54 protein-coding genes (2 of these 54 only partly in view) are annotated in these 56,395 nt (G+C 71.6%); 23 read left to right on the top strand and 31 right to left on the bottom strand.

Features of this window, described 5'->3' with window-relative positions:
• The 6 genes from WBN91_RS09280 to mobA all read right to left on the bottom strand — a co-directional run.
• On the bottom strand, positions 1-562 hold the 5' portion of the coding sequence (locus tag WBN91_RS09280; RefSeq protein WP_337726618.1) for an MFS transporter. The gene continues 611 nt to the left of window position 1, outside the view; 562 of the gene's 1,173 nt are visible here — the first part of the coding sequence; its start codon is at positions 560-562; its stop codon lies beyond the left edge, outside the window.
• A 51-nt stretch (positions 563-613) separates the two neighbouring features.
• A complete protein-coding gene (locus WBN91_RS09275) occupies positions 614-1,186 on the bottom strand; it encodes a DUF5655 domain-containing protein (protein ID WP_337726617.1) in 573 nt (190 codons plus the stop codon).
• Positions 1,187-2,094: 908 nt separating this feature from the next.
• Positions 2,095-3,060 (bottom strand): VWA domain-containing protein, encoded by a 966-nt coding sequence (locus WBN91_RS09270; protein WP_337726616.1) that lies wholly within the window; start codon positions 3,058-3,060, stop codon positions 2,095-2,097.
• Positions 3,060-3,941, bottom strand: coding sequence for a DUF58 domain-containing protein (locus WBN91_RS09265; protein ID WP_337726636.1), 882 nt, complete (start codon positions 3,939-3,941; stop codon positions 3,060-3,062). Before WBN91_RS09265 ends, WBN91_RS09270 begins: the two co-directional genes overlap by 1 nt.
• Positions 3,942-4,006: 65 nt before the next feature.
• Positions 4,007-5,038, bottom strand: a complete 1,032-nt coding sequence (locus WBN91_RS09260) for an AAA family ATPase (protein ID WP_337726615.1) — start codon at positions 5,036-5,038, stop codon at positions 4,007-4,009.
• 74 nt (positions 5,039-5,112) lie between these two features.
• Entirely contained in the window at positions 5,113-5,643 is a 531-nt protein-coding gene (gene mobA, locus WBN91_RS09255) for a molybdenum cofactor guanylyltransferase (protein WP_337726614.1), read from the bottom strand.
• 243 nt (positions 5,644-5,886) lie between these two features.
• Here mobA and WBN91_RS09250 point away from each other — a divergent pair, with 243 nt between their 5' ends.
• The 3 genes from WBN91_RS09250 to WBN91_RS09240 all read left to right on the top strand — a co-directional run bounded on the left by WBN91_RS09250 (position 5,887) and on the right by WBN91_RS09240 (position 10,204).
• On the top strand, positions 5,887-8,601 hold the full coding sequence (locus tag WBN91_RS09250; protein ID WP_337726613.1) for an AfsR/SARP family transcriptional regulator: 2,715 nt from the start codon (positions 5,887-5,889) through the stop codon (positions 8,599-8,601).
• A gap of 80 nt (positions 8,602-8,681) precedes the next feature.
• Positions 8,682-9,185 carry a SigE family RNA polymerase sigma factor gene (locus tag WBN91_RS09245; protein WP_337726612.1) on the top strand — a complete coding sequence of 168 codons (504 nt, stop codon included), beginning with the start codon at positions 8,682-8,684 and terminating at the stop codon, positions 9,183-9,185.
• Positions 9,182-10,204 (top strand): LCP family protein, encoded by a 1,023-nt coding sequence (locus WBN91_RS09240; RefSeq protein ID WP_337726611.1) that lies wholly within the window; start codon positions 9,182-9,184, stop codon positions 10,202-10,204. Before WBN91_RS09245 ends, WBN91_RS09240 begins: the two co-directional genes overlap by 4 nt.
• A gap of 60 nt (positions 10,205-10,264) precedes the next feature.
• On the opposite strand, the gene WBN91_RS09235 is transcribed toward WBN91_RS09240, so the two are convergent.
• The 3 genes from WBN91_RS09235 to WBN91_RS09225 form a co-directional block, all read right to left on the bottom strand.
• Entirely contained in the window at positions 10,265-11,533 is a 1,269-nt protein-coding gene (locus WBN91_RS09235; RefSeq protein ID WP_337726635.1) for an NlpC/P60 family protein, read from the bottom strand.
• 175 nt (positions 11,534-11,708) lie between these two features.
• Positions 11,709-13,238 carry an AMP-binding protein gene (locus WBN91_RS09230; RefSeq protein WP_337726610.1) on the bottom strand — a complete coding sequence of 510 codons (1,530 nt, stop codon included), beginning with the start codon at positions 13,236-13,238 and terminating at the stop codon, positions 11,709-11,711.
• Positions 13,239-13,337: 99 nt separating this feature from the next.
• Positions 13,338-14,111 (bottom strand): SIR2 family NAD-dependent protein deacylase, encoded by a 774-nt coding sequence (locus WBN91_RS09225; protein ID WP_337726609.1) that lies wholly within the window; start codon positions 14,109-14,111, stop codon positions 13,338-13,340.
• Positions 14,112-14,152: 41 nt separating this feature from the next.
• Here WBN91_RS09225 and WBN91_RS09220 point away from each other — a divergent pair, with 41 nt between their 5' ends.
• Both WBN91_RS09220 and WBN91_RS09215 read left to right on the top strand, forming a co-directional pair.
• Complete coding sequence (locus WBN91_RS09220; RefSeq protein ID WP_337726608.1) at positions 14,153-14,605, top strand: hypothetical protein; 453 nt, start codon at positions 14,153-14,155, stop codon at positions 14,603-14,605.
• Positions 14,602-16,146: a DUF1720 domain-containing protein gene (locus WBN91_RS09215; RefSeq protein WP_337726607.1), complete on the top strand. Its 1,545-nt coding sequence runs from the start codon at positions 14,602-14,604 to the stop codon at positions 16,144-16,146. The genes WBN91_RS09220 and WBN91_RS09215 overlap by 4 nt, the downstream gene beginning before the upstream one ends.
• 58 nt (positions 16,147-16,204) lie before the next feature.
• On the opposite strand, the gene WBN91_RS09210 is transcribed toward WBN91_RS09215, so the two are convergent.
• On the bottom strand, positions 16,205-17,146 hold the full coding sequence (locus tag WBN91_RS09210; RefSeq protein ID WP_337726606.1) for an alpha/beta fold hydrolase: 942 nt from the start codon (positions 17,144-17,146) through the stop codon (positions 16,205-16,207).
• 64 nt (positions 17,147-17,210) lie between these two features.
• On the opposite strand from WBN91_RS09210, the gene WBN91_RS09205 reads away from it, so the two are divergent.
• The gene (locus WBN91_RS09205) at positions 17,211-18,161 is read left to right on the top strand and encodes a helix-turn-helix transcriptional regulator (protein ID WP_337726605.1); all 951 of its coding nucleotides are present in this window, start codon (positions 17,211-17,213) and stop codon (positions 18,159-18,161) included.
• A gap of 11 nt (positions 18,162-18,172) precedes the next feature.
• Here WBN91_RS09205 and WBN91_RS09200 read toward each other — a convergent pair whose 3' ends face one another.
• Both WBN91_RS09200 and WBN91_RS09195 read right to left on the bottom strand, forming a co-directional pair.
• On the bottom strand, positions 18,173-18,817 hold the full coding sequence (locus WBN91_RS09200) for a hypothetical protein (RefSeq protein WP_337726604.1): 645 nt from the start codon (positions 18,815-18,817) through the stop codon (positions 18,173-18,175).
• Positions 18,814-19,557: an ABC transporter ATP-binding protein gene (locus tag WBN91_RS09195; RefSeq protein WP_337726603.1), complete on the bottom strand. Its 744-nt coding sequence runs from the start codon at positions 19,555-19,557 to the stop codon at positions 18,814-18,816. Before WBN91_RS09195 ends, WBN91_RS09200 begins: the two co-directional genes overlap by 4 nt.
• A gap of 169 nt (positions 19,558-19,726) precedes the next feature.
• Here WBN91_RS09195 and WBN91_RS09190 point away from each other — a divergent pair, with 169 nt between their 5' ends.
• Positions 19,727-22,555 (top strand): aconitate hydratase, encoded by a 2,829-nt coding sequence (locus tag WBN91_RS09190; protein ID WP_337726634.1) that lies wholly within the window; start codon positions 19,727-19,729, stop codon positions 22,553-22,555.
• A gap of 53 nt (positions 22,556-22,608) precedes the next feature.
• On the opposite strand, the gene WBN91_RS09185 is transcribed toward WBN91_RS09190, so the two are convergent.
• Complete coding sequence (locus WBN91_RS09185; protein WP_337726602.1) at positions 22,609-23,202, bottom strand: Uma2 family endonuclease; 594 nt, start codon at positions 23,200-23,202, stop codon at positions 22,609-22,611.
• An 81-nt stretch (positions 23,203-23,283) separates the two neighbouring features.
• Entirely contained in the window at positions 23,284-23,889 is a 606-nt protein-coding gene (locus WBN91_RS09180; RefSeq protein WP_337726601.1) for a TetR/AcrR family transcriptional regulator, read from the bottom strand.
• Positions 23,890-23,987: 98 nt separating this feature from the next.
• Between WBN91_RS09180 and WBN91_RS09175 the strand changes: the two genes are divergently transcribed.
• The gene (locus WBN91_RS09175) at positions 23,988-26,045 is read left to right on the top strand and encodes an MMPL family transporter (protein WP_337726600.1); all 2,058 of its coding nucleotides are present in this window, start codon (positions 23,988-23,990) and stop codon (positions 26,043-26,045) included.
• 21 nt (positions 26,046-26,066) lie between these two features.
• On the top strand, positions 26,067-27,239 hold the full coding sequence (locus WBN91_RS09170; RefSeq protein WP_337726599.1) for a hypothetical protein: 1,173 nt from the start codon (positions 26,067-26,069) through the stop codon (positions 27,237-27,239).
• Here WBN91_RS09170 and WBN91_RS09165 read toward each other — a convergent pair.
• From WBN91_RS09165 to WBN91_RS09135, 7 genes are all read right to left on the bottom strand, one after another.
• The gene (locus WBN91_RS09165) at positions 27,236-28,825 is read right to left on the bottom strand and encodes an alpha/beta hydrolase (protein WP_337726598.1); all 1,590 of its coding nucleotides are present in this window, start codon (positions 28,823-28,825) and stop codon (positions 27,236-27,238) included. The two genes, WBN91_RS09170 and WBN91_RS09165, sit on opposite strands and share 4 nt — an antisense overlap.
• Positions 28,826-29,004: 179 nt before the next feature.
• Positions 29,005-29,979 carry an L-histidine N(alpha)-methyltransferase gene (gene egtD / locus WBN91_RS09160; protein ID WP_337721945.1) on the bottom strand — a complete coding sequence of 325 codons (975 nt, stop codon included), beginning with the start codon at positions 29,977-29,979 and terminating at the stop codon, positions 29,005-29,007.
• A complete protein-coding gene (gene egtC, locus WBN91_RS09155; RefSeq protein ID WP_337721946.1) occupies positions 29,976-30,719 on the bottom strand; it encodes an ergothioneine biosynthesis protein EgtC in 744 nt (247 codons plus the stop codon). The genes egtD and egtC overlap by 4 nt, the downstream gene beginning before the upstream one ends.
• 1 nt (position 30,720) lies before the next feature.
• Positions 30,721-32,049 (bottom strand): ergothioneine biosynthesis protein EgtB, encoded by a 1,329-nt coding sequence (egtB, locus tag WBN91_RS09150; protein ID WP_337721947.1) that lies wholly within the window; start codon positions 32,047-32,049, stop codon positions 30,721-30,723.
• Positions 32,046-33,284, bottom strand: a complete 1,239-nt coding sequence (locus WBN91_RS09145; protein WP_337721948.1) for a glutamate-cysteine ligase family protein — start codon at positions 33,282-33,284, stop codon at positions 32,046-32,048. Before WBN91_RS09145 ends, egtB begins: the two co-directional genes overlap by 4 nt.
• 166 nt (positions 33,285-33,450) lie before the next feature.
• On the bottom strand, positions 33,451-35,466 hold the full coding sequence (locus WBN91_RS09140) for a PQQ-dependent sugar dehydrogenase (protein ID WP_337721949.1): 2,016 nt from the start codon (positions 35,464-35,466) through the stop codon (positions 33,451-33,453).
• A 115-nt stretch (positions 35,467-35,581) separates the two neighbouring features.
• A complete protein-coding gene (locus WBN91_RS09135; RefSeq protein ID WP_337722108.1) occupies positions 35,582-36,181 on the bottom strand; it encodes a DUF5753 domain-containing protein in 600 nt (199 codons plus the stop codon).
• Positions 36,182-36,312: 131 nt separating this feature from the next.
• On the opposite strand from WBN91_RS09135, the gene WBN91_RS09130 reads away from it, so the two are divergent.
• From WBN91_RS09130 to WBN91_RS09120, 3 genes are read left to right on the top strand one after another with little or no spacing between them, the layout of a single operon-like run.
• Positions 36,313-36,906, top strand: coding sequence for a TetR/AcrR family transcriptional regulator (locus WBN91_RS09130; protein ID WP_337721950.1), 594 nt, complete (start codon positions 36,313-36,315; stop codon positions 36,904-36,906).
• The gene (locus WBN91_RS09125; RefSeq protein WP_337721951.1) at positions 36,903-38,081 is read left to right on the top strand and encodes an MFS transporter; all 1,179 of its coding nucleotides are present in this window, start codon (positions 36,903-36,905) and stop codon (positions 38,079-38,081) included. The genes WBN91_RS09130 and WBN91_RS09125 overlap by 4 nt, the downstream gene beginning before the upstream one ends.
• Before the next feature lie 10 nt (positions 38,082-38,091).
• Positions 38,092-38,703, top strand: a complete 612-nt coding sequence (locus WBN91_RS09120) for an acyl-CoA thioesterase (RefSeq protein WP_337721952.1) — start codon at positions 38,092-38,094, stop codon at positions 38,701-38,703.
• 136 nt (positions 38,704-38,839) lie between these two features.
• Here the strand turns inward: WBN91_RS09120 and WBN91_RS09115 are convergent, their stop codons facing one another.
• Positions 38,840-40,060 (bottom strand): TetR/AcrR family transcriptional regulator, encoded by a 1,221-nt coding sequence (locus WBN91_RS09115; RefSeq protein ID WP_337721953.1) that lies wholly within the window; start codon positions 40,058-40,060, stop codon positions 38,840-38,842.
• Positions 40,061-40,383: 323 nt separating this feature from the next.
• Here WBN91_RS09115 and WBN91_RS09110 point away from each other — a divergent pair, with 323 nt between their 5' ends.
• From WBN91_RS09110 to WBN91_RS09100, 3 genes are all read left to right on the top strand, one after another.
• The gene (locus WBN91_RS09110) at positions 40,384-41,772 is read left to right on the top strand and encodes a cytochrome P450 (RefSeq protein WP_337721954.1); all 1,389 of its coding nucleotides are present in this window, start codon (positions 40,384-40,386) and stop codon (positions 41,770-41,772) included.
• 90 nt (positions 41,773-41,862) lie between these two features.
• Positions 41,863-43,158 (top strand): cytochrome P450, encoded by a 1,296-nt coding sequence (locus WBN91_RS09105; protein WP_337721955.1) that lies wholly within the window; start codon positions 41,863-41,865, stop codon positions 43,156-43,158.
• A 166-nt stretch (positions 43,159-43,324) separates the two neighbouring features.
• A complete protein-coding gene (locus tag WBN91_RS09100; RefSeq protein ID WP_337721956.1) occupies positions 43,325-43,489 on the top strand; it encodes a hypothetical protein in 165 nt (54 codons plus the stop codon).
• 38 nt (positions 43,490-43,527) lie between these two features.
• Here WBN91_RS09100 and WBN91_RS09095 read toward each other — a convergent pair whose 3' ends face one another.
• On the bottom strand, positions 43,528-45,003 hold the full coding sequence (locus WBN91_RS09095; RefSeq protein WP_337721957.1) for a peptide MFS transporter: 1,476 nt from the start codon (positions 45,001-45,003) through the stop codon (positions 43,528-43,530).
• 181 nt (positions 45,004-45,184) lie between these two features.
• Between WBN91_RS09095 and WBN91_RS09090 the strand changes: the two genes are divergently transcribed.
• Positions 45,185-45,718 carry a TIGR03086 family metal-binding protein gene (locus tag WBN91_RS09090; RefSeq protein ID WP_337721958.1) on the top strand — a complete coding sequence of 178 codons (534 nt, stop codon included), beginning with the start codon at positions 45,185-45,187 and terminating at the stop codon, positions 45,716-45,718.
• Between the two features lie 355 nt (positions 45,719-46,073).
• On the opposite strand, the gene WBN91_RS09085 is transcribed toward WBN91_RS09090, so the two are convergent.
• The 3 genes from WBN91_RS09085 to pdxT form a co-directional block, all read right to left on the bottom strand.
• A complete protein-coding gene (locus WBN91_RS09085; protein WP_337721959.1) occupies positions 46,074-46,595 on the bottom strand; it encodes a DUF4262 domain-containing protein in 522 nt (173 codons plus the stop codon).
• A gap of 62 nt (positions 46,596-46,657) precedes the next feature.
• On the bottom strand, positions 46,658-47,410 hold the full coding sequence (locus WBN91_RS09080; RefSeq protein ID WP_121219390.1) for a YebC/PmpR family DNA-binding transcriptional regulator: 753 nt from the start codon (positions 47,408-47,410) through the stop codon (positions 46,658-46,660).
• A gap of 41 nt (positions 47,411-47,451) precedes the next feature.
• Entirely contained in the window at positions 47,452-48,057 is a 606-nt protein-coding gene (gene pdxT / locus WBN91_RS09075) for a pyridoxal 5'-phosphate synthase glutaminase subunit PdxT (RefSeq protein WP_337721960.1), read from the bottom strand.
• 116 nt (positions 48,058-48,173) lie between these two features.
• On the opposite strand from pdxT, the gene WBN91_RS09070 reads away from it, so the two are divergent.
• The gene (locus WBN91_RS09070; protein WP_337721961.1) at positions 48,174-48,401 is read left to right on the top strand and encodes a hypothetical protein; all 228 of its coding nucleotides are present in this window, start codon (positions 48,174-48,176) and stop codon (positions 48,399-48,401) included.
• 90 nt (positions 48,402-48,491) lie between these two features.
• Here WBN91_RS09070 and WBN91_RS09065 read toward each other — a convergent pair whose 3' ends face one another.
• A complete protein-coding gene (locus tag WBN91_RS09065; RefSeq protein ID WP_337721962.1) occupies positions 48,492-49,910 on the bottom strand; it encodes an amino acid permease in 1,419 nt (472 codons plus the stop codon).
• Positions 49,911-49,932: 22 nt separating this feature from the next.
• Positions 49,933-51,138, bottom strand: coding sequence for a trans-sulfuration enzyme family protein (locus tag WBN91_RS09060; RefSeq protein WP_337721963.1), 1,206 nt, complete (start codon positions 51,136-51,138; stop codon positions 49,933-49,935).
• A 77-nt stretch (positions 51,139-51,215) separates the two neighbouring features.
• Here WBN91_RS09060 and WBN91_RS09055 point away from each other — a divergent pair, with 77 nt between their 5' ends.
• Genes WBN91_RS09055 through WBN91_RS09045 form a run of 3 tightly spaced genes read left to right on the top strand, consistent with a single transcriptional unit; the run spans position 51,216 to position 53,965 of the window.
• Complete coding sequence (locus tag WBN91_RS09055) at positions 51,216-51,689, top strand: Lrp/AsnC family transcriptional regulator (RefSeq protein ID WP_170199195.1); 474 nt, start codon at positions 51,216-51,218, stop codon at positions 51,687-51,689.
• 37 nt (positions 51,690-51,726) lie between these two features.
• Entirely contained in the window at positions 51,727-53,577 is a 1,851-nt protein-coding gene (locus tag WBN91_RS09050; protein WP_337721964.1) for an acyl-CoA dehydrogenase family protein, read from the top strand.
• Between the two features lie 19 nt (positions 53,578-53,596).
• Complete coding sequence (locus WBN91_RS09045) at positions 53,597-53,965, top strand: DUF6292 family protein (RefSeq protein ID WP_337721965.1); 369 nt, start codon at positions 53,597-53,599, stop codon at positions 53,963-53,965.
• Here the strand turns inward: WBN91_RS09045 and WBN91_RS09040 are convergent.
• Entirely contained in the window at positions 53,962-54,270 is a 309-nt protein-coding gene (locus WBN91_RS09040) for an AzlD domain-containing protein (protein ID WP_337721966.1), read from the bottom strand. The genes WBN91_RS09045 and WBN91_RS09040 overlap by 4 nt on opposite strands.
• Entirely contained in the window at positions 54,261-54,950 is a 690-nt protein-coding gene (locus tag WBN91_RS09035) for an AzlC family ABC transporter permease (RefSeq protein WP_337721967.1), read from the bottom strand. The genes WBN91_RS09040 and WBN91_RS09035 overlap by 10 nt, the downstream gene beginning before the upstream one ends.
• Before the next feature lie 57 nt (positions 54,951-55,007).
• On the opposite strand from WBN91_RS09035, the gene WBN91_RS09030 reads away from it, so the two are divergent.
• The 3 genes from WBN91_RS09030 (at position 55,008) to WBN91_RS09020 (ending at position 56,297) form a co-directional block, all read left to right on the top strand.
• Positions 55,008-55,565 carry a helix-turn-helix domain-containing protein gene (locus WBN91_RS09030; RefSeq protein WP_337721968.1) on the top strand — a complete coding sequence of 186 codons (558 nt, stop codon included), beginning with the start codon at positions 55,008-55,010 and terminating at the stop codon, positions 55,563-55,565.
• 88 nt (positions 55,566-55,653) lie between these two features.
• Positions 55,654-55,896 carry a hypothetical protein gene (locus WBN91_RS09025; protein ID WP_337721969.1) on the top strand — a complete coding sequence of 81 codons (243 nt, stop codon included), beginning with the start codon at positions 55,654-55,656 and terminating at the stop codon, positions 55,894-55,896.
• Positions 55,893-56,297 (top strand): type II toxin-antitoxin system VapC family toxin, encoded by a 405-nt coding sequence (locus WBN91_RS09020; RefSeq protein ID WP_337721970.1) that lies wholly within the window; start codon positions 55,893-55,895, stop codon positions 56,295-56,297. Before WBN91_RS09025 ends, WBN91_RS09020 begins: the two co-directional genes overlap by 4 nt.
• A 55-nt stretch (positions 56,298-56,352) precedes the next feature.
• Here WBN91_RS09020 and pdxS read toward each other — a convergent pair whose 3' ends face one another.
• Positions 56,353-56,395, bottom strand: partial view of a pyridoxal 5'-phosphate synthase lyase subunit PdxS gene (gene pdxS, locus WBN91_RS09015; protein WP_337721971.1) — the 3' portion only. The gene runs 866 nt beyond the window's last position; only the last 43 of its 909 coding nucleotides appear in the window; the start codon falls outside the window, past its right edge — the gene reads right to left on this strand; the stop codon is at positions 56,353-56,355.

Below are 56,395 nucleotides of genomic sequence, written 5' to 3'. Positions count from 1 at the left end.
GTTCCGGGGTGCGGATGGCGCGGAGGCCCAGGGCGGAGAGGAGGTAGCTGGCCGCGTCGACGACGAGAGTGGTCACCGGCCCCAACCACGCCATCATCAGGCCGCCCAGTGGTGGGCCGACGATGCTCGCGGTCCACGTCGTGGCCTCGAACCGGCTGTTCGCGGTGAGCAGGTCTTGGCGCGGTAGCAGGGTTTTCAGGTACGCGCCGCTCGCTGCCACGAAAGCGTTGTCGGCTGCCGCCGTCAGGGTTGCGACAACCAGCAGTTGTGTCAGCGTGAGCATGTCGAGCGCGAACGCCAGCGGGACGCTGATCACGGCGGCACACCGGACGAGGTCCGTCACGACCATCACCGGCCGCTTCCGCCGGAACTCCACCCACGGCCCCAACGGCACCGCGAGTACCGCACCCACCGCCAGCCCAGCCGCCTTCAGGGCGGAAACCTCACCCGGCCCGGCGTCCAGCACGAAGATCGCGACCAGGGCGAACGCGTCGAACGCCAGCCACGTGCCCAACGCACTCACCGAGTACGACGCCCACAACCACCCGAACCCCCGCCCCATGCCGAAGATCCAAGCCGCGATGGGGCGACTCCCGCAAACAACTCGGTGTTGTCAAAGGTTGCCGGTGTAGGCGTGCCGGAGCCAGGTCACCGTCTCGTCGTCGATGTCGTCGGCGCTGGAGATCCCGATCCGAACGGTGATCGTGTCGTTGCCCAGGGAGGCCGCGCCCTCCAGCCGTCCCTCCGGTTCGTGGCCGGCGAGGCGGAGGCCGAGGTCGACGCGGGTGCGCGTGGTGGGCTTGACGATGGCGAAGGTGCGGCGGGGCGAGACGAGGGCGACGTAGGTCTTGCGGGCTTGGACGTGCAGCGGGCCGAGGAGGGTGGCTTCGGTGAGCAGGCGGTCCAGGATGGGCCGCAGCTCGGGTCGGTCGGCGTACTGGCGGTCGACCAGCCCGTCGGAGGAGGCGGTCGCGAAGTCGGGGTAGCCGAACCGCTCCATGACCAGCAACAACTGGGCGTACCCGGTCACCCGCCGGGCACGCAGCCAATCCCGCAACTCGGGCTCGGTGGCCACCCCGGACTCCAACACCCGCCGGTTCCACTCCGGCACACCCTCACCGGTGGTGCGCACGAGCAGGTCGGCAGACCAGTCGACCATCCCGCGCCAGTCCTTCACCTGAACCATGCCGGCCATCCTGCCGCCAACCCGCCCCCACCGCTCGCGATGCCCCAAGATCCCCCGCCCCCGGCGCTGCGATCCTCCCGCCGCCTCACGCCCGGATCTGTCAGTCCTCGCCGGTAGAATGGATATCGGGGGCCGTGGCCCGCGCCCAGCAAATCGGTGACCCACAGACCGGTGGCCAACCAGCCCGGCACCAAACAGCGCCAGGCACCCAACAGCCCGGCCGCCCGACTCCGCCACGCCCCACAGCACCGCCACTGGCTGCACCCCGCTGCCAGCCCGCCGCGCAACCGCAGGCTTGAAAGCCCGCGCCGCATCAAGCAAGCCGCCGCACCCCAAGCGAGCCCGCTACCGCGCCGCCCTGCCACTCGCCCGCCGCGCCGGCCCTGTACCTGCCCGCCGCGCCGGCCCTGCTCCCCCAGCGCCACCAGCCGCGCCGGCCGCTCGCCCGCAGCACCGCCCGGCCGCGCAGCCGCAGCTCCACCAGCCGCGCCAGCCCTGTGCCCGCAGCGCCACCAACCGCCCCGGCCCGGTTCTCGCCGCTCCGACCGCCCGCCCGCAGCAGCGCCAGCTCTGTTCTCCCAGCGCCACCACCAGCCGCGCCGACCGCTTACCCGCAGCTCCACCAGTCGCGGCAGCCCTGTTTCCACAGCGCCGCCAGCAGCTCTCCTCGCTGGTGCCATGCGTGGGCGTGGCCTCCGGCCCCCGCTTCGATCGTCCCACGGGGGACCGACAATCCCAGGCGTGGCGGCGGCGGAGCGTTGTGGCAGAGGCGCGGGCCGAGGCAGGCAGGGCGTGTCGGGGTTGGGCGTGTCGGGGTTGGGCGTGCCGTGCCAGGGCGTGCAGAGGCAAGGGCGTGCCGGAGCAGGGTGGGGTCGGGGCAGAGGGCGAGGGGCCACGGAGGGCCGCGGTTAGGGGAGGCGTTGGCCTAGGAGCAAGGCGCCGGCTACTGCGATCAGGGCTGCCAGGGTGCCGAAGACTACCCACGGGCGGCTGGCGTCGGCCTGTTTCTTCTCGTAGCCGATCTGTTCGCCCAGCGTGTCGTACACCCGCCGCAGTTCCTCGGCGCTCGCTGCCTTGAAGAACTCGCCGCCCGACAGCTTGGCGATCTCCTTCATCGAGTCGTCGTCCACCGGCACCTCCTGCCGGCGGCCCTCGATCTCGACCACGCCGTCCTCGGTTCCGAACGAAATCGTGGAGATCGGGATGCCCGCCTTCTTCGCGTCCTCCGCCGCGTCGAACGCCCTCCGCGTGCCCACGGTCTCCTTGCCGTCCGTCATCAGGACGATGCGGGCCGGCGGAGGGCCGTCCGCGCCGCCGACGACCTTGCCGAAGGAGTCGATCGCCGCCAGGGCCGCCACGATGGCGTCACCGGTTGCGGTGGCTTGGGCCAGTTTCAGGCCGTCGATGCTCTGGGTCACCGCGCCGCGGTCGGTGGTGGGTGCGACCAGGACCGTGGCGCTGCCGGCGAAGGAGATCAGGCCCAGGTTGATGCCAGGGGTCAGGCCGTCCGCGAAGGACTTCGCCGCCACCTGCGCCGCCTCCAGCCTCGACGGCTGGACGTCGGTGGCCTTCATGGACAGTGACGTGTCGATCACCAGCATGACCGTGGCACGGTTGCGGGGGACCTTCTGTTCCGCGGTCGGGCCGGCCAGCGCCACGGTCAGCAGGATGAACGCGACCAGCAGCACGGCGGCGGGCGCGTGGCGCCACCAACCCTGCTTGCGCGGTGCGACCTTCTCCAGCATCGACAGGTTCGCGAAACGCAGCATCCGCTTGCGCAGCACGCGCTGGATCACCACGTACAGCACGGCGATGCCGGCCACCGCGATCAGCAGCAGGAACCACCACGCCGCGGTGAAACCCGAGAAGCTCATCAGGCCACCCCTCCCGACCAACGGCGCTTGCGGGCCACCACGAAGCGCACGGTGTCGGCGATCCAGTCCGAGTCGGTGCGCAGCACCAGGTGTCCGGCGCCTGCCTGGCGCAGTCCGGCGGCCACGCCGGCGCGGTGTTCGGCCGCCGCCGCCGCGAACTCACGTCGCAGCAGCGGTGAAGCCACGATCTCGCGCTGGCGACCGGATTCCGGGTCGGCCAGGACGACCGTGCCCACCTCGGGCAGGTCGATGTCGCGCGGGTCGACGACCTCGATGGCCACCAGGTCGTGCCTTGCGGACAGGGCGCGCAGCGGGCGTTGCCACTCCGTGCCGCCCAGGAAGTCCGAGATCACCACGACGAGTCCACGCCGGCGTGGCGGGCGGCGTAGTTGCTCGACCAAGTCTGTCAGGGAACCGCGGGTGCCTTCGGGTGCGCGAGGGGTCTCGGCGACCTTGCGGATGAGGCTGCGCGCGTGTGCCAGGCCGCCTCGGGCGGGCACGCGGACCAGCTTCTCGCCGGTGGACACCAGGGCGCCGATCCGGTTGCCGCCGCCGCGGGTCAGGTGTGCGACGGCCGCGGTGGCCGCCACGACCAGGTCGCGCTTCTCGCACGCGGCGGTGCCGAAGTCCAGGGACGGGGACAGGTCGATCGCCAGCCACGTCTCCAGCTCGCGGTCGGCGACGGTCTCGCGGATGTGCGGAACGGTGGTGCGCGCGGTGACCGCCCAGTCCATCCGGCGCACGTCGTCGCCGGGCTGGTAGGGCCGGGCCTCGCCGGGCTCGGAACCGGGTCCGGGCACCAGGCCCAGGTGGTTGCCCTGGAGCAGGCCGTCCAGCCGGCGGCGGACCTCCAGCTCCAGGGTGCGCAGCGCGGCCTCCATGCGACCGCCGTGCAGGACCGGCGGGGCCCACGAGGGGCGCGCGTCGGCGGAGGGCTCTTCGGAGGTCACGGCCTACCCGCGGGCTGCGGCGCCTGCGGACGGGCGGAGACCTGCGGCAGCGGCACGGTCTGGAGCACCCGCGTGATGATGTGGTCCAGCGGCACGCCGTCGGCCAGCGCGTCGTAGGACAGCACGAGCCGGTGCCGCAGCACGTCGGGCACGACGTCCACGACGTCCTGGGGCAGCACGTAGTCCCGACCCCGGACCAGGGCCAGCGCGCGGGCGGCGGCGATGATGCCCAGCGAGGCGCGCGGCGAGGCGCCGTAGGCGACCCAGCCGGCCACGTCGGTGAGCTGGTGCTCCTTGGGCGCGCGGGTCGCGATGACCAGCCGCACCACGTAGTCCACCAGCGCGTGGTGCACGAACACCTTGGACGCCACGCCCTGGAGGCGGACCAGTTCCTCGGGGCTGAGCACCTGGTGCGGGACGGGCGGCTCGACGCCCATCCGGTAGACGATCTCCCGCTCCTCCTCCGCGGTCGGGTACTCGACCTGGATCTTGAACAGGAAGCGGTCGCGCTGCGCCTCGGGCAGCGGGTAGACGCCCTCGTTCTCGATGGGGTTCTGGGTGGCCAGCACCAGGAACGGGTTGGGCATCGGGAAGGTCTTGCCGCCGATGGACACGTGCCGCTCGGCCATGACCTCCAGCATCGCGCTCTGCACCTTGGCGGGCGCGCGGTTGATCTCGTCGGCGAGCACGAAGTTGGCCACGACGGGGCCGAGTTCGACGTCGAAGGTCTCGCTGCCCTGCCGGTAGATGCGGGTGCCGAGGATGTCGGCGGGCACCAGGTCCGGGGTGAACTGGACGCGCGAGAACGACCCGCCCACGACGTTGGCGAAGGTCTCCACGGCCAGCGTCTTGGCCACGCCGGGCACGCCTTCCAGCAGCAGGTGCCCCTTGGCCAGCAGGCCGACGAGCATGCGCTCGACCAGCCGGTCCTGGCCGACGATCACCCGCTTGACCTCGAACACGGTGCGTTCGAGCAACTGGGCGTCACGAGCCGGCGTGTTGGGCGCCTCGGCGGCGGGCTCGGACAACGGTCCTCCTAGACGGGGTTGTGCGACGGTGCCCAAGTCTTCCTTGTCGACGGTGTGGCGCTTGTGAAGGGGTCCTAACGCCCGAGATCACCCGGCGTGTCCACGTCACTGGTCTCTTCGGGGGAACCGCTCACTCGAACGGGTTCAAGCGGGCCGACCACCGACCGCATCGACTTGTCCCGAGGGTCTTCCGGCACCGCCGCGCGCAGGTCGACCGTGCGCCACACCCCGGTCAGCCACTGCTCCCGGCCGTCCGCGTCCACCAGCACAGCGGAACCGCCGACCGCCACGAGCCGGGCCACGGTGCCCGCCGTGACACCGGGCTGGTCCACGGCCAGCACGACCACCCGCGGCGCTGTGACCAGGGCGAGTCCGGCGGCCAAGCCCGCCACCGGTCCCCCACCGGGCGGGTCCTCGCGCGTCCACACCACCCCGGGCACAGACTTCTCGGGTCCCACCACCACGATCCGGCGCGCGCCGCGCACGGCGTCCAGCGCCCGTTCCAGCAGGGTCCGCCCGCCGACCTCGACCGCGGCCTTGTCCACCCCGCCGAGGCGGCTGCCGCGCCCGCCGGCCAGCACCACGGCGTCCCACGCGTCGTCCACGCCGCAGATCATCACACCCGCGTCGGCCAGGTGTCGTCGGGAACGACCGTCCCCGACGACACCTGATCACCCCCCGGTCCTGTCCGCGACCGGCCGGACCACGTGCCCCCCGGGTCCCGGGCCGCGTACCGCCGACCCGCCTTCCCCGTCGGGTTCGACCGCGTTGACAGGATGGCGGGAGCGTAGGGCGCGGATGTGGAACGATCCTTGAATCCGCTGGTAGCGGACATTCCGGGGGGTGTGGTGTTCACGGTTCTGGGCTCCGTGGCCGCGTACGCGGGCGGCCGGGCGGCCGATGTCGGGCACGCCCGTCAGCAGTGCGTGCTGGTGGCGCTGTTGGTCGACGCGGGCAGCGTCGTGCCGCAGGACGCGCTGGTCGACCGGGTGTGGGGGCCGGACGCGTCGCCGCGCGCCCGCAACACCCTGCACACCTACGTGGCGCGGCTGCGGCGCGCGCTCCCGCCGGGCGCGGTGCTGGAACGCCGGTCCGGCGGCTACCGGCTGGTGGTCGACGCCGAGGCGGTGGACCTGCACCGGTTCCGCGCGCTGACCGCCGCCGCCAGGTCCGCCCGGCACGACGAGGAGGCGTTCGCCCTGCTGGACGAGGCGCTGGGGCTGTGGCGGGGCGAGGCGTTCGCGGGCCTGGACACGCCGTGGCTGACGGCGGTGCGCACGGCGCTGGACAGCGAGCGGGCCGCCGCCGAACTGGACCACGCGGACCTGGCGCTGCGGCTGGGCCGCCACGACGAGGTGCTGCCCCGGCTGCTCACCCGCGCGCAGGAGCACCCGCTGGACGAGCGGCTGGCCGCGCAGCTGATCACCGCGCTGTACCGGGCGGGCCGGCAGGCCGACGCCCTGGGCCACTACGACCTGCTGCGCCGCACCCTGGCCGACGAACTGGGCGCCGACCCCGGTCCCGCGCTGCGCGAGCTGCACCGCCAGGTGCTCACCGCCGACCCTGCGCTGGACCGGCCGACCGGCGTGCCCGTGCCCCGCCAGCTGCCCTCCCCGCCCCGGCTGTTCACCGGCCGCGACGACGACCTGGCGCGGCTGACCAAGGCGCTGGACGCGGGCGACGGCGTGCCGGTGTCGGTGGTCGGCGGCGCGGGCGGCATCGGCAAGACGTGGCTCGCGCTGCACTGGGCGCACCAGCACGTGGACCGGTTCCCCGACGGCCAGCTGCACGTCAACCTGCGCGGGTTCGCGCCGGCGGGCGATCCCGTGCCGCCGTCGGTGGCGGTGCGCGGGTTCCTGGACGCGCTGGGCGTGCCCGCCTCCGCCGTGCCCGCCGACCCGGACGCGCAGTCCGCGCTGTACCGGAGCCTGGTGGCCGGGCGGCGGCTGCTGGTCGTGCTGGACAACGCGGCCGACTCGGCGCAGGTCGCGCCGCTGCTGCCGGGCAGCCCGACGTGCGCGGTCGTGGTCACCAGCAGGCGGCGGCTGCCCGGACTGGTCGCCGAGCACGGCGCGCACACCGTCGAGCTGGACGTCCTGGACGACGCCGAGGCGCGCGACCTGCTGGCCCGGCACCTGGGCGCGGACCGGGTGGCGGCCGAGCCCGAGGCGGTCGCGGAGCTGCTGGCCCGCTGCGCCGGGTTGCCGCTGGCCCTGGCGATCACGGCGGCCCGCGCGGCGGCGCACCCGTCGTTCCCGCTCGCGGTGTGGGCGGCGGAGCTGCGCTCGGCCGGGCTGGCCGCCCTGGACACCGGGGAGACCGCGCTGGACGCGGTGTTCTCGTGGTCCTACCGGGCGCTGCCCGAGGAGACGGCGGCGGTGTTCCGGCTGCTGGGCGTGGTGCCCGGCCCCGACGTCAGCCTGTCCGCCGCCGCGTCGCTGACCGGCCTCCCCCGCGCCCGGGTCGCGGCGGTGCTGCGCGAGCTGACCGCCGCGCACCTGGTGCAGCAGCACGCGCCCGACCGGTTCCGCCTGCACGACCTGCTGCGGCTGTACGCGGCCGAACGCGCGGCCGAGTGCCCGGACTCGGTGGCGGGCCAGCGGCGGCTGGTCGACTTCTACCTGCACACGGCGTTCGCGATGGTCCGGGTCACCGAGCCGTACCGGCTGCCGATCGAGCTGGACGAGGCGGTGCCGGGGTGCGTGCCGGACCAGCCGGCCGGGGACGAGTGGGAGTGGTTCGCCGCGGAACACCAGAGCCTGCTTGCCGTGCAGCGGCTCGCGGCGGAACGCGGGTGGCACAAGGCGGTGTGGCAGCTGGCGTGGACCCTGGACGACTACCACTTCCGGCAGGGCCTGCTGGCCGACGAGTACGCGGTGTGGCAGGCCGGCGCGGCGGCGGCCGAGGTGTTGTCCGACCACGACGTGCGCACGCGCGCCCACCGGCTCCTGGGGTACGCGGCCGACTGCCTGGGCCGGCGCGACGAGGCCCTGTCCCACCTGCGGCAGGCGCTGGCGCTGGCGGAGCGGGCCGACGACCTGCTGGCCCAGGCCCACACCCACTACGCGCTGGCCCGCACCCTGGGCGACGCCGGCGACCCCGCCACCGCGCTGCACCACAGCGAGCAGTCCCTGGCCCTGTACCGGCGGCTGGACGACGAGGTGGGCGTGGCCGACGCCCTCAACGCCGCCGGCTGGCACGCCACCCACCTGGGCGGCCACGAGGACCGCGCCCGAACCCTGCTCGGCGAGGCCCTCGACCTCTACACGGCCCAGGACAACACCGCCGGCGTCGCCAACACCCTGGACAGCCTGGCCACGCTGGCCCACCGCACCGGCCGCCACGCCGACGCCCGCGACCACTACGAACGCGCGCTGGCCCTGTTGCGCGAACTGGGCCACAGCTACGAGGAGGCCAACACCCTGGAACGCCTCGGCCACGTGCTGTCCGACCTGGGCGAACCCGCCGAGGCCCGCCGCACCTGGCGGGAAGCCCTCCGCCTGCACACCGCCCAGCACCGGACCGCGGAGGCCGACCGCGTCCGCACGGCTCTCGGCGAGTGAGCCCGGTCACACCGTTCAACGGGGGCGTCGGCTCGGGGGGTTTCCCGGGCGCAGACGACAACTCGGCAGAAGGGGGCGACGTGCCAGACGGGTTCGACGAGTTCGTCGCCGATCGGCTCGATCGGCTTTTGCGCTACGCCACCGCGATGACGTGCGACAAGCACCTCGCGAACGACATCGTGCAGGACGTGCTGCTGCGCGCCCGCGGGCGGTGGGCGCGGATCTCCGGCATGGACGCGCCCTACCTCTACGTGAAGCGGATGGTGACCAACGAGTACCTCTCGTGGCGCCGCCGCCGGGCCGCGCGGGACGTGTCCGCCTCGCACGCCGCGCTGGAGGAGGTCGCGCCCCCGGTGGCCGACCACGCCACGCGGCACGCGGAGCGGGACGCCATGCGGCGGCGGATCGCCGTGCTGCCGCGCCGGCAGCGGGCGGCGCTGGTGCTGCGCTACTACGAGGACAGCACGGACGCGGAGATCGCCGCCGTGCTCGGCTGCACGGAGAGCACCGTGCGCAGCCACATTTCACGCGCGCTGAAGACGTTGCGCGTCAACGAGAACACGCCGGTGGAGGTGCTGCGGTGAACGACCACTTGATCCGGGAGGCCATCGCGGCCGAGGCCGCCGAGGCGGTGGACGCCCGCGAGGTGATGGCGCAGCTCCAGCGCCGCCGCGCCCGCCGCCGCCCCGGTCCCCTGCTGGCGGTGGCCGCGCTGACCGCCGCCGCGGCGGCCGTGGCGGTCGTGGTGCCGATGACGGTGTCCCGCGAGGCCGCGCCCCCCGCCACCTCCTCGACCGCCGTCACGCCGATGGCGCCGCAGAACGTGCTGCTGGTGGGCTTGGACGAGTACGCGCACGCCGACACCGTCGCCCTGGCCCGGGTGACGTCGACCGGGGTGGCGGTGGTGTCGCTGCCCCGCGACTCGTGGGTCGAAGTGCCTGGTCAGGGCATGCAGAAGCTGACCTTGGTCTACACGGGGGGCAAGGAGTCCGGTGGCGCGGTGGGCGGCGCGCAGGCGCTGTCGCAGATCGTGTCGGCGCTGACCGGGGCGAAGATCGACCACTACGCCGTGGTCGAGATGAGCGCGTTCGCCCGGCTTGCCGACGCCGTCAACGGGGTCGAGGTGTGCCTGAACGCGTCGTCGAAGGACGTCGTGACCGGTGCCGTGTTCCCGGCTGGCCGCCAGGTCCTGGCCGGCGACCGCGCTCTGGACTTCGTGCGCCAGCGCTACGCCCTGCCCGAAGGCGACCTGGACCGCGTGCGCCGGCAGCAGGCCTTCCTGTCCGGGCTGGGCGCCAAGCTGCTGAACCGGGCGTTCCTGGAGAACACCGAGGGCGTCGCGGCGCTGCTGGGCGTGATCAAGACGAACGTCCGGACCGACGAGGGCTGGGACCTGCTCACCTTCGCCCGCGGCCTGACCGCCGGGGCGCCGATCCGCGCCACCACCATCCCGGTGGAGCCCGGCGTGGAGGGCGACATCCACGTCCTGCACGCCGACCCCGCGGCGGTGCGAGGACACGTCGGCACGTTCTTCGCCGACCAGCCGGCCGGGACGCCCTCGGGCACCCCGACCCCGGGCGACGGCCCGGTGTGCGTGGACTGACCGTCCACACAGGAGGCTCACCACCGTGCCGGGACCGGCCGGTGGTGAGCTGTGGCGTTCCTAGAGCAGCCGCACGGCGTAGGGCATGATGCCGCCGTAGCGGACCGGGGCCACCCGGACCGCCGAGCCGGAGTACGGGGCCTCGACCATCATGCCGCCGCCCAGGTACAGGGCCACGTGCGTGCCGCCGCCCGGTCCCCAGAAGAGCATGTCGCCGCGTTGCATCTGCGCCAACGGCACCTTGCGGCCGGAGTTGTACTGGTAGCCGCTGTAGTGCTGGAGGTACACGCCGGCGCCTGCGAAGGCGTACATCATCAGGCCCGAGCAGTCGAAGCCGACGGTGTAGTAGTCGCCGTACGAGTCGCCCACGCCCCAGTCGCGCACGCCCACGGTCGGACCGTTGTAGTTGCCGCCGCCCCACGAGTAGCGCACACCCAGCTGCGACAACGCCCGCGCCACCACGGTCTCCACGCCACCGCCGGCACTGGGCGCGGACACCGGGCGGTTGACCGGGGCGCTGGGCTTGGCGGCCAGCGCGGCCTGGCGAGCGGCTTCCTCCTCCTCGCGGCGCTTGGCCTCGACCCACTGGTTGTACTGCGCGCGCTGGCTTTCGAGGCTCTGCACCGCGCCCAGCGCCTCGGTCAGCTCGGCCTCGACGCGGCTCTTGTCGCCCTCGATCGCCGCCGCCCGCGCGGCCTGGCCCTGCCGGGCCTGGGCGGCGACCTGGTGGGCGGTGTCGGCGTCGAGCTTGGCCTGCTCGGCCGCCGCCTGCTTCTGGTTGGCCAACTCCAGCGCGGCGCGGGCCGCCGCGTCCTTGTTGGCTTGTTCCGACCGCGCCCACTCGACGTCGTCGAGCGCGTTGAGGTTGGCGTCGCCGACCGCCGCGAGGAGTTGGTTGCGGGCCAACAGGTCCTCCGGGCTGGACGCGCCCAGGTAGGCCGACAGCGACCCGATCGTGCTGCCCTGCTGGTAGCTGGCGGCGGCGAACTCGTCGAGCGCGGTACGGGCCGCGGCGACGGCCCGGCCGGCCGCGTCGGCCTCGGTGCGGGCGGCGTCGGCGGCCTGCCGGGCCTTGGTCGCCTCGTCCTGCGCGGTCTCCAGGTCGACGCGGGCCTTGTTGGCCGACTCCATCTTCTGGGCGACGTCGTCGGTGAGCTTGTGCAGCTCCGCCTCGGCGGCGGTCAGCTGACTGGTCAGCTCGCCGACGCGGGCGGCCTTGGCGTCGGCCTCGCGCCGACCGGCGCTGATCTGGTCGTCACCGGGGTTGGGCGGCGGCGGTGGCACCGCTGCCGCCACACCGGGGAACAGGACGAGCGCCGCGGCCAGCATGATCACCCACCGGGTCACGACACCCGCCTCCCCACCCCGCTCGGCCGAACCGCGTTCCACCGAATGGCGTGACGCGGACACGTTCCGAGACTGTGCCACTCCAACACCAAGGTTTCCAATTGACCCAGCATGAACTTCAGCCACATGGGTCACAGATGTTTACCGCTGGTGTGTGCTAGTTGACCTTCCGGTCGAGGTCGGCCCAGTACGGCTCGCGGAGCTTGAACTTCTGCACCTTGCCGGTGGCCGTGCGCGGGATCGCGTCCCGGAACTCCACCGACGTGGGCGCCTTGTACCCGGCCAGCCGCTGCTTGCAGTGCGCGATCAGCTCGGCCTCGGTGACCTGCGCGCCCTCGGCCGGCACGACCAGCGCCTTGATCGTTTCACCCCACTTGTCGTGCGGCACGCCGATCACCGCCGCCTCGGCCACGGCGGGGTGGCTGAACAGGGCGTCCTCGACCTCGATGGACGACACGTTCTCCCCGCCGGTGATGATCACGTCCTTCTTGCGGTCGGAGATCGTGAGGTGGCCCTCGTCGTCCAGCGTGCCGCCGTCACCGGTGTGGAACCAGCCGTCCTCGATCGCCTCGGCGGTGGCCCGCGGGTTCTCCCAGTAGCCCGCCATGACGTTGTTGGTGCGCGCCATGACCTCGCCGGACTCGGCGATGCGCAGCCGGACCCCGAGCCCCGGCGCACCGGCCCGCGACAGCTTGCGCGCCCGGTCCTCGGCCGGGAGGTCGTCGTCGCCGGGGCGGGTGCGGTTGAACGTGAGCAGCGGGGAGGTCTCGGTCAGGCCGTAGAGCTGGAGGAATTCCCAACCAAGTTCCTCACCCACGCGGGCGATGGTGCGGCTGGGCGGCGGTGCGCCCGCGCACACGATGCGCACTTTGTCCCGGCCGGGGATCTCGCCGTCCCACGTCTGCGCGGCGTCCAGCACGGCGTTCCACACGGCCGGCGCACCGCACATCAGCGTGACGCCGTGGTCGCGCACCCGGCGCAGGATCTCCGCGCCGTCCACCTTGCGCAGCACCACCTGCGGCACGCCCAGGCCCGCCAAGCCGAACGGCATGCCCCAGCCGTTGCAGTGGAACATCGGCAGGACGTGCATGTAGACGTCCCGCTCCCACGCGCGGGTGTGCATGGCGAAGGTGACGGCGTTGAGCCAGATGTTGCGGTGCGTCATCTGGACGCCCTTGGGGCGCGCCGTCGTGCCGGAGGTGTAGTTGATCGTGGCCGTCGCGTCCTCGTCCGGCTCCGCCCAGGGGCGCGGCTCGGTGTCGAAGCGCAGCAGCTGTTCGGTCTCCTCGCCGAGGGTGAAGCGGTGGCGGGCGGTGACCTGGTCGAGCTCCAACTCGGGGTCCACGAGCAGCACGGAGGCCCCGCTGTGCTCGACGATGTAGGACACCTCGTCGGGCCGCAGCCGGAAGTTCACCGGCACGCAGATCCGGCCGCTCGCGGGGACGGCGTGCAGCAGTTCGAGCAGGCGGGCGGAGTTGTGGCTGACCACGGCGACGCGCTCGCCTTCCCCGACCCCCAACGCGTCCAGCCCCGCCTGCCAGGCGCGAACCCGGTCGGCGAACCGGCGGTAGGTCGTGGTGGGCACGGGCGCGGCGGGCTGGTTCGGCTCGTCGACGGTGGCGGTGGTGTCCGCGTGGACGTGCTCGGCGCGGTAGAGGAAGTCGGCGACTGTGAGGGGTACGCGCATACGCGAGCACCTTATTGACCTGCGTCACACACGGCTACTCACCAGTTCGGCCCGGCTCCTCCTGCACGCGAGGCATGAAGCTGGTCGCGTGCGGGGTGATCACCAGGTGCTCGGGTCGCCCCACGTGCGCACCGGCCCGGAGTCCGTCACGGGCACCGCCACCAGCTCGGGCAGGACCTCCTCGACCCGGTCGCGCACCAGCGCCGTGGCGACCCCGTCGTAGGGCGTCGGCTCGTCGTTGCAGATCACGACCGCGGCACCGGCCTGCGCCGCCAGGCCCACCAGCCCGGCCGCCGGTTCCACCAGCAGCGAGGTGCCCGCCACCAGCATGAGGTCGCAGTCCAGCGCCGCCATCCGGGACCGCCGCAGCACGTCGGGGTCCAGCGGCTCGCCGAACACCACCGCGGTGGACTTGAGGGTGCCGCCGCACGTGGTGCAGTCCGGGTCCTCCTCCCCCGCCCGCACCCGCGCCAGCGCGTCGGCCATCGAGCCCGGCGCTCCGCAGTCCACGCACACCGTCCCCAGCATCGACCCGTGCAGCTCCACCACCCCGGACGACCCGGCCCGCTGGTGCAGCCCGTCGACGTTCTGGGTCAGCAGGGTCCGCAGCCGTCCGGCGCGTTCCAGGTCCACCAGCGCCCGGTGCGCGGCGTTGGGCGCAGCCGTCCACATCGGGTGGTCGACGCGGAACCGCCACGCCGCCCGCCGCACGGACGAGTCGTTCAGGTAGCTCTCCAGGGTGAACTCGCGGCCCAGCTCGGTCCACAGCCCGGACGGTCCGCGGAAGTCGGGGATGCCCGACCCGGTCGACACCCCGGCCCCGGTGAGCACGGTGATCCGCCGCGCCGCGGCCATCGCGTCCCGTGCGTCCATGCGCCCACCCTCGCACGCCGCCGGTTTGCGAGCATGACCCGGTGCGCAGGACGTGGGGTGCGGTCGTCGGGGTTGTCGGCTTGATCACAGGGGTGGCGGGGGCGTTCCTGCCGTGGCTGCGGTCGGGGACGGTGGTGCGGAACAGTTACGAGGTGCTCGCGTTCCGTGGTTTCGCCGGGTTGGACGGCACGGCGGGCGAGGTGGTGCGGGGCGTGTGGGTGGCGATCACCCCCTTGGCGGTGTCCTGCGTGGTGCTTTGGGTGCTGCGACTTCACCGGTTCGCCGCATGCGTCGCCCTGGTTTTTGGCACGATTGCGGGAACGGTGGCGGCCCTTGCCGCCGTCCAAGGGGGCAACGAGGGAGCACTGGTCGGGATCACCCCGACCGGGCCGCTGGTGACCCTCGGTGGTGCGTTGCTGGGGGTCGCGGGTGCGATCACCGTGCTCACCGCGAAATCCCGCACCGTGATCGTGAGTCCAGGAGGAGCACCGTGAGCTACCCAGGTGGCGGCGGAGGCGAATGGCCACCGCAGAACAACCCCTACGGCCAGCCGCAGCCCGGCTTCGGCCAGCAGGGCGGCTACCCGCAGCAGCCGCAGCCCGGTTACGGGCAGCAGCAGCCGGGCGGGTACCCGCAGACCGGTCCCCAGCCCCAGCAGGGCTTCCCGCAGACCGGTCCGCAGGGCTTCCCCCAGCAGGGGTACGGCCAGCAGCCCGGGTACGGCCAGGAGCAGGGCTACGGGCAGCAGCCCGGGTTCGGCGGCCCGCAGCAGCCGTTCGGGCAGCAGCCCTACGGCTTCGCGGGCGGCGAGCCGCCCAAGAAGAAGCGCACGGGCCTGATCGTCACGGCGATCGTGGCCGTGATCGCGCTGGCCGCGGGCACCTTCTTCACGGTGCAGGCGCTGCGCAGCTCGGACGTGGCGGCGGGCTCGGAGACCCCGACCACGGCGGCGAACAACCTGCTCAGCGCGCTGGGCAGCGGTGACGTCCTGGGCATCATGAACGGCCTGGCGCCGGCCGAGGCGAAGCTGAGCAAGGACTACACCGAGGCCACGGTCGACGAGGCCAAGCGGCTGGAGATCCTGAAGAAGGACGCCGACCCGCAGAAGATCAGCGGTGTCGAGATCAAGAGCGAGGGCATCAAGTTCGACGACGCCGCCGCCGAGAAGGTCAACGACCGCCTGACCATCAACAAGGTGGTCGAGGGCAAGATCACGGTGACCTCGGACGTCAAGAAGATCCCGCTGACCGACAAGCTGGTCAAGGCGCTGGGCGCGAAGCTGGACCAGGAGCCCGAGACCGAGACGCTCGACTTCGCCAAGGAGAAGGACAAGCGCAAGGGCAAGCCGATCGGCATCGCGACGATCAAGGTCGGCGACGACTGGTACCCGTCGCTGTTCTACACGATCGCCAACGCCTACCTCGAGGACGAGGACCTGAAGTGGCCCGCGCAGGGCATCAAGCCGGCCGGCGCGGACAGCGCCGAGGCGGCGGCGAAGCAGATCGTGGAGAAGAGCCTGGCCGGTGACCTGGAGGGCGTCATCGCCCTGCTGCCGCCGGACGAGATGGGCGTCATCCAGGACCTGGGCCCGGTGCTGCTGGACCAGGCCGGCCGCGTGGGCGACAGCGGCGCGAAGCTGGTGGAGCTGGAGACGGACTCGAAGGACGTCACCGGCGGCAAGCAGCTGACCATCAAGAAGCTGGTGCTCGAGGTCAAGGGCAAGAAGGCCGAGATCAGCCGCGACGGCGACTGCTACACCGCCAAGGCGCCGGACGGCAAGTCGCAGAAGATCTGCGCCGACGAGATCGCGCAGCTGGTGGAGCAGCAGGGCGGTCGCGACGTGCCGCCGGCGGCTGTCGACGTGATCTCCCGCGTCGGCGCGCAGGTCCTCAAGGACGGCCTGGGCGTCGTGGCGACCGAGGTGGACGGCAAGTGGTACGTCAGCCCGATCCGGACGTACAGCGAGGTCGTGCTGACCCTCATGCGCGGCCTGGAGCCGAAGGACATCGACGAGCTGCTCAAGCTGGTCAAGTAAGTCCCGCGACGAAAGCCCCCGCTCGGCTCCGGCCGGCGGGGGCTTTCGTCGTTTGCGACTACATGGTGGCCAGCTGGTCCAGCCACTTCAGGATCGCCTGGTTCGTCTCGTCCGGCATTTCCTGCTGGATCCAGTGACCGCAGTCCAGGCTCGTCACGTCCGCATTCGGCACGAACTCCGCCAGTCGTTCGAACCTCGGGATCGTGTCGCGGTCGCCGTAGACCATGAGCGCGGGCTGCCGGACGACCGGGTCCACGTCGGCCAGCAGGCGCCAGTTGCGGTCGAGGTTCCGGTACCAGTTGATGCTGCTGGTGAAGCCGGTCGACTGGAAAGCGGAGACGAAGACGGCCAGTTCGTCGTCGCTCATGACGGGCTCGCCGAGAGGTGTCTCCGCCCTGGCGAGGTCGATCATCGCCATACCCGGCCGGGGCGGTTGCGGGGGCACGTTCTTCCGGAACAGGTTGCGCAGGAACCGGGCCGTGTTCCCGTCGAGCACGGCGTCCGCGACGCCCGGCTGCCGGTTGAAGTGGACGAAGTAGAAGTCGCCGCCGAACACGGCCTCCATGAACTCGATCCAGGGCGTCTCGCCGCGCTCCTGGTAGGGCAGGCTCAGGGCCACCACGCCGTTCACCCGGTCCGGGTGCAGCAGGGCCAGACCCCAGACGACGAACGCGCCCCAGTCGTGGCCGACGAAGGTGGCGTCCTCGTAGCCGTAGTGGTCAAGGAGTGCGACGAGGTCACCCGTCAGGTGCTCGATGCCGTAGTCCGCCACTTCGCTCGGGCGGGACGAGCCGCCGTAGCCCCGCTGGTTCGGGACGATCACGTGGTAGCCCGCCGCGGTCAGGGCCGGCACCTGGTGGCGCCAGGAGAAGGCGTGTTCCGGCCAGCCGTGGCAGAGCACAATGGGCTTGCCGACGTTCTCCCGGCCCGCTTCGAACACCTCCAGTTCCACGCCGTTGACGCGGACGAGGGTGGGTTCGGGAAAGTCTGTGGTGTTCATGCCGCCATCGTGCGGACCGAAACCGGTCACCCCATGACCGGTTTTCTGTGCGAGTCTCGGCGGCGTGCGAGCCGACCGGCTGATGGCCATCCTCCTGCTGCTGCAACAGCGCGCGCAGCTGACCGCGGCGGACGTCGCCCGGGAGATGGAGGTGTCCGAGCGCACCGCCCGCCGTGACCTCGACGCCCTGGCGATGGCCGGCGTGCCCATCTACTCCACACCGGGCCGGGGCGGCGGTTGGCGCCTCGTGGGCGGCGCCCGCACCGACCTGTCCGGGCTGACCGCGAGCGAAGCCCGCGCCCTGTTCCTGGTCGCCGGCCCGGCCTCGGCGGCGACGCCCGCGGTGAAAGCGGCGCTGCGCAAGCTCGTCCGCGCCCTGCCCGAGCCTTTCCGGGTGCACGCCGAGGCGGCGGCGTCGTCGCTGGTCACGGACCCGCAGCGGTGGGGGTCGAGCCGGGTCGAGCACCGGCCGCCGCCCCGCTTCCTCGACGACCTCCAGGACGCGGTGATCCGCGGCGTCCAGGTGCGGCTCGGCTACGTCGACGGCAACGGCATCGGGACCGAGAGGACCGTCCATCCGCTGGGCATCGTCGCCAAGGGCCACTGGTGGTACCTCGTCTGCGACACCGACGCGGGCAGGCGGACCTTCCGGGTCGACCGCGTGTCGTCCGCCGACCCGACCGGCGATCCCGTGCGCCGACCCGACGACTTCGACCTCGCCGCGAGCTGGCGCGAGATCGCCGACGAGGTCGACCGCAGGCGCACGCCCCTCGAGATCCAGGCGATCTGCGCACCCGACGGGATGGCCCGGCTCCGGATGGTGCTCGGCGACCGGCTCCAGGTCGGGGGCGCCACGGTCGACGGCCGCGTCGAGGTCGTGATCCGCGGCTACAACGAGTACGCGCTCGCGGGCGAGCTCGCCGGGCTGGTCGAGTGGCTGGAGGTGACCGGCCCCGCGGGTGTGCGGGACCACTTGGCCTGGATCGGCGGCGCGCTCGTCGAGCGGTACGGCTGAGACCGGTCCACTCAGGTCCGCCGTGGGCCGAGGGTGCGGGCGAGCCAGGTCGCGCCGATGGTCAGGGCCAGGGCGCAGACCCCGGAGACGGTGAGAGCGGTTCCCACGCCGCTGTCGCGGCCGAGCGCGCCGAGGACGTTGCCGATGGGCGGCACCTGGCCGAACAGGAACGCGGCGAACACGAGAGCGACCGCGAGCAGCACCGACCACCCGTGTTGCGTGACCACCGGGCGCGCGCACAGCACGCCCACGCCGACCCCGGTCAGCCCGCACACCAGCAGTGCGACGAACCCGATCAGCACCACCGGCAGCGGGTACGGCCGGGGCTGGGTCAGCAACGGCACCAGGGTCGCCAGGGCCGCCACGACCAGCACGGCCAACCCCGACAGCACCGCCACCGCCGCGTGCACCCGTCCCCACCCGGCGGTCGCCACGGTCACCGATCGGCGCACCGGGTCCTCGGCAGTCGCGATGACGATGGTCAGCCACACCGCCACCGGGTAGACGAACACGCAGGTCCCGGCGTACGCCGACAGCGGCGGGCCGGCGTCGGACGAGTTCAACATCGCCAGCACGGCCCCGAACAGCAGCAACGGCGGCAGCCAGCGCTGGGTGCGCAGGACGTCGGCCAGCAGGTACCGGACCAGAGCCGTCACGACCGCACGCTCCGCACCGAGCACCCCAGCCGCAGCACCGACGCCAACACCTCGTCACTGTGCGCAGCCGCGACCTCGACCCGTGCCCCCGAACCGACCGGGTCCGCCGACAGCACGCCCTCCAACGCGCTGACCTCGGACAACAGCTCCCCCACCCGGGCCAACTCGATCACCACTCCGTTCGAGGCGGCTCCCAGCGGCAGCACCCGCGCGCCGGGGAGGTCGTGGCCGTGGTGGTCGGTGACCAGGACGGCGGCCTCCGACGCGGTCACCACCGACCGCAGCACCTCGCCCGCCGCCGCGTCCAGGCCCGACCACGGCTCGTCCAGCACCAGCAGGTCCCGGGCCATCAGGGCCTGGACCAGCGCGATCTTCTGCGTGTTGCCCTTGGACAGGGTGGCCATCGGCGCGTCCGGGTCGCCGACGAACCCCAGGGCCTCGACCAGGTCCCACCGCACCGGCACACCCCGCACCGCCGCCAGGTGCCGCAGGTAGTCACGGGCGCTCAACCGGACGCCGGGCGGGAAGCGCTCGGGCATCCACCCCACCGAAGCGGGCCGCGACACCGAGCCCGAGGTGGGCCTGCTGAGGCCGGCGGCGATGCGCAGCAACGTCGACTTGCCCGAGCCGTTGCCCCCGGTGACGACCACCGCCTCGCCGGGCTCGACGGACAGCGACACGTCCCGCAGCACCCACGGACCGCGTCCGTACCGCTTCCCGATTCGATCAAGACGGACCACGGGTGTGATGATGCTCCGATCTACGTGGGGCCGGCTTGAAGCCGAATACAGGACACGCGTACTGTTTAGGTCGAGAGCGCGCCGCACTCCCGGGTGCGGAAGACTCACCAGAAGTTCCCCAACCGACTTCGCGCGTCACCAGATGGAGTTTCACGTGACTGGACCAGGGATGCCCGTGCCTGCCGGCACCGGAGGCACCAGCAAGGACAGCTTCGGCGCCCGCGGCACGCTCACCGTGGGGGACGCCTCGTACGAGGTGTTCCGGCTGAGCGCGGTCGAGGGCGCCGAGCGTCTGCCGTACAGCTTGAAGATCCTGCTGGAGAACCTGCTGCGGACCGAGGACGGCGCGAACATCACCGCCGACCACGTGCGCGCCCTGGCCTCCTGGGACCCGTCCGCCGAGCCGGACACGGAGATCCAGTTCACCCCCGCCCGCGTGGTGATGCAGGACTTCACCGGCGTGCCCTGCGTGGTGGACCTCGCCACCATGCGCGAGGCCGTCACCCAGCTCGGCGGCGACCCGTCCAAGGTCAACCCGCTGGCGCCCGCCGAGCTGGTCATCGACCACTCGGTCATCGCCGACATCTTCGGCCGCCCGGACGCCTTCGAGCTCAACGTCGACCTGGAGTACGAGCGCAACAAGGAGCGCTACCAGTTCCTGCGCTGGGGCCAGACGGCGTTCGACGAGTTCAAGGTCGTCCCGCCGGGCACCGGCATCGTGCACCAGGTCAACATCGAGCACCTGGCCCGCGTGGTCATGGTCCGCGGTGGCCAGGCGTACCCGGACACGCTGGTCGGCACCGACTCGCACACCACGATGGTCAACGGCATCGGCGTGCTGGGCTGGGGCGTCGGCGGCATCGAGGCCGAGGCCGCCATGCTGGGCCAGCCGGTGTCGATGCTGATCCCGCGCGTGGTCGGCTTCAAGCTGCACGGCGAGCTGCCCGCCGGCGCGACCGCGACCGACCTGGTGCTCACGATCACCGAGATGCTGCGCCAGCACGGCGTGGTCGGCAAGTTCGTCGAGTTCTACGGCTCGGGCGTGGGCGCGGTGCCGCTGGCCAACCGCGCCACCATCGGCAACATGAGCCCCGAGTTCGGCTCGACCTGCGCGATCTTCCCGATCGACGGCGAGACCATCGACTACCTGAAGCTGACCGGCCGCTCGGCCGAGCAGCTGGCGCTGGTCGAGGCCTACGCCAAGGAACAGGGCATGTGGCACGACCCGGCGCACGAGCCGGTGTACTCCGAGACCCTGGAGCTGGACCTGTCGACGGTCGTCCCGTCGATCGCCGGCCCGAAGCGCCCGCAGGACCGCATCGAGCTGACCGACGCCAAGGAGGCGTTCCGGCAGGCGCTGGGCGCGTACGTGGCGCACACCGAGGACAGCTCGAAGTCCACTGTGGACGAGGCCGTGGACGAGACCTTCCCGGCCAGCGACCCGATCTCGGTGTCCAACGGCGACTCCGGCGGCGAGCCGCGGGTGTTCCACTCGGCCGCCGAGGGCGCGCAGGGCCGTCCGTCCAACCCGGTGAAGGTGACCGTGGACGGCGCGGAGTTCGAGCTGGACCACGGCGCGGTCGCGATCGCCGCGATCACCTCGTGCACCAACACGTCCAACCCGTCGGTGATGCTCGGCGCGGCGCTGCTGGCGAAGAAGGCCGTGGAGAAGGGCCTGGAGCGCAAGCCGTGGGTCAAGACGACCCTGGCGCCGGGCTCGAAGGTCGTCATGGACTACTACGAGCGCGCCGGCCTGCTGCCGTACCTGGAGAAGCTGGGCTTCCACCTGGTCGGCTACGGCTGCACCACGTGCATCGGCAACTCCGGCCCGTTGCAGGACGAGATCTCGGCCGGCATCAACTCCGGTGACCTGGCCGCGGTGTCGGTGCTGTCGGGCAACCGGAACTTCGAGGGCCGGATCAACCCGGACATCAAGATGAACTACCTCGCGTCCCCGCCGCTGGTGGTGGCCTACGCGCTGGCCGGTTCGATGGACAAGGACATCACCACCGAGCCGCTGGGCGCCGACCCGCAGGGCAACCCGGTGTACCTGTCCGACATCTGGCCGTCGCCGCAGGAGATCTCCGAGGTCGTCGCGTCGTCGATCTCGCCGGAGGGCTTCACCAAGGGCTACGCGGACGTGTTCGCGGGCGACCAGCGCTGGCAGTCGCTGCCCACGCCGACCGGCAAGACCTTCGAGTGGGACGCCGAGTCCACCTACGTGCGCAAGCCTCCGTACTTCGAGGGCATGGAGATGGACCCGAAGCCGGTCACCGAGATCGCGGGCGCGCGCGTGCTGGCGCTGCTGGGCGACTCGGTCACCACGGACCACATCTCCCCGGCCGGCGCCATCAAGGCCGACTCGCCCGCGGGCAAGTACCTCACCGAGCACGGCGTGGACCGGAAGGACTTCAACTCCTACGGCTCCCGCCGCGGCAACCACGAGGTGATGATCCGCGGCACCTTCGCCAACATCCGGTTGCGCAACCTGCTGCTGGACGACGTGCAGGGCGGCTTCACCCGCAACTTCCTGGAGGAGGACGCGCCGCAGACCACCATCTACGACGCGTCGGTGGCCTACGCCGCCGCGGGCATCCCGCTGGTCGTGCTGGCGGGCAAGGAGTACGGCTCGGGTTCGTCGCGCGACTGGGCGGCGAAGGGCACCTCGCTGCTGGGCGTGCGGGCGGTGATCGCCGAGTCCTTCGAGCGCATCCACCGGTCCAACCTGATCGGCATGGGCGTGCTGCCGCTCCAGTTCCCGGCCGGCGAGACCGCGGCGTCCCTGGGCCTGGACGGCACGGAGACCTTCGACTTCACCGGCATCACCGCGCTCAACGACGGTGACACGCCGCGCACGGTCAAGGTCGTCGCCACGAAGGCGGACGGGGCGAAGATCGAGTTCGACGCGGTCGTCCGCATCGACACCCCCGGCGAGGCCGACTACTACCGCAACGGCGGCATCATGCAGTACGTGCTGCGCAAGATGGTCCGCAGCTAGTTCGACGGTGTGAGGGGCCGTCCACCCAGTCGGGTGGGCGGCCCTTTCGCTTGCTACTGGATCAACGCGCCGAGGTCGATGTCCACCGGGAACGGCACGGCGGTCTTCAACCGGTCGTGGAAGATGCCGGTCAGGGCGTAGGACTCGGTGGCCGGGTCCAACTCGTACACGTAGGCGACCGGCTGGCCGTCGCTGTTCTCGACCCGCCAGTAGTGCTTGATGCCCGCTTGGGCGTACCGGCGGGGCTTCGTCTCCCGGTCCCGGATCTCGGACGACTTGGACACCACCTCGACGACCATCGTCACGTCGTCCGGCAGGTAGTAGGTCCGATCCAAGTTCGCGGCGGCAGTCTCCGTCACCACCGACACATCGGGGCACGGCCGCTGCCGCTCCCCCAACACCACGTCCATCTCCCTGTCCGCGGTCAACCCGTCCGGTGTCTGTCGGCAGAGTTCGCCACGGAGCCCGTCGACGACCAGCATGTGGAACTTCGTCTGTGGGCTCATGATGATGAGTTCTCCGTCGATCAACTCGATGTGCTTGAGCGCATCGAGGGCTCCGCCAGGGCCGTCAGGGCTGAGTCGGTCGAGGTCAGCCGCTGTCCAGCCGTCGACCGGGACGTAGGGCCACTGGAGGTCAGCCGTCATGCGCCAACCATAGGACCAGCGCTCGGGGTGTTCAAAAGGAGCCGCTGTCATGCGCCAACGATAGGACCGGCGCCTCAGTGCTCAGATGCCGCCCGCGCCCAACATTGGTGCGAGGTAGCCACGCAAAACCTTCTTCAGTTCGACCACCAGCGCCGGCCGGTCGTCGGGCGCGGCGGCCACGATCATCGGGATCAACCCCCCGAACAGCTGCATGGTCACCATCACCGTCCGACCGCGCTGCACCGCATCCAGATCAGGACACCGAGCCGCGAACACCGCGTCCAGGCGGCCGAAGACCGCCGCGTGCACGTTGCGGGTCGGGATGGCGAGCTTTTCCGGCATGTCCGGGCGGCCGAAGAGGGCCTTGAAGCCCGGGTTGGCGACGTTCACCGCCACCATCGGGTCGGCCATGCGGTCGATCAAGTCGTCCAGCGGCAGGTCCGCGTGCTCCGGGGTGAGCGAGCCGTGGGCCTCGCGCAGCTGCTCCAGGTACCGGTCCGCCAAGGCCTGCGCGATGGCCTCCTTGTTGGCGTAGAACTGGTACAGCGTGCCCGGCGAGACGCCCGCCCGCGCCGCGATCGCATTGGTGGTCGCGGCCTCGTAGCCGACCTCCGCGAACACCGCCGCCGCCGCGTCCTGCAACTCGGCCATCCGCCGCTCGCCCCGGGCCTGCCTGCGCACCGTCACGGGCACCACCTTCTCACCTCGTTGACAAACACGAGCGATCACTCGTATTTTCAAAACACGAGCACTCGCTCGTATTCCACTCTACCGAGGAGCAGACCGTGTACGAGCTGGGGCGATTCGTCGTGCGCCGACGGCGGTGGGTGCTCGCCTTCGCCGTCGTCGTGACCGTGGTGGCGGCGGTGATCGGGAGTGGGGCGCTGTCGGCGCTGTCGCTGTCGCGGTACGAGGTGGTCGGGACGGACTCGCAGCGGGCCGCCGACGTGTTGGAGCGGGAGTTCGGGACCGGCAACCCGAACATCACGCTGCTCGTCACCGCGCACGGGTCGGTGGACGACCCCGCCGTGGTGGCCGAAGGGCGGCGGCTGACCGAGGAACTGCGCGGGGCCACCGCCGAGGCCACCTCGTACTGGGACGACCGCAGCCCGGCGCTGCGGTCCGAGGACGGCACCCAAGCCCTGGTCCTGGGCCGCGTGCCGGGGTCGGCGACCGAGGCGCGGGCGGCGATCGCCGAGTTGTCCGAGCGGTTCACCCTCGACAACGACGTGGTGTCGGTCGGCGTCGGCGGGCAGGACGAGGTGTTCCGGCAGGTCGGCGCGCAGGCCGCGCGGGACTTCCTGCGGGCCGAGATGATCATCGTGCCGGTGGTGTTGTTGCTGCTCGTACTGCTGTACCGGCGGGTGTCGATGGCGCTGGTGACGATCGGGATCGGGCTGTTCGCGATGGTGGCGACCCTCGCGGGCCTGCGCGGGCTGACGTACCTGACCGAGGTCTCGACGTTCGCGGCCAACATCACGCTGGTCATGGGGCTCGCGCTGGGCGTGGACTACTGCCTGTTCGTCATCGCCCGGTACCGCGAGGAACTGGCGGGAGGCGCGGACGTGCCGACGGCGGTGGCGCGGGCGGTCGGGACGGCCGGGCGGACGGTGCTGTTCAGCGGGCTGACGGTGGCCGCGTCGCTGGCGATGCTGGTGCTGTTCCCCTTCCCGTTCCTGCGCTCGTTCGCCTACGCGGGTGTGCTGGTGGTCGCGCTGTCGGTGGTGGGGGCGTTGACGATCCTGCCCGCCGCGCTGGCGTCGCTGAAGCCGCACCCGGCGCGGGAGCGGACGAGCGGGTTCTGGGCGCGCACGGCCGGGGCCGTCATGAGGCGTCCACTGTGGACCGGAGGGGTCGCCCTGCTCGGGCTGCTCCTGGTGGCCGCGCCGGTGCTGGGACTGCGGTTCGGGCTGCCCGACGACCGCATCCTGCCGCCCGACGCGTCCAGCCGGGTGGTGCAGGACCAGATCCGGGTCGGGTTCGGGCAGGAACAGACCGACGCGCTCCGGGTGGTCGGAGCGGGCGTGCGCGATGCGGAGGCTTTCGCGCGCCGGCTGGACGAGGTGCCCGGCATCGTCCAGGTCGACCACCGCACCACCGACTACGGCACCTACTGGACCGCGATCCCCAGCCAAGAGGCCCTGAACGGTGACGTGCCCGAGCTGGTGCGGCAGGTGCGGGCGTTGGAGCCGGGGTACCTGGTCGGCGGCTACCCGGCCGAGTTGGCCGACTTCCGCGACGCGCTCACCGACCGCCTGCCGCTGGTGGTCGCGTTGATCCTCGCCGTCACGTTCGTCCTGCTGTTCCTGATGACCGGCAGCATCCTGTTGCCGCTCAAGGCCACCGCGCTCAACCTGCTCAGCCTGGCGGTGATGTTCGGCGTGGTGGTGTGGGGGTTCCAGAACGGCAACCTCGCGCACCTGCTGGGTTTCACCGCCACCGGGACCGTCGAGCCGAGCATCCCGATCCTGATGTTCTGCATCGCCTACGGGCTGTCGATGGACTACGAGGTGTTCATGGTGTCGCGGATCTCCGAGGAGTACCACCGCACCGGCGACGAGCGGACCGCCGTCACCACCGGCCTCCAGCGCTCCGCGCCGCTGATCACCGCCGCCGCCGCGATCCTGGCCTTCTCGTTCGCCGCCTACACCACCGGCAGCGTCATGATCTTGCAGATGCTCGGCGTGGGCATGGCGGTCGCGGTGCTGGTGGACGCGACGGTCGTGCGGGCGGTGCTGGTGCCGTCGCTGATGCGGTTGGCGGGCCGGGCGAACTGGTGGGCGCCGCCGTTCCTGCGTCGCCTGCACACCCGGTTCGGGCTGTCGGAGGGCTCGCTAGGGTGATCCCCTTCGAGGGGGTCGAGGATGTTCGCGTTGGTGTTGGTGGGACTGCTCAGCACGCTGTGGGAGTTCGGGCCGCTGGTCGGCGCCGGTGTGCTCGCGGTGGTGACCGGGTGGACGCGGTCGGTGCGGCTGGGCATGGCGACGGCCGCGTTCACCGTGGCGGCGCTGGTCACCTACCAGCCGTTCCCGGCGGTGGTCGCGCTGGCCGGCGCGCTGCTGATCGCCGCCCACGACGTGCACGCGCGGCGTCCCGGCGAGTGGTTCCCCCTGCTGGCCATCGGTTCCGGGGTGCTGCTCGCGTTCTTCGGCGAGGAGTGGGTGGCGTTCAGGCCGGTCTGGGACGACACCGACACCGATGTCACCTTCTACGCCGACCTGAGCGCGTCGACCGCGGTCGCGATCGGCTCCACGGGCTCGGACTGGGCGTTGTCCGTGGTGGTCGCCGTGGTGGTGGCGACGGGGTTCGCGGTGTGGGCGTGGCGGACGCGGAGCCTGGTGGTGCTCGCGACCGCCGCGGGCTACCTCGCCGCCGCCTGGTACGCCGAGCCAGCGGTGTCCGGGCCGGGGATGCAGTTCCTGAGCCAGGAGCAGTTCATGGTCGCGTTCGCCTCGGCGGACGCAGTCTACCGGCCCGAGGTGGTGGTGCTCGCCGGTGCTGCGGTGGCCTACGGGCTGGCGCACGGGTGGCGGGACTGGGTGCCGCTCGCGGTGGTCGGGCCGTTGAGCACGCTGTGGGAGTACGGCGGCGCGGCGGGCACGGCCGTGCTGCTGGTCACGGCGTGGCGGCTGCGCAGTGGGCGGCTCGCGGGCGCGGCGGTGGCGTTCGCGGTGGCGGACTTCGTCGGCGCACAACCGGTTCCGGCCGTGGTGGCGCTGGCCGGCGCGCTGGTGATCATGGCGTACGACCTGCACGCCCGCCGGCCCGGCGTGTGGTTCGCGTTGTTCGGCGTGGGGACCGGGCTGTTCCTGGTGGCGGCCCAGTGGCACGCGACCGCGCAGAGCGAGTCCTTCGGCTGGTTCGCCTACGCGCCCGTGACCTCCACACACATGCTGTGGACCGAGGGGTCGGTGGGCGGGCTCCCGCCGTCGTGGACCGCGGTGGACCCGTTGCTCGTCTTCCACCCGGCGGCGCTGGTGCTGGCCGGTGCGGCGGTCGCGCTCGTCCTGCGCGACCGCCGCACGCGAACCCCTTAGAACGGCTGGACGTTGGGCTGGAAGACCTGCCCGGCGGCCGGCGTCTTGAGGTTGACCAGGTAGTCGGTCACCACGGTGTCCGCACCCGCGCTGTCACCCAGGATGCAGTGCCCGAAGGCGTCGACGCTCAGCAGCACCGCGTTGCCGAGCTGACGGGTCATGCGCTGGGAGAACTTGTACTGCGTCGCCGGGTCGTAGTAGTTGCCCACCACGACGACCGGGTTCTTGGTGCGCTTGTTCCACGGCCCGGCGTAGCGGTCCGGGTGCGGCGCGGGCCACGAGGCGCAGGTCAGCAGGTCGGACGCGGCCTGCTGACGACCGAAGGTGGGTGACTCCCGCTCCCACTTCGCCGCGACGAACGGGAACAGCTCCGGGATGCGCACGAACGGCTTGTCCGTGCAGTTCACGGCGTAGTACGAGTCGTCGGACAGGTACTCGGCGTCGGCCAGGCCCGCCCGCACGTCGGCCAGGCCGTGCTTGTTGGCCAACGGCTTCTCCAGCTCCGGCTCCGCCTGCACGGTCAGCGCCGCGCTCGGGTGCAGCACGGCGTAGATCGACTGCAACCAGGCGGCCAGCGCCTTGAACCGGGTCGGCGCGTACAGGTCGCCGGTGACCCGGCCGATGTAGCCGGCGTAGGTCACGACCGTGCCCGAGGGCAGCGTGATCGGGGCCTTGCGCAGCGCGTCGCGCACCTCGTCGAACTTGGCCCGCGGGTCGCCGTCGCTGTACGCGCACTTGTCGCCCTCGGCGTCGCAGCGCTTGAGGAACGCGTCCAGGGCCAGCTCGAAGCCCTGCGCGCGCTGCCGGTCGTACTCCGCGCCGTTGGAGGTGCGCAGCGCCGGGTCCACGTTGCCGTCCAGCACCAGCGCGCGGGACCGCTGCGGGAACAGGTTCGCGTAGGTGGCGCCGAGCAGCGTGCCGTAGGAGAAGCCGACGTAGGTCAGCTCGCGGTCGCCCACGCCCTGGCGGAACAGGTCGAGGTCACGCGCCACGTCCTCGGTCGACATGTGGTCCAGCAGCGGACCGGCGACCTTCGCGCACGAGTCGGTGTAGTCCTCGGTGGCGTCCATCGTGTCGCGGATCTCGGTGCGGGTGACCGGGACCGACGACATCCGCCCGAAGACGGCGTCGGCTTCCTCCTGGGTCTTGAAGCAGCGCAACGGGGTGCTGCGCCCGACGCCACGCGGGTCGAACCCGATGAGGTCGAACCGCTTCATGATCTCCGGCTGGAAGAACGAGCTGCCGTACGCGGAGTAGATGAGCCCGGCGCCACCCGGCCCGCCGGGGTTGATGAACAGCGAGCCGACCTTGTTGGCCTGGTCGGTCGCGGGGGCCTTCATCAGCGCGACGGTGATCTTCGCGCCGTGCGGCTTGCGGTGGTCCAGCGGCACGGGGTGGTTGGCACAGCTGACCCGCTCCCGCTGCGCGGCGGGGATCTCGGCCAACACGTCGTCCGCGCACTTGCCCCACTGGATCGGCGCACCGCCTTGCGCCTGGGCTTCCTGTGCGGAGGCGGTCGCCGTGAGGCCGGAGACCGCGGTCCCCAGGGCCAACGCGACGACCAGCGTTCTACTGCCAAACTTCACGAGCGGTACTCCCTCGCGTCCGAGTCGGTGCCGCCCCTCGTCGACTATCCACGGCACCGTCGCGCGAGGCTCCCACCCGAGGGGCTCCGCGAACACCCGCAGAACGGATGGTTCTGTCCCGACTTCGGACGCGGGTGCGGCGGGCTCCGCTCTGGAGCCCGCCGCACCCGCGTACTAGCTCAGCCGATGGCCCTCGAGAGGGACAGGGCGAAGCGGCCCTCCGTGTCGGTCCACCAGCGGTGCAGTTCGAAGCCGGCCTCGGCCAGTTCCCGGGTCACGCCCTCGCGTCGGAACTTCGCCGACACCTCCGTCCGCAGCTCCTCCCCCGCCGCGAACTCGACGTCCAGGTCCAGCGCCTCCACCCGGACCTTCGCGGGTCGGTCCGCGCGCAGGCGCATCTCGATCCACTCCTCCTCCGCGTTCCACAGGGCGATGTGCCGGAACTCCTCCGCGATGAAGTTCGCGCCCAGGTCGCGGTTCAGCACCCGGAGCACGTTCCGGTTGAACTCCGCCGTCACCCCGCGGGCGTCGTCGTAGGCGCGTACCAGGACCTCCGGGTCCTTCACCAGGTCGGTGCCCAGCAGCAGCCACTCCCCCGGCTCCAGGACGTCCCGCACGGAGGCGAAGAACTTGTCGCGTTCCTCCGGGATGAGGTTGCCGATGGTGCCGCCCAGGAAGGCCACCAGCCTCGGCGACGCACCCGGGAGCAGGCCCAGGTGCTCGGTGAAGTCGCCGACCACCCCGTGCACCTTCAGGCCGGGGTAATCGGTCAGGATCTGCTTGGCCGCGTCGGTCAGCGCCGACACCGACACGTCCAGCGGCACGAACTCGTTGAGCGTTCCGTGGTCGCGCAACGCGTCCAGCAGCAGGCGGGTCTTCTCCGAGGAGCCCGAACCCAGTTCCACCAGGGCGTGCGCGCCGGTGGTCGTGGCGATCTCGGCGGCGCGGGAGACCAGGATCTCGCGTTCGGCGCGGGTCGGGTAGTACTCCGGCAGGCGGGTGATCTCCTCGAACAGGTCGCTGCCGACGGCGTCGTAGAACCACTTCGGGGACAGCCACTTCGGGGTCGCGGTCAGGCCCGCCTTCGCCTCCGCCCGGAGGGCGACGGCGGCCTCCTCGGGGGTCAGGTGCACGTCCAGCACTGGCTCGGTCATCGTCGTCCCATCGGTTGAACGTCCACAGTGGAGGGATCGGCCGTGACGACGTGCCCCTCGGGCACCTCCCGCCAGCGCGGGTCGTCGTCGAGCGGTTCCGAGGACACGGTCACCGCGTCGTCGGTCCGGCGGAACCACAGGGAGTGGGTCCACGTGGTGCCGACGAGCACGGTTCCGTTAGTGAGCAACAGGTTCAGCCGCGAGCCGGGGGCGGCGGCGGCCACTTCCGCGACCACGTCCGCCACCGCGCGCGCGGGTGGGGTGGTGGCCAGGCGCGACCGCAGCAGCGCCCACAGCAGGGCGGAGTCGGTGGGCGCGTCCAGGGTGAGCAGGTCGGCGGTGGGCAGGGTCTTGGCCAGGTCGGCGACCGAACCGGGCCAGTCGGTGACGCGGCCGTTGTGGCTGAACAGCCACTGCCCGTCGGTGAACGGCGCGCACGCCGTCTCCACGATCGGCATCCCGACCGTGGCCGAACGGACGGCGGCCAGGACGGCGCCGGACTCGGTGACCCGGCTCAGCTGAGCCAGGTTCTCGTCCGACCACAGCGTCCCGGTGCGGCGGTAGCGGACGGCCCGGCCCGGCGCCGGGTACCAGCCGACGCCGTAGCCGTCCACGTTCACCGTGCCGCCGCCGCGCATGTCCCTCGGCGCGTACGACTGGTGCACCAGCGAGTGCGGCGGGTCGTGCACGAGACTCGCGATGGGCACGGCGGGGCCGAGGTAACCCAGGTGGCGGCACACGTCAGGCCAGCTCCTCCGGGCTCGCGTCCCGCGCGCAGCGGAAGCCCGCGAAGATCTGCCGCCGGATCGGGTAGTCCCAGTTGCGGAACGTGGCGCGCACGGCCGACTGGTCGCTGCCGAACGAGCCGCCGCGCAGCACCTTGTAGTCCGGTCCGAAGAAGACCTGCGAGTACTCCGCGTACGGGAACACCTCGAACCCGGTGTAGCCGTGGAAGTCCGAGCTGGTCCACTCCCACACGTCACCGATCAGCTGGTGCACGCCCAGCGGCGACACGCCCGCCGGGTACGCGCCGACCGGCGCCGGGGAGAGGTGCCGCTGGTTGAGGTTGGCGTGCGCTTCCGTCGGGTCCTCGTCGCCCCAGGGGTAGCGCCGGGACCGGCCGGTCGCCGGGTCGAAGCGGGCGGCCTTCTCCCACTCCACCTCGGTGGGCAGCCGCTTGCCCGCCCACTTCGCGTACGCCTCGGCCTCGTAGTAGCAGACGTGGACGACCGGCTGGTCCGGGTCTAGCGGCGCGGTGACGCCGAACGCCGTGCGGTACCACTGGTCGCCCTCGCGCTCCCAGAACCTCGGGGCCGCGAGCGAAGCCTTCCGCACGTGCGCCCAGCCGGCCTCGGACCACCAGCGCGGGTCGGTGTAGCTGCCGGCGGCGATGAACTCGGCGTAGGCGCGGTTGGTGACCGGGGTCGTGTCGATGAAGAACGGGTCGGTGGACGCCTGGTGCGCCGGGCGCTCGTTGTCCAGCGCCCACGCCTCGGTGGAGGTGCCCATCGTGAACGGGCCGCCGGGCACCAGCACCTCGGCCGGGCCGACCGGGCCGCCGCGCGGCGGTGGCGGCGCGTCCAGCACGGGCGGTCCGACGCGCAGCTGGTGGGTGGCCAGCATGGTCTCGTCGTGCTGCTGCTCGTGCTGCACGATCATGCCGAACGCGAACCCGCCGTCCACCAGCCGGCGGCCCTCCAGCGGGCTGGTCTCCAGCACGTCGAAGACCTTGTCCCGCACCTGGGACACGTACTTGCGGGCCTCGGCCGGCCCCAGCAGGGGCAGTTCGGGGCGCACCGCGCGGGCGTGCTTGAACGCGTCGTAGAGCTCGTCGATGTCCTGGCGCACCGGCTCCCGCCCGCCGACGTCGCGGACGAGCCACAGCTCCTCCTGGTTGCCGATGTGGGCGAGGTCCCACACCAGCGGCGACATCAGCTTGGAGTGCTGGCGCACGAGGTCGTGGTCGTCGACGGCGTCGGTGAGCAGCTTGCTGCGCCGCCGCGCCCGTTCCAGCTGCGCGGCGACGTGGTCGCGGACCTGTTCGGTCCCCCGGGTGAACTGGCTGGTCATGATCGGCCCCCTCCGGTCTTCTCAGCGAGTTGTCGGTGCAGTTGTTCTGCGATCGCGTCGGTCTGGCCGACGGACAGGTCCGTGCGGTGCAGCGCCGCGCAACCCAGCTCGACCACGTCGCGCGCGGCACGGGCCAGGACGGGGTCGTCCAGGCCGTGGCGGGCGGCGGCGAGCCAGCGGTTGGCGGCGGTCTCGGTGGCGGCGAGCACGCCGTCCACCACGGACCGGTCGCTGAACAGCGCGGCCATGAGCACCACCGGCGGCAGCCACTGCCCGTCCGGCGGTGTGTCGAGGTAGCGGACCTCCAGGTAGCCGCGCGGGCGCACCGGCGGGAACTGGAGCGTCAGGTGGTAGTCGAGGTCGTCGGTGGTGGGTCGGGTCGGCAGGGCGCCGTCGATCCAGTCGGCGAAGGTGAACGGGTGCGGCGGCAGCCAGTTCGGCCCCGGTCTGCGCACCACGATCACCGGGGCGTCCACCACGCGCCGCGCCCACGCCGCCGCCGGGTCGGCGCACACCGCCGCCGGCCGGGTGCGGACGGGGTCGGTCGCGTAAAGGCTGCGCATGCGGGCGCTGGCCCACTCGGTGCGCCGGCCGCCGACGCCCGGCGAGTTGGCGAACAACGCCATCAGCACGGGACCCAGCGCGTGGACGGCGGCCCAGCGCGTGGGCACGTCCTCTTTCAGCCCGGCGTCCAGGCACACCTGGAGGCCGGCCGTGCTGCACATCATCGTGAGGCCCTCGGGACCCAGCGGTGCGAAGGCCTGTTCCATCGCCGCGTACCGGGGCACCTGGAGGAGCCGGCGCGGTGGTCGGTGGGGATCGGCGCCGCGGTGCCCGAGGACGAGGCCGTGGGGCGCCAGCAGGCGGGTGAGGTGGTCGACGTCGTCCGCGACGGTCTTGAGCAGCTCGGAGAGCGAGGTGCTCGGAGGGGTGGAGATCTCGACCTGCCCGCCCGGCTCGACCGTGAGCGGGGTGCCGCCGGGAAGCGGCTGCTGGGGGCTGTCGGGGACGAGGGTGGGAGGCGCGTGCTTGCCCAGAGCGGCGGCGAGTGCGGTCGCGTCGACGGGCTTGCTGTGGTCTTCTCGGTGGTGGACGGTCCATTCGATCTCGACTCCGAGCAACCTCGGAGGCCCGTGCTTGAAGCAGACCGAGGCCACGTAGGCCTCGGCCTCCGCTCGGTCCCGGAAGACCGCCGGGCTCGGCCCCGCAGGCGGGGTGTTACGGACAGCAGTCACTTTCGGTACTCCCCGTGATCAATATCGCCTTTTCGACGCTACACGGGGGGACCGACAATCGCATGCCCGGAAACCCTTGCGGAACAAGGACAACCGCTGTTCGCGTGGTGTATTCGGGGCGTTTCGGACAGTGCCCTTTGTTACCGGTGGGTAGGGTGCCTCCGCGTCACCCGTTCGGGTACACGACGTCCACGTGCAGCACGCGGTCGTTGTTCGGGGTGCCGTCCTTGTCCGTGGTGGTGGTCAGCCACAGGTCGCCCTCGTGGTCCACCTCGACGGTCCGCAGCCGCCCGTAGGTGCCCTGGAAGTACGTCCGCTGCTCCACCAGGTTCGCCGACGCGTCGATGCGCAGCCGGTACACCCGCTGGCCGACCGTCGTGGCCACGAAGACGTGGTCGTTGACGATGGTCAGACCGCTGGGCGAGGCGCTCGACGTGGACCACGTCTTCTTCGGCGGCACCGTGCCCGAGCACGAGCCGGACGTGCCCTCGCACGCGGGCCAGCCGAAGTTCCCACCCCTCTGGATCAGGTTCACCTCGTCCTGGCTGGAGTTGCCGAACTCCGTGGCCCACAGCCGGCCCTTCGAGTCGAAGTCCAGGCCCTGCACGTTGCGGTGGCCGTAGCTCCAGATCGCCTTGCCCGCGAACGGGTTGTCCGCCGGGATCGAGCCGTCGGGGTGGACGCGCAGGATCTTGCCGGCGTTGTTGTTCAGGTTCTGGGCGTTGTCGCCGTTCTGCGCGTCGCCGGTGGAGATGAACAGGTACCGGCCGTCCGGGCTGAACCGCAGCCGGCCGCCGTTGTGGTACCGGCTCTTCGGGACGCCCGACAGCAGCGTGGTCCAGCCGGTGAGGGTGGTGCCGTCCAGGGTGGCCCGCACGAGCTGGTTGCCTGAGGACGCCGTGTGGTAGACGAACACGTGCCGATCGGTGGCGAACGTCGGCGACACCTCGATGCCCAGCACCCCGCCCTCGCCGCCGGTGCCCATCGCGCCCGGGACCTTGCCGAGGGTGGTGCGCTGACCCGATCCGGTGAGCCGGTAGACGGTGAAGGTCTCGCGCTCGGTCACCAGCGCGCTGCCGTCGGGCAGGAACGCCAGGCCCCACGGGACGTCGGTGCCGCTGAGGATGGTCGTGACCGCGCCGGGGTCGGGCGTGCCGGGCGGGGTCGTGCCACCGGGGGTCGCGGTGATCTCGTTGCTGAACGCCGAGACGTTGCCGGCGGCGTCCCTTGCGCGCACGGTGAAGCGGTAGCTGGTGCCCGCGGTGAGACCGCCGACCGTGGTGGAAGTGCCGTCCGCGGTGCCGGTCTGCACGCCGTCGCGGAACACCTGGTAGCCGGTGACGGCGACGTTGTCGGTGGCCGCGGTCCAGGCGAGGTCGACCGACGTGGCGGTGCGGCCGGTGGTGCGCAGGTTCGCGGGCGCGGTCGGGGCCTGGGTGTCCGGCGGGGCGGGGTCGGTGCGCACCAGGACGTTGTTGCTGGCCGGGGACACGTTCGGCGCGGCGTCGCGGGCGAAGACGGTCCAGTCGTACTCGGTGTCCGGGGTCAGGCCGGTGATCGTGGCGCTCAGCGTGGTGACGCTCTTCATCAGCTGCCCGTGCTGGTAGACGTCGTAGCCGACGACGCCGACGTCGTCGGTCGCCGCGTCCCACGCCAGCGACACGCTGGTGGAGGTCTTGCCGGTGGCGCGGAGGTTGCCGGGTGCGCTCGGCGGTTCGGTGTCGACGGGGCTGACGGTGAGTCGGTCGGCGTTGGGACCGCCGTTGGCTGTGGTGGCCGTGGCGCGGACCTTGTTGACGCCCGCCTTGAGGGTGGCGGTGGCGGTGACCTCCCGCCAAGTCGTCCACGCGCCCGTGCCGGGGAAGGAGACGGTGGTCGCGGCCGTGCCGTCCACGGTGACCGACAGCGGGCGGTCGGTCGTGGTGCCGTTGGCGTAGCGGAAGACCAGCCGGTGCGGGCCGGCCCGGTCGGCGGTCACGGTGTACTCGACGTGGCTGCCGGTGACGTTGTCGTAGTTGACGAACCCGGTGCCGGAGTAGCCGGTGTGGTTGGACTCCACCACGGCGCGGGACAGGGCGGCGGACTCGGCTTCGTAGGCGGTCGGCGCGGCGGTGGCCACACCCGGAGTCAAGGTGAAGCCCATGAGGGCGGCTATCGCGGTTCGCAGGTACCTCGGTGCCACTTCGGTGCCTCCACGTCGGCAGGGGGCGCGAGCGGCGGCGGATTAGATAGGAAACTTTCCAAACTGCCGGCCCGATCACACCACCGCGCGCCCCGGGGTGTCAAGCGGAAAGCGGTTACCTGGCCGCCTCGCACGGGCTCGCGAACACCCGCCGGGACTCCTCGACGTCCAGCGCGCACCACCGCAGCACCTCGACCACCGCCTGGAACCGCGCCACGACGTCCACCCGCTCGGACAACGCCTCCGCGTGCACCGCCGGACCGCCCACCGCGAAGGTCAGCAGCGTGAACGAGTGCCGCAACTCCGGACGGCACCCGGCGGTGAACGGCACCAGCCGCACGTCGTCGCGCCGCGCCAGCGCCGCCAACTGGTCGTCGAGCACCTCCTGGTCACCCGCCCACGCGTGCAGCGCGGCCTCGTGCAGGAAGAACTCGCAGCTCGGCGGCAGGTGGCGGTGCAGCACCTCGGCGCGGCCCGGGTCGTTGCCCAGGAAGCGCGCGTACTCGGGCGTTTGGAGCAACGCGGGCACGGCCAGGGCGTCGTAGGCGACGATCCGGGTGGCCCGGCGCTCGGCGCTGCGCAACGCGTCCGGCCCGTCGGGGTCGGCGAGGTCGTAGTGGGCGAGCCGGACGAGGTCGATCAGGTCGATCCCGCGCCGCACGTCCCCTTCGGTCGAGCGGCGACCCAATCGCGCGAACCGGCTGATGTCCTTCATCACGGTGGGAGACCGTAGTGGCGCGTGACCAGCGGTTTCGACTCCACGGCGGGAAGACCACCCCAAAGTGGAACCGACCAATCCGTACGTACTGATTGGATTTCCCGGGCCGTCCCTGGCAACATCGACCGGTGCCCAGGGTGAGCCAGGACCACCTCGATGCCCGCCGCCGCCAGATCCTGGACGGCGCGCGTGCGTGTTTCGCGCGCTACGGCTACGAAGGTGCCACCGTACGCCGTCTGGAAGAGGCTACCGGTCTGTCCAGGGGAGCGATCTTCCACCACTTCCGCGACAAGGAATCCCTCTTCCTCGCGCTGGCCGAGGACGACGCGCTGCGCATGGCCGACGTGGTGGCCCAGCAGGGTCTCGTGCAGGTGATGCGCGACCTGCTGTCCGCGCCGGAACCCGACGCCGAGCACCCGGCCGACTGGCTGGGCACCCGCCTGGAGGTCTCGCGGCGACTGCGCACGGACCCCGAGTTCCGGGGCCGGTGGGCGGAGCGGTCGCGGCAGCTCACCGACGCCACCCGGCAGCGCCTCGTGCGGCAGCGGGAGGCGGGCAACCTGCGCGACGACGTGGACATCGACGTGCTGACGTCGTTCCTGGAGCTGGTGCTGGAAGGCCTCGTGTCGCACCTGGCGATGGGTCTGCCGGCCGACGACCTGGAGCCCGTGCTGGACCTGGTCGAGGAGTCCGTCCGGCGACACCGCCGCTCGGGGCCATGACGCTCTTGCGGGAGCGCGGGGTCGTCCGCTACCTGCTGTCCGCGGGGCTCGCCCGGTTCGCCGACGAGATGGTCGGGGTGTCCGTGGTGCTGCTGGTGTTGGCGCGGACGGGTTCCTCGGTGCTCGCGGGCGCGGTGGTCGCGGCTTACACGATCCCGTCGATCCTGTCCGGACCGTTGTTGGGCGCGTGGCTGGACCGGACGCGGCGGCCGGTGCTCGCGTTGGCGGGCAACCAGTTCGTGCTCGCGGTGGTCGCTTGCGGGCTGGTGCTGGTGTCGACCCCGTGGGCGTTGGTCGGGTTGGCGTGCCTGGCGGGGATCACCCTGCCGATGACCAGCGGCGGGTTCACCAGCCTGGTGCCGCGGTTGGCCTCGGACGTGCGGCGGCTGACCTCGTACGACGCCTTGCTGTTCAACGTGGCCTCGATCGGCGGGCCGGCGTTGTCCGGGGTACTGGTGGCGGTGTGGGGGCCGGTGTCGGCGGTGCTGGTGCTCGGGTTCCTGGCTCTGCTGGGCGGCTTCTGCACGTTGACGCTGCGGGTGCCGGCGGCCGGCGGGGAGCACTCGTCGTTGCTGGGTGCCATGCGCAGCGGGTTGCGGCACCTGGTCACCGCTCCCCCGCTGCGCGGCGCGACGCTGGCGTCGGTGCTGGCGTTCGGGTCGATCGGGATGCTCGCGCCGACGCTGCCGGTGCACGTGGTGTCGCTCGGGTACGGCGAGGGCTACACCGGGGTGGTGTGGGCGGTGCTGGAGGTCGGGTGCGTGGTCGGGCTGCTGGCGTTGCGCCGGTTCCTGCCGCGGTGGCGGCCCGAGCGGGTGGTGTTCGCGGCGGTGGCGGCGTTCGGGGTCGCGGTGGCGTGGTGGCCCGTGGCGTCGGGCGTGCCGGTGCTGTTGGGGCTGGTGCTCGTGGCGGGTTTGGTGCAGGGGCCGACGTTGACCTCGCTCATCACCGCCCGGCAGGTGTACACGCCCGCGGCGCTGCTCGGGCAGGTGTCGACCACCGGGGCGAGCCTCAAGCTGGGCGCGTTCGCGATCGGTGCGGCGGTCGGCGGTGTGCTCGTCCTCCGAACGGGTCCGGCGGCGGTGATCTTGCTGGTCGCGGGCGTGCACCTGCTGGCGGCGGCACTGGGCGTGCTCACCGCACGGCCGTCGCAAGCCCTCCGGGTGACCCCATAGGATCACCTGCATGGCTGACCCGCGTCCTGCCGCACACGTGCACCGGGTGCGGGTGCGCCCGGTCGACTGCGACCGCCAGGGGATCGTGCACGCGTCCCGGTACCCGGTGTTCTTCGAGGCGGCGATGGTCGAGACGCTGCGCTCGCTGCTCGGCTCGTACCGGGAGCTGGAGAAGCACGGCATCGACTTCGTGATGGCCGAGACGTCGATCCGCTACCTCAGTCCCGCGCGCTTCGACGACTTGCTGCGCATCGCGGTACGCGTCCGGACTCTCGGGACCACGACCTTGACCGTCGGTTTCGACGCCGACGTGGACGGCACGCCGGTCGCAACGGGCTGGAACCGCTACGTCTCCTTCGGAACCCCGGAGCTCCGCTCCACCCCCATCCCAGAAGACTTCCGCCGCCTCTTCCAACCCCGCCGCCCCACCGCACGCCCCACCACACGCGCGACCCCCACCTCCGCCTCAGCCGACCGCTCGGTTGATCGCTCTGCCGACCGCTCTGTCGATCGCTCTGTCGATCGCGCGGCTGAGCGTCGGTCGAACACCGGCTCGGTGGGCGCCGGCGCGGTCCAGCGCCCTTCCGGCACGGGCTCGACCAGCCGGTCGGCCACCCGCTAGCAGGCCCGTCGGGCCGGTTCGGCCCCGCCGGCGAGTCGCTCAGCCGATTTCGGCCGCCGCCGCCGAGCCGCTCAGGCGATCTCGGCCCCCGCCACCGAGTCGCTCAACCGACCTCGGCCACCCGACGCCGAGTCGCTCAGCCAGTGCCGCTGGCGGTGCCAGTGCCAGTGCCAGTGGCGGTGCCGGTGCCGGTGGCGGTGCCAGCGCCGGTAGCGGTGCCAGCGCCGGTAGCGGTGCCAGTGCCAGCGGCGGTGCCGGTGGCGGTCGCGATGGCGTGGCAGGCGGCGAACCCCTCGGCCCGCGCCACGATCCGCCCGTCCCGAACCCGGATGGCCACCTCGGTCTCGTCACTGACCGCCGGGACACCCGCCGCCCTGGCCACCTCTCCGGTCTCGTCGCAGACGACCCGCACGTCCGGCCAGGTCGCCAGCGGAAAGGCCTGGCGGAGCGGCCCGGTGAGCTGGGCGAGGGTGAGGCGGGCGAGGGGGGCCAACTCCTGCGGTGCGCCGGTCACCAGGACGACGGTCGTCTCCCCGTGCCGGGCGGCTTGCTCGACGGCGGCCAGGCGGTTGAGCCCGAGGACCGCGACAACGCCTCCGGTGGCCCGGTGCGGGGTGCCGCGGACCAGGTCGGTGGCCAAGGGCGGGTTCCAGGGTTCGTCGGTGTGGCGGAGCGGGGGGCCGGAGGGTGGTGCGGCCCAGTAGTCGTTGATCGGGAGGGTGGCGAGCCGTTCGACGGCGGTCACCACGTCGTAGGGCTCCAGGAAGCCCGGTGCCGAGGCAGCCAACTGGGTGGCGCCCAGGAGGGTGGTCAGGAGGGCGCGGGCGTGGCGGACCCGGCGGATCGGTGGGTCCGCGGCGTTCGGGTTCGGCGGGCGGAGGCGTTCGATGGCGAGGCCCAGCAGGAGCGCGTCCAGTTCGAGCAGTTGCGTGTAGGGACGGCGGAGGTCTTCCGCGAGCAGTTCCGGTAGCAAGTCACGCCCCAGCCAGTCATCGGCCGTCAACGGCCGGACCCACGCGAGGGCAAGCGCCCCGAAGATGCGCTGGTAAGCGTTTTCCACCACCAGCCCGCCGGGTTTCTTGTGCGCGAACGCTCCCCCGTCCGGCCCAGGTTCGGCGAACGCACCCCCTTCGCCCGCCGGCGGATACGCCTGCTCTGCAAGGTCCGCCAGCACCGCGAAGTACAACGCCCGCTTGCCGGGAAAGTTCGAGTACACCGCCCCCCGCGTCAACCCGACCCGCTGCGCGATGGCATCAACCTTGGCGTCGCGAAACCCCCTGTCAGCGAACTCCTCCCGAGCCGCCGCCAACACCTTCGCCCGATTCCGCTCCTGCGTCTCCGCCCGCCGAGTTCGCACTCCTACGCCCCCAGCCGCCGCCCCCTCGCCCGACCCCGCCGGCACACCCAAACCCGACTCCTCCACCCCTCGCCCACCACGCGCCATCCGAACCTCCACTGCCACACCCACCGGCCACTACCCACCGGCTACCACCCACCGGCTACCGACCTTCGGCCTCCACGCGACCCGCCCGCGCCACCGCCGCCGCCTGTCCCGACACCCTCACCACCTGCGACAGGCCGATCCAACCTTGCCGCACCCCCAAGATCACGATAACGTCCGCACTCAGATGATGAGAACATCTGACATCATCATCTGACCACATCATCTGGGGAGAACACATGATCGTGCCCGAGATCGACCCGACCGACCCCGCCGTCCTGTTCGACCCGTTCACCGCGTACGGCAAGGCCCGGGAGGAAGGCCCGCTCGCACGCATGCAGTTGCCCGGCATGGGCACGCTGTGGATCGCGACCCGACACGAAGACGCGCGGGAAGTGCTCGGCGGCGGCCGGTTCGGCCTGACCGCTGACAGCTTCATGCGGCCACCGGGCATCCCCGAACACTGCCTGCGCTACCTGCGGACGATGGCCGAGATGGAAGGACCCGAGCACCAGCGCCTCCGCACGCTCGCCGCACCAGCGTTCACCGCAAGCCGGGCACGGGCATTCCGACCGCGCATCGAACGGATCGTCAACGACCTCCTCGACGCTCTACCCAATGGCACCCAACCCGCCGGCACCTCGCCCGACAGCGCCCGGCCCGCCGACGCCCGGCCCACCGACGGGCGGGCCGCCGACGCCCGGCCCGCGGATGGCCGGCCGGCCGATGGCCCGGCCGCCAGCGCCCAGTCCGACGCCCGACCCGCCGGCACCCCGCCCGCCAGCGCCCGACCCGCCGGCACCGCGCCCGCCAGCACCCCGCCCGCCAGCACCCTGCCCGATGGCGCGATCGACCTGCTGGAACACTTCGCCCGCCCCCTACCCATCGACGTCATCTGCGAACTGGTCGGCATCCCCATCGAAGACCGTCCACAGTGGAGGCAGTACGGCGCGGCCGTCGTCGGAGGGTTCGGGCCGGCGTTCGTCGACGCCATCCCGCGCATCATCGAAGGCGCGAAGGCGGCCGTCGACCGGCGCAAGGACGACCCCGCCGACGACCTGATCTCCACGTTGCTCCAAGTCCGCGCCGAAGACGGCGACCGCCTCACCGACGACGAACTGGTCACCCTCGTGTGGCACCTGGTCCTGGCAGGCCAGACGCCGGCGAACCTCATCGGCAACGCGGTCGAAGTCCTGCTCACCCACCCCGAGCACCTGGCGACGCTGCGCGCCAACCCCTCCCTCATGCCCCGCGCGGTGGAGGAGCTGACCCGGTGGGTCGGGCCGCAGCTGCTCACCACACCCAGGTTCGCCAAGGAGGACGTGACCTTCGATGGCATCACGGTCCGCAAGGGTGAACGGGTCAGTGCGGCGATCGTGGCGGCGAACCGCGACCCGCGGGTCTACGACAACCCGGACACCCTCGACCTCGCCCGAACCGGCCCCAACCACCTCGGCTACGCCCACGGCCCGCACTTCTGCCTCGGCGCCGCCTTCGCCCGCGCCGAAACGGAGATCGCCCTGACGGCGCTGATCACCCGCTTCCCGAACCTCGCCCTCGCCGGGAATCCGGAACGCATCCCGGACGGCGGGACCTGGCGCCTGGCAACGCTCCCGGTGACGTACTGACGCCGAAGTGACTCCCGGGTGCGCGAGAAGGACGTCGAACTGATCGTTTTCGTCCTTGAGAGTTCGGCGGCCCGGGGTCACCGTGGTGGCATGTCGTCCGTGGTGAAGAACGCAACGTTGCTGTTCCTGGGGCGCACCATCGTCCGGGCGCAGGCCCTGCTCGGCGATCCCGCCGCCAAGTTGTTCGGGATGAGCCCCTCCCGCGATCCCTACCCCGCCTACGAAGAGGTCCGCGCCCGGGGCACGCTCGTGAAGAGCCGCATGGGGCTCTACCTCACCGCCTCGCACGAGCTGTGCCTGGACCTGTTGCGCGACCCGGACTTCGGCACCCTCCCCGCGGGCGCCCTGTCCCCCGTCGACTCCAACGCCCACGTCGACGGCAGGCGGCTGGTCAACCCGGTCGAGGAGTCCTTCCTCGTGCGCAACCCGCCCGACCACACCCGCCTGCGCCGGCTCGTCGCGCCCTGGTTCACCCCGAAGGGCCTGCGCGCCCAGACGGCCACGGTCGAGCGGGTCGTGGCGGAGTACCTGGACGACGCCGCCCGGAAGTCCACGTTCGACCTCGTCGGGGACTTCGCCGCGCGCGTCCCGATCCAGGTGATCGCCGACCTGCTCGGCGTGCCGGGCGCGGACCACCAGGCGTTCGCCCGCTGGGGCAGTGCCCTGGTCAACGCGCTCGACGGCGTCCGCGACATGGGCGAGCTGCGGGCGCTGCACCGGGGGCTCCGGGAGTTCGAGGCGTTCCTGGACGACCTGGTCGAGCACCGCCGCGGGACCCCGGGCGACGACATCGTCAGCGCCCTGGTCGCGCACGACGACCTCTCCCGCGAGGACCTGATCGCCACCACCGAACTGCTGCTGGTCGCCGGGTTCGAGACGACGGTGAACCTGATCGGCAACGCGACCCTCGCCGTCCTCGCGCACCCGCGGGTCCGGGCACGGCTGATCGAGGACCCGTCCTACGCGGACGCGGTCGTCGAGGAGACGCTGCGGCTCGACCCGCCCGTCCAGTACACGGTCCGCGTCCCGTTCAAGTCGACCCGGGTCGCGGGCACGTGGATCCCCAAGGGCACACCGATCATGCTCATGCTGGCCGCCGCGAACCGCGACCCGGCCGTGTTCGCCGACCCGCACCGCTTCGACCCGGGCCGCGCGGACGGGCGGGAGCACCTGGCGTTCTCGTCCGGCATCCACTTCTGCCTGGGCGCGGGTCTGGCGCGGATGGAGGCCGCGGCGGCGTTGCGCGGGCTGTTCGGGCGGTTCCCGGACCTGCGGGCGGCGGGTCGGGTGCGGCGGCGGCCGTCGCGGGTGATCCGGGGCGCGGCCCGGTTCCCCGTTCACACCGGGACCGCGAAACACCACCCGATGGTGGAAATCATCAGCTGACCCACAGGATTCTGCGGCATGCTGGAATGCGCGTAGGCGACCCGCCGCACCGCCGCCGCGGCGGGTCGCCTGCGTTTTCCGCACCAATGCGGAAAGCGACTGCCCCAATCGGGTAAACCCACACCGCGCATTGCACGCCTGCCCCTTCCGCACGCCCCTAACGGACATGACGCGGAGAACCCGGGGCAGCCACCACACGGCACTCGCCATCAACGGATTCCTCGGTGGAGCGGGGTCGCTCTACCTCCTCACCCGCTCACCCTGGGCCACGGTGGCGATCACGGCGCTGGCCGTGCTGCTGGCCCTGGTGCTCACCAGAACGAGTGACTGACCGAGATGGGGCGGCACGGGTGTGCCGCCCCATCGACATCAGTCCACGCCGTGCATCAGCTTGCGGATGTTCTTCGTGCCCGCCGCCAGCAGCAGGCCCAGCACGATCGACACCCCGCCCAGCACGCCGAAGTACGCCACCGCGTTCTCGTCGCTGTAGAACCGCACCACGATCGCGCCCACGCCCTGACCGGCCGCCGACGCCAGGAACCACAGGCCCATCGTCTGCGACGCGAACGCGCGCGGCGCGAGCTTGGTGGTCACCGACAGGCCCACGGGTGAGAGCAGCAGCTCACCGGAGGTCATCACCGCGTACATCGCGATGATCCACAGGAACGACGCCCGCACCGCCGGGTCGCCCTGGCTGGCGACCATCATCAGCACGTACGACAACCCCACCAGCAGCAACGCGTACGCGAACTTGCGCGGCGTGGACGGCTGGCGCTTGCCCAGTCGCACCCACAGCAGCGCGAACAGCGGCGCGAACAGGATGATCATCACCGGGTTGATCGACTGGATGAACGACGGCGGCACGTCGAAGCCCAGGAAGTGGCGGTCCAGCCGGGTGTCGGCGAAGGCCGCGATCACCGTCGCGCTCTGCTCGAACAGCAGCCAGAACATGGCCGCCGCGACGAACAGCGGGATGTAGGCGGTCAGCCTGGACCGTTCCACGGACGTGGTCTTCGGGCTGCGCATCATCACCACGAAGTACCCGATGGGCAGCACCACGGACGCGAGGCTGATCAGGTTGATCACGCCCTCCGCGCCCACCAGCCCGGTCACCACCAGCAGCCCCACCACGGCCACCGCGCCCAGGGACACGCCGACGATCCGGCCGATCACCGCACCCCGCTCCGACGCGGGCAGCGGGTTGGGCGGGACGAGGGCCGCGTCGCCCAGGTTGCGCCGCCCGAACCGGTAGGCGATCAGGCCCAGCGCCATGCCGACGGCCGCCGCGCCGAAGCCGAAGTGCCAGTCGACCTCCTCGCCCAGCCACCCGCACACCAGCGGCGCGAGGAAACCGCCGAGGTTGATGCCCATGTAGAAGATCGTGAAGCCGGAGTCGCGGCGCGGGTCGTCGGCCGCGTAGAGGCCGCCGACCACGGTGGAGATGTTCGGCTTGAGCAGGCCCGTGCCCAGCACGATCAGGATCAGGCCCGTGTACACGCCGGCGACGCCGATGGGCAGCGCGAGCGCGATGTGCCCGAACATGATCAGCACGCCGCCGTAGAACACCGACCGCTGCCCGCCCAGCACGCGGTCGGCCAGCCAGCCGCCGGCCACGCCGGACATGTAGACCGACGCGCCGTAGATGGCGACCAGCGACAGGGCGAAGCTCTTGTCCAGGCCCAGCGCGCCCTCAGCCGTCGAGCGGTAGAGGTAGTAGGCGAGGATGGCCTTCATGCCGTAGTAGGAGAAGCGCTCCCACAGTTCGGCGAAGAACAGCGTCGACAGTCCTCGGGGGTGTCCGAAGAAGCCGCGCTGGGGAGTGGAAACCGCGCTCGTGGCGCTCACAGGTTCCTCCTGCTGGTGTCAACGATGTCACCCCGGCGTTCCGGGTCACGTTACGCCGTACGGACGTACTGCAAGAAACCGAGAGGCCCCCAGGTGGCCCAACGCACAGCTTCGGGGTGCGATCCCGGTCAAGGTTTGGTGCACTCGGGGAGTGGATCTGATCGAGGCTCACGGACGCGCGATGACGGAGTTCGACTCGCGGGTGCGCCGGGTGCGCCCCGACCACTGGGACCTGGGAACCCCGTGCAAGGAGTGGTCGGTCCACGACCTGGTGAACCACCTCGTGTACGAGCAGCTGTGGGCGCCGGAACTGCTCGCCGGCTGCACGGTGGAGCAGGTCGGCGACCGGTTCGACGGCGACCAGCTCGGCGAGGACCCGCTGCACACCTGGGTGGTGGCCGCGGCGGCGGCGCGCGAGGCGTGGATCGAGCCGAAGGCGCTCGCCAAGACGGTGCACGTCAGCTGGGGAAAGATCTCCGCGACCGAGTACTGCTGGCAGATGACGCTGGACCTGGGCGTGCACGCCTGGGACCTGGCGCGGGCGATCGGCGTGGAGGACCGGCTCGACCCCGACCTGGCGCACACGCTGCTGGAGTACGCGCAGGGCAACGCCGGCTCCTACGCCGACACCGGGCTGTTCGACCCGCCCGTGCCGGTGCCCGACGACGCCGACGACCAGAGCAAGCTGGTGGCGCTGCTGGGTCGGACGCCCTGATGGCGGGCGCGGCGGTGCGGCGGACAGAGCTGAGATCCCCGGTTCTTGTCGTGGGGGAAACCCGTCGGAGGCTCCCCCCACGACCTGTTCCTTGACCCCGAGCGGGGCGTCCCGGCGGTCAAGTCCCTTGCCCGAACCCGGTGCGCGCGTCCCGCTCCACGAAGCTCCCCGACTTCGCGGAGCGGGACGTGCCTCCCCCTGTGGTGTGCTCAAGTCCCCGACTCCTCGGGCACACCAGCAGTGTCGACCCGCCGGCGTTGTCCGGTGTCGGCGACCGGACGACTGACAACGATCGCCGGACAACGACGCTCCGGCAGCCGCCGGGTTTACAGGGGGAAAAGCGCAGGTGACGGGCTCACGGGCCGCTGACGCCCGGGGTCCAGCTCTCCGGCACACCACTCTCGGTCAGCACCAGTTGCCAGTCGGCGAACCCCTCGGGCGCGCCCGGCTGCCACGGGAAGACCCCGTCGACGGTGGGGATGAGGATCTGCACGGCGGCGAAGTCGCCCTTGCCGTAGAGCAGGAACGCGCTGCCGAAGAACTCGGGGTAGAACCCCTTGAAGACGCGCTCGAAGGTGATCGGCACGTTGTCGAAGAAGTCGAAGTACAGCTTGCCGGGCACGAACCGCTCGCCCCGGCTGGCCCGGTCGACGTAGTTGCGGATCAGGACCTCGGCGATGTCGGTGGGCAGGCCCAGCACGACGGCTTCCGCCACGCCGAACCGCCGCCACGCGCCCACCGAGAACGAGTAACCCGCGCCCTCGCGGTCGGCGGCGACGTTGACCACCGCGTGGCCGTGGCGTTCGGCTTGGTCGAACAACCATTGCCGCAGGTGGGCTTCTTGCGGGTCCAATGCGGGGCTCGACACGTCCGCCATTCTGCCCAACCCGGTGTGACCCCCGCGTGCGGTACGTCAGGGGTCACACCCGGCTGCCGGCTCTAGGCGTCGACCTCGGCCATGACGTCGTCGGAGACGTCGAAGTTGGCGAAGACGTTCTGCACGTCGTCGCAGTCCTCCAGGGCGTCGATCAGCTTGAAGATCTTCCGCGCGCCCTCGGCTTCGAGCTGCACGGTGACCGACGGGAGGAAGTTCGCCTCGGCGCTCTCGTAGTCGTAGCCCGCGTCCTGCAACGCGGTGCGGACGGCGACCATGTCGCTCGCCTCGCTGACCACCTCGTAGCTCTCGCCGAGGTCGTTGACCTCCTCGGCGCCCGCGTCGAGGACGGCCATGAGGACGTCGTCCTCGGACAGGCCGTTCTTCGGCACGATCACGACGCCCTTGCGGGTGAACATGTAGGCCACCGAGCCCGGGTCGGCCATGTTGCCGCCGTTGCGGGTCATGGCGGTGCGCACCTCGGACGCCGCGCGGTTGCGGTTGTCGGTCAGGCACTCGACCAGGACGGCGACGCCGTTGGGGCCGTAGCCCTCGTACATGATCGTCTGCCAGTCCGCGCCGCCGGCTTCCTCGCCCGCGCCGCGCTTGCGGGCGCGCTCGATGTTGTCCAGCGGCACCGAGTTCTTGCGCGCCTTCTGGATGGCGTCGTACAGCGTCGGGTTGCCGTCCGGGTCACCCCCGCCGGTGCGCGCGGCGACCTCGATGTTCTTGATGAGCTTGGCGAACAGCTTGCCGCGCTTGGCGTCGAGGGCGGCCTTCTTGTGCTTAGTGGTGGCCCACTTGGAGTGGCCGCTCATCAAAATCCTCCGTCGATTTGCTCAGCCCTACTCAGCCCTGCTCAGCCGGCTGAGCGGACCATGTCCACGAACAGGCGGTGCACGCGTCCGTCACCGGTCAGTTCCGGGTGGAACGAGGTGGCGAGCACGTGCCCCTGCCGAACCGCGACGATCCTACCGGCGGCGTCTCCGGCCTCGGCGGAATCGGGGACCTTGGCGAGCACTTCGACGCCTTCCCCGACGCTTTCCACCCAAGGGGCGCGGATGAACACGGCGTGCACCGGACCGACATGGGCGAAGTCCAGTTCCGCTTCGAACGAATCCACCTGCCGCCCGAACGCGTTGCGCCGGACCACGATGTCCAGGCCGCCGAGCTGGTGCTGGTCGGCGCGGCCGTCGAGGACCTGGTCGGCGAGCAGGATCATGCCGGCGCACGAGCCGTAGGCGGGCATGCCCTCCTTGATCCGCTGGCGCAGCGGTTCGAGCAGCTCGAAGGTCTCCAGCAGCCGGCTGATGGTGGTGGACTCCCCACCGGGCAGCACCACCCCGTCGACCTCGGCGAGCTCCTCGGGGCGGCGGACGGGACGGGCGAGCACGTCGGCCTCGGCGAGGGAGACGAGGTGTTCACGGACGTCGCCCTGGAGGGCGAGGACACCGACGACGGACACGGCTGGGCTTCCTCCTCGTGAGATGCCACCAGCCTAGCTGGCCGCTCCGGGACCTTCCCCACCAGCCGCTTTCCCCGGCTAGGGTGGGTGGGGAGGGCAGCGACGAGGAGGCGGCGATGACCGACGAGGAACTGGTCGTCGAGTTCGCCCTGCGCCGCCTGGACAACCCCGGCCTGGAGCTGGAGGAGGTCGCCGAGCTCGTCGTGCGGCGGGTCGGGCCGGACCGGATGCTCGAGTTCGCCTCCCGCAACCTGGCCGAACGCGGCGAGTTGCGCGGGGCGTTGTTCCCCTCGGCGGTCGAGCACGTCCTGCGCGTCGTCCTGACCACGCGCGGCCCGGCTTAAAGACTCAGGGAGCAGGCGGCCGGTCGGGGGTGGAGGGCTCGTGACGCTCTCCCGGACCGGCCGCCTGGCGCTCCCGCGGCGGGTGAGGTGCTAGTCGCCCGCCGCGACCCGTTCACCGGCCTGGTGGGCCGACGAACGACGGGACTTGACGGCTCGCCAGCCGACCACGAGGACGACGGCGAGCACGGGAATGGACCAGAACGCGATGCGCTCCGCGGTTCCGGCGAAGGCCATCAGCACGATGACCAGCGCGAGGAACCCCAAAGTGGCGTAGCCGGTGTAAGGCGCACCGGGCATCCGATAAGACGGCCGCTCGACCTCACCGCGCAACGCCGCCTTCCGCAACCGCAACTGGCACAAGATCAACGTAGCCCATGTCGCCACCACACCCAAAGACGCGATGGCGATCGCGATGTCGAACGCCTCCTTGGGCACGATGTAGTTCAGGACCACACCGGCCAGGTAAGCCACCGAGGTGAACAGGATCCCGCCGTAAGGCACGTGCCGGGCACTCATGCGACCGGTGAACGCGGGCGCCTCGCCCTTCTGCGCCAGCGACCGCAGGATTCGCCCGGTCGAGTACAGGCCCGAGTTGCACGACGACAACGCCGCCGTCAGCACCACGGCGTTCATCACGTCACCCACACCGGCGATGCCCAACGCCGAGAACACCGTGACGAACGGGCTCTCCGCCCCGCTGTACAGGTTCCACGGCAGCAGCATCGCCAGCAGCAGCACCGACCCGACGTAGAAGACGCCGATCCGGTACACCACGCCGTTGATCGCCTTCGGCATGACGCCCCGCGGGTTGGCGGTCTCGCCGGCCGCGATGCCGACCAGCTCGATGGCCGAGTACGCGAAGATCACGGCCTGCAAGGTCATCAGCGCGATGCCGATGCCGGCCGGGAACATGCCACCGTTGTCGAAGAGGTTGTGCACGCCCGCGGTGTGGCCGCCGACGTCCGCACTGCCGATGACCAGGGCCGCGCCGGTGAACAGGAACACCACGATGGCGGTGACCTTGATGACGCTGAACCAGAACTCCAGTTCGCCGAACAGCTTCACCGACAGCAGGTTGATCGCCACCAGGACGCCCAGCGCGATCAGCGCGGTCACCCACTGCGGCAGGTCGGGCAGCCACCGGTGCACGTAGATCGCCACCGCGGTGATCTCGGCGATGCCGGTCATCGCCCAGTTCACCCAGTACATCCAGCCCGAGGTGAATCCCGCCCACGGGCCGATGAACTCGCGGGCGTATTCCACGAAACTGCCGGCGGTCGGCCGGTGCAGCACCAATTCGCCGAGCGCGCGCATCACGAAGAAAGCCGCGATGCCGCACGCCGCGTACGAGAACACCAGCGACGGCCCGGCCTGGGCGAGTCTCCCGCCCGCGCCCAGGAACAGGCCGACGCCGATCGCGCCACCGATGGCGATCATCTGGACTTGACGCTTCGACAGCGCTTTGGTGTAGCCGTCGGCGTCCGGCTCCATTGCCATCTGCTCATTCATGGTGGCCGGACGTTAGCGGGTTCTACACGACCGCGTAAGAATCGCTTGAGGAAGGCTTGATGTAATCACCCTCACATTCACTGGAAAGGGCCTGGTCGAGATCGTCCCAAATGTCCTCGACGTCCTCCAGGCCCACGCTCACGCGCAGCAGGTTCTCCGGGACGCCGGACGCGACGCGGTCCCGCGAGTCCACCAGCCGGTGGGTCAGGGCGGCGGGGTGCTCGACGAGGGTGTCGACCGAACCCAGCGACACGGCCGGGGTCACCAGGGTCAGCCGGCGCACGACGACGGCCGGGTCCTCGCGGGTGGTGAAGGCGAGCACCGCGCCGGTCCCCCGCATCTGCGTGCCGATCAACGGCGAGCCGGTGAGGCTCGGGTGGCGGACAAGGCCCACGCCGGGGTGCGCGTCCAGCCGTCGCGCCAGCTCCACCGCCGACGCCTGGGCGGCCTCGACCCGCAGCGGCAGGGTCGCCAGGCCCCGGTGCAGGAGGTAGCCGCCGAGCGGGTGCAGGACCGCGCCGGTGACGATGCGGACCTGGCGCAGCGCGCGGGCCACGTCCTCCTCGCACGCCACGACGCCGCCGAGCACGTCCCCGTGCCCGCCGAGGTACTTGGTGCCCGAGTGCAGCACGTAGGTCGCGCCGAGCAGGGCGGGGTTCTGCAACACGGGCGTGGCGAAGGTGTTGTCCACCATGACCGGCACGCCGCCGGCCGCCGCCACGACGGCCGCGATGTCGACCAGGTCGAGGTTCGGGTTGGCCGGGGTCTCCAGCACCACCAGACCGGTCTCGGGCGTGATGGCCGACGCGACCTCGTCGGCGCGCGCGTAGGTGGTGCGCACGCCCAGCAGGCCGGAGGACAGCAGGTGGTCAGTGCCGCCGTAGATCGGGCGCACGGCCACGACGTGGGGCAGACCGCGCATCACGCACGCCGCCTGCACGACGGCGGTCACGGCCGCCATGCCGCTGCCGAACGCGACCGACGTCTCGGTGTGCTCCAGCGAGGCCAGCGCTTCCTCGAACCGGGCCACGGTCGGGTTGTGCAGCCGCGAGTACACCGGGGACGCGGCGTGCGCGGCCCCCTCGGCGAGGTCCTGGAGGGCCTGGCCGCCCGCGACCTGGTCGGGCACCGGGTAGGTGGTGGACAGGTCGATCGGCGGGGCGTGCACGCCCAGGTCCGCGAGGTCACCGCGTCCACCGTGCACCGCCGTCGTTCGCAAGCGTGTCATGGTCGGATCGTGGACTTATCCTCGGCGCGACGGCCATGATTCCGCAGGCTGTTCGGCGGACGAGGGAGTTCACCGCAATGGATTCGATCGACGCCGCCATCGTGCGGGAGCTCCAGAACGACGCTCGGCTGCCCAACAAGGACCTGGCCGACCGGGTCAACGTGGCGGCCTCGACGTGCGTGGTGCGGCACCGGGCGCTGCGCGAGCGGGGCGTGATCACCGGCTACCACGCGGAGGTCGACCTGGCCGCCATCGGCCGCCCGGTGCAGGCCGTGATCGCGGTCCGCGTGCGCCCGCACACCCGGGCCATCGTGGAGCCGTTCATGGAGTACGTGCTGTCGTTGCCGGAAGTCCTGGCGCTGTCCCATGTGGCCGGACCGGAGGACTTCCTGGTCCACGTGGCCGTCGCCGACACCGCGCACCTGCAACGCCTGGTCCTGGACCGGTTCACCACCCGCCGCGAGGTCAGCGAACTGCACACGAACCTGCTGTTCCAGCACGTCCGCAAGCACACCGTGCCGCCCGTCGAGGGCCGGGGGCCGTGGTCTTGAGACCGGCGACACGCCGCGCGGTGTGTTAGGTAAAAGCATGGCCGACGCACTGCGGGACCTGTTGGACGGGCGTTGGGCGGCGCTGCGCCGCACGTCGTTGGAACTGCTGGGCAAGCTGGAGCCGCCGGGCGAGCTGGACCGGGAGTCCTATCGGGCCTGGGTGCTGGAGCAACTGCACGCGCTCGCGGACGGCGGCCACCCTCTCATCGGCTTTCCCGCCGAGTACGGCGGTCGGGACGACATCGGCGGGTCGGTGGTGGCCTTCGAGGTGCTCGGGTTCGGGGACCTGTCGCTGATGGTCAAGGCGGGTGTGCAGTGGGGCCTGTTCGGCGGCGCGGTGCAGGCGTTGGGGACCGAACGGCACCACGCCGAGCACCTGCCGGCGATCATGAACCTCGACTTGCCGGGCTGCTTCGCCATGACCGAGACCGGGCACGGGTCGGACGTGCAGCACCTGCGCACCACCGCCACCCACGACCCGGAGACCGACGAGTTCGTCGTTCACACCCCGGACGTGTCGGCGCGCAAGGACTACATCGGCAACGCCGCCCGTGACGGGCGGATGGCGGTGGTGTTCGCGCAACTGGTGAGCGGCGGGGCGGAACATGGCGTGCACGCGTTGCTGGTGCCGATCCGGGACTCCGACGGGAACTCGATGCCGGGTGTGCGCATCGAGGACTGTGGACCGAAAGCGGGGCTCAACGGTGTCGACAACGGGCGGTTGACGTTCGACCACGTGCGGGTGCCGCGCGCGAACCTTCTTGACCGGTACGGAAAAGTCGCCGCCGATGGCACGTACGCCAGCCCGATCGAGGGCGAGGGACGCCGGTTCTTCACCATGCTCGGCACGTTGGTGCGCGGGCGGATCAGCGTCGCCGGTGGAGCGGGAAGTGCGACGAAGAAAGCGCTTTCCATCGCTGTCCGGTACGCCGAGCGCCGGCGGCAGTTCAGTCGGCCCGACACCGGCGAGGAGGTCGTGGTCCTGGACTACCTGGCCCACCAGCGCCGCCTACTGCCCGCGTTGGCCACGACCTACGCGCTGCACTTCGCGCAGGAGGAGTTGGTGTCGGCGCTGCACGACGTGTCCGACGACCGGGCGCAGCGCGAACTGGAGTCCCGGGCCGCCGGGTTGAAGGCAGTGGCGACTTGGCACGCGACCGCGACCATCCAGGCGTGCCGGGAGGCGTGCGGCGGCGCGGGGTACCTGTCGGAGAACCTGTTGGCGGGCCTCAAGGCGGACACCGACGTGTTCACCACTTTTGAAGGCGACAACACCGTACTGCTGCAACTGGTCGCGAAAGGCCTGCTGACCAGCTACCGCGACCACGTGGGCGACCTGGATCCGTGGGGCATGGCGAGGTTCGTCGCCGACCAGGCCGTGAACGTGGTCATCGAGCGCACGGCGGCGCGGGCCATCATCGACCGGCTGGTCAGCGGCAGTTCCGACGCGCTGCTGGATCGGGGCTGGCAGGTCCGCCAGTTCGAGGATCGTGAACGGCATGTGCTGGAGGGCCTGGCGCGGCGGCTGCGACGTGCCACGCCGGACAACGCCTTCGAGGTGTTCAACGCGGCTCAGGACCACGTGCTGCACGCGGCCCGCGCCCACGTGGACCGGGTGGTGCTGGAAGCGTTCGTCGCGGCCGTCGACCGGTGCGCCGACGCTAGTGTGAGGGAGTTGCTGGACCGCGTGTGCGATTTGTACGCGTTGTCCGTCATCGAAGCGGACCGGGCCTGGTTCCTGGAGCACGGCCGGCTGACGCCCGCTCGGGCCAAGGCGGTGACCCAGGCGGTGAACGACCTGTGCCGGCTGCTGCGCCCCGACGCGCGGCGGCTGGTGGACGCGTTCGGCGTGCCGGAGTCCTGGTTGGGGGCTCCGATCATCGAGTGAGAAGGACACAATGGGCCGTATGGACGAGCTGACCGTAGGCCTGGCCGGGTACGTGCGCGCGGTGGCCCAGCAGGTCGGCGTCCCGCCGGAGGGCACGGAGTACGAGGTCAGCGACACCGTCACCGCGTACCTGGCGCTCGGCGAGGGCGCCGGGCGCGACCTCATGCTGGTGTGGAGCGACGTCCACGGCTGGTCGATCGCGGAGGAGACGGCGCCGTACGAGGACCCCGTGGTGCTGGCCCACCTCGGCCACCCGGTGGTGCCGCCGCCGCGGGTGGTGGCCCGGTTCGTGGCCGACGTGCTGGCCGGGCGGCCGGGCGGGGCGGAGCCGACCGCGAAGGGCAGCCGGCAGGCACTGGCCGTGCGGCTGCGCCCCTACGCCGACTAGGCCACGCCGAGGAAGCGGAGGCCGGCGGTAGTCCCGGCGGCCAGCAGCACGACCACGACGAACGGGGCCTTGCGCCAGGCCGCGATGCCGCCGACCAGCACGCCGGCCGGCAGTGCCCACCCCGCGAAGCCCTGGCCCTTGGTCAGGGACGAGACGGCCACCAGCGCCACCAGCAGGACGGTCGCGCTGATCGACATCAGTTCCTTGACCCGGTCGGGCAGGTGCAGCCGGTCGCGCAGCAGGGGGCCGGCCAGGCGGAAGGCGTAGGTGCCGGCGGCCAGGACGAGGATGGCGGTCAGGGGCACGTCCGGACCTCCTGTCGGGTGGTCATCGCCGCCGCCAGGCCGGTCAGGGCCAGCAGCACCGGGAGTCCGGCGGGCAGGAACGGGGTAGTCGCCAGCGCCACCGCCGAGCCGAGGAGGGCGGCGTTGCGGGTCCGGGAGTCCTTGAGGGCCGGGAGGGTCAGGGCGAGGAGGGCCGCCGGGAAGGCGGCGTCGAGGCCGAAGGCGCCCGGGTCGCCGATGGCCTGGCCGACCAGCGCGCCGGCCACGACGGCGAGGTTCCAGGCGGCGAACAGGGAGGTCCCGCACGCCCAGTAGGCCGCTCGCGCCTTCGCCGGGTCGCGCTGGGCGATGGCGAAGGCGACCGACTCGTCGATCAACAGGTGGCTGCCGATGAGCCGGGCGACCAGCCCGCGCCCCAGCACGTCGCCGACGGCCAGCCCGAACGGCAGGTGCCGGGCGTTGAGCACGAGCCCCGCCAACACCGCCGCCGCCGGACTGCCCCCACCAGCGACCACCCCGACCGCCATGAACTGCGAGCCACCGGCGAAGACCAGCAACGACATGACCACGGGCACCCACCAGGGCAACCCGGCCGCGACCGAGATCGCACCGAAGGAGGCACCGTTGACCGCGGCACCGGCAGCCACCGCGGCGACGTCACGCAGCAGCTCGGGGTCTAGAGTTCGCCATATCGAACGCATCGTCTTCCACGATGAACGGTCACGCAGCCGTTCGTCAAGGCGAACGATTGGACTGTCATGCCGAACACAGGTGCACCGCTGGAGGTCATCGCCGCCTCCCTGCGCCGAGAACGCGACCGCGTGGGCCTGTCGCTGAGCGAACTGGCCAAGCGGGCGGGGATCGCGAAGTCCACGCTGTCGCAGTTGGAGGCCGGCACCGGCAACCCGAGCGTCGAGACGCTGTGGGCATTGGGCGTGGCCCTGGGTGTCCCCTTCAGCCGCTTGGTCGACCCACCCACAACCCGCGTGCAGGTGATTCGAGCAGGTCAGGGCCCAGCGATCTACTCGGAACGCGCCCACTACACCGCGACCCTGCTCGCGTCCTGCCCACCGGGCGCGCGCCGGGACATCTACGTGCTGGACCTGGAACCGGGCAACCCCCGCGAGTCCGAACCGCACATGCCGGGCACGGTGGAGCACGCGATCGTGAGCCGGGGGCGGGTGTTGACGGGGCCGAAGAGCGACCCGGTCGAGCTGGGTCCGGGCGACTACGCGATGTATCCCGGCGACGTGCCGCACACAGCGCAGGCGTTGGAGCCGGGGACGTCGATGGTGCTGATCATGGAGCACATCTAGAACACCCGTTCGAGCGATCCTGATCAATCAGGAATATCCCGACAGCTCCTGCATGCAGATCACATCCTTGGCTCCTACGCTCGACCGCATGAGCGAGTACGCCACGGAGCCGGTCCAGATCCACGACGTCCCCGTGGACGTCGTGGAGACCCTCCGAGCTCGCGCATCCGCCGAGGGCCTGTCCCTTGACGCCTACCTGCGGGGAGCCCTCGTCGACCTGGCGAACACCCCGACGATGGCGGAGGTCTTCCAGCGCACCCGACTCCAGCCGCGCACGATCGACGTGGCCGAGTACGTGCGGGTCCTGCGGGAGATCCGGGAGGAGGAGTGAGCTTCTTCGCCGTTGTGGACAATTCGGCGCTGATCGAGTTCCTGCTCGGCAAGCGCCCCCACAAGAGGCTCGTCCAGACAATGCTGACGGGCACGCTCGCGGCTCCCGAACTGCTCGACGCCGAGGCGTTCAGCGTCCTGCGCCGGATGGTCCTGCACAGCGGACTGCCGGCGGACGAGGCGTACACCCACCTGCGCACCATCAGGGACGCGCCGATCACCCGCGTTGGCCACCGCGCGGTGATGGACACCGCATGGGACATGCGGAACGCGTTGTCCGCACACGACTCCTTCTACGTCGCGCTCGCGGACAGACTGGGAGTCCCCCTGATCACGTGCGACGCCAAACTCGCCGGTTCGAACGGTCACAGCGTGGAGATCGAACTGTTCGCCGTCTCCTGAAACGCCACGCGGCCCCGGCGGAGGTGCCGGGGCCGCGCGTCAGGACAGCGATGGGTTACCAGCCGCGCTCCGCCAGCCGGTGGGGCTGGGGGATCTCG

It is taken from the genome of Saccharothrix sp. CCNWYY140 (assembly GCF_037401995.1).
Taxonomy (GTDB): Bacteria; Actinomycetota; Actinomycetes; order Mycobacteriales; family Pseudonocardiaceae; genus Actinosynnema.
This window is presented reverse-complemented; position numbering and strand designations above follow the sequence as displayed.

Bases quoted from the DNA above. Each gene is read 5' to 3' on its own strand.
- WBN91_RS09110 (WP_337721954.1), top strand. From the start codon at position 40,384: ATGATCGTGCCCGAGATCGACCCGACCGACCCCGCCGTCCTGTTCGAC.
- WBN91_RS09055 (WP_170199195.1), top strand. From the start codon at position 51,216: ATGGATTCGATCGACGCCGCCATCGTGCGGGAGCTCCAGAACGACGCT.
- WBN91_RS09030 (WP_337721968.1), top strand. From the start codon at position 55,008: ATGCCGAACACAGGTGCACCGCTGGAGGTCATCGCCGCCTCCCTGCGC.
- WBN91_RS09265 (WP_337726636.1), bottom strand. From the start codon at position 3,941: ATGGAGGCCGCGCTGCGCACCCTGGAGCTGGAGGTCCGCCGCCGGCTG.
- WBN91_RS09065 (WP_337721962.1), bottom strand. From the start codon at position 49,910: ATGAATGAGCAGATGGCAATGGAGCCGGACGCCGACGGCTACACCAAA.
- WBN91_RS09210 (WP_337726606.1), bottom strand. From the start codon at position 17,146: ATGAACACCACAGACTTTCCCGAACCCACCCTCGTCCGCGTCAACGGC.
- WBN91_RS09080 (WP_121219390.1), bottom strand. From the start codon at position 47,410: ATGAGCGGCCACTCCAAGTGGGCCACCACTAAGCACAAGAAGGCCGCC.
- WBN91_RS09235 (WP_337726635.1), bottom strand. From the start codon at position 11,533: ATGCTGGCCGCGGCGCTCGTCCTGTTCCCCGGTGTGGCGGCAGCGGTG.
- WBN91_RS09125 (WP_337721951.1), top strand. From the start codon at position 36,903: ATGACGCTCTTGCGGGAGCGCGGGGTCGTCCGCTACCTGCTGTCCGCG.
- WBN91_RS09275 (WP_337726617.1), bottom strand. From the start codon at position 1,186: ATGGTTCAGGTGAAGGACTGGCGCGGGATGGTCGACTGGTCTGCCGAC.
- WBN91_RS09120 (WP_337721952.1), top strand. From the start codon at position 38,092: ATGGCTGACCCGCGTCCTGCCGCACACGTGCACCGGGTGCGGGTGCGC.
- WBN91_RS09085 (WP_337721959.1), bottom strand. From the start codon at position 46,595: ATGGCGGACGTGTCGAGCCCCGCATTGGACCCGCAAGAAGCCCACCTG.
- WBN91_RS09270 (WP_337726616.1), bottom strand. From the start codon at position 3,060: ATGAGCTTCTCGGGTTTCACCGCGGCGTGGTGGTTCCTGCTGCTGATC.
- WBN91_RS09060 (WP_337721963.1), bottom strand. From the start codon at position 51,138: ATGACACGCTTGCGAACGACGGCGGTGCACGGTGGACGCGGTGACCTC.
- WBN91_RS09185 (WP_337726602.1), bottom strand. From the start codon at position 23,202: ATGACGGCTGACCTCCAGTGGCCCTACGTCCCGGTCGACGGCTGGACA.
- WBN91_RS09090 (WP_337721958.1), top strand. From the start codon at position 45,185: ATGACGGAGTTCGACTCGCGGGTGCGCCGGGTGCGCCCCGACCACTGG.
- WBN91_RS09070 (WP_337721961.1), top strand. From the start codon at position 48,174: ATGACCGACGAGGAACTGGTCGTCGAGTTCGCCCTGCGCCGCCTGGAC.
- WBN91_RS09100 (WP_337721956.1), top strand. From the start codon at position 43,325: ATGACGCGGAGAACCCGGGGCAGCCACCACACGGCACTCGCCATCAAC.
- WBN91_RS09190 (WP_337726634.1), top strand. From the start codon at position 19,727: ATGCCCGTGCCTGCCGGCACCGGAGGCACCAGCAAGGACAGCTTCGGC.
- WBN91_RS09025 (WP_337721969.1), top strand. From the start codon at position 55,654: ATGAGCGAGTACGCCACGGAGCCGGTCCAGATCCACGACGTCCCCGTG.
- WBN91_RS09105 (WP_337721955.1), top strand. From the start codon at position 41,863: ATGTCGTCCGTGGTGAAGAACGCAACGTTGCTGTTCCTGGGGCGCACC.
- WBN91_RS09135 (WP_337722108.1), bottom strand. From the start codon at position 36,181: ATGAAGGACATCAGCCGGTTCGCGCGATTGGGTCGCCGCTCGACCGAA.
- egtD (WP_337721945.1), bottom strand. From the start codon at position 29,979: ATGACCGAGCCAGTGCTGGACGTGCACCTGACCCCCGAGGAGGCCGCC.
- egtB (WP_337721947.1), bottom strand. From the start codon at position 32,049: ATGACCAGCCAGTTCACCCGGGGGACCGAACAGGTCCGCGACCACGTC.
- WBN91_RS09035 (WP_337721967.1), bottom strand. From the start codon at position 54,950: ATGCGTTCGATATGGCGAACTCTAGACCCCGAGCTGCTGCGTGACGTC.
- WBN91_RS09170 (WP_337726599.1), top strand. From the start codon at position 26,067: ATGTTCGCGTTGGTGTTGGTGGGACTGCTCAGCACGCTGTGGGAGTTC.
- WBN91_RS09230 (WP_337726610.1), bottom strand. From the start codon at position 13,238: ATGCGCGTACCCCTCACAGTCGCCGACTTCCTCTACCGCGCCGAGCAC.
- WBN91_RS09050 (WP_337721964.1), top strand. From the start codon at position 51,727: ATGGCCGACGCACTGCGGGACCTGTTGGACGGGCGTTGGGCGGCGCTG.
- WBN91_RS09045 (WP_337721965.1), top strand. From the start codon at position 53,597: ATGGACGAGCTGACCGTAGGCCTGGCCGGGTACGTGCGCGCGGTGGCC.
- WBN91_RS09225 (WP_337726609.1), bottom strand. From the start codon at position 14,111: ATGGACGCACGGGACGCGATGGCCGCGGCGCGGCGGATCACCGTGCTC.